The organism is Oceanimonas baumannii (assembly GCF_002245495.1).
Lineage (GTDB): Bacteria > Pseudomonadota > Gammaproteobacteria > Enterobacterales > Aeromonadaceae > Oceanimonas > Oceanimonas baumannii.
Genome location: NZ_NQJF01000017.1, coordinates 1 through 57,671, shown reverse-complemented (window position 1 = coordinate 57,671; position 57,671 = coordinate 1). Strand labels below are relative to the sequence as shown.

The window sequence follows — 57,671 nt, the reverse complement described above, 5'->3', positions numbered from 1 at the left end:
CGGCCGAGCTGAATGCCACCCAGCTGGCCTGGGTCAGCGGCTATTTTTACGGCATCAGCCAGCACGGTCAGTCCATTGCGGCTGCTCCTGTCGCCGCCGCGCAACCTGCAGGCAAGCTGACCATTCTCTATGCATCGCAAACCGGCAATGCCAAGGGTTTGGCCGGGGCGCTCAAGGCCCAGGCCGAGGCCACTGGTGTGGCCGCCGAGTTGTTTAATGTTGCCGATTACAAGATCAAGCAACTCAAGAAAGAAACCCACGTGCTGATCGTGGCCAGTACCAATGGCGAAGGAGAAGCTCCCGATGATGCCATTGAGTTCCACAAGCAGCTGAAGGCCGGCAAGGCCGGCAAACTGGACGGGCTGAGCTATGGGATTATTGGTCTGGGCGACTCTTCTTACGAATTCTTCTGTCAGACCGGAAAGGACTTTGATGAGTACCTGAGCAAGGCCGGTGCCAAGCCGCTGCTGGCTCGCCTCGACTGTGACGTAGACTATGAAGGTCCGGCCACCGAGTGGAGCAATTCGGCGCTGGAACTGTTGAAAGACGCCCTGCAGGGTGAAGCAGCCAACCAGGCGGTTCCCGGTGTGCCCGCCACTCAGGGCGTGGCCAGCCTGTACAGCAAGAAGAATCCTTTCGTGGCCGAGCTGTCGACCAAGCAGAAGGTAACCGGCCGGGATTCTGGTAAGGACATCCGTCATGTCGAGATTTCTCTGGAAGAATCCGGTCTGACCTACCAGCCGGGCGATGCCCTGGGCGTGTGGTTCAGCAACGACGAGGCCCTGGTGGACGCCTTGCTTCAGCTGGTGGAATTGTCCGGAGATACCGAGGTGAAGATAGACGACAAGGCGCTGCCTCTGCGTGAGGCCCTGATCAACCACTACGAGCTGACCCAGGGCTATGCCAGCTTTGTACAGGCCTATGCCGAACTGTCCGGCTCCGACGCCCTGAAGGCGCTGCTGGACGACAAAGCTGCCCTGCGCGAATACTGTGCCGGGCATCAGATCCGGGACATCGTGTCCGAGCAACCGGTTGCCCTGACCGCCGAGCAGTTGCAGGGGGCCTTGCGCCGCCTGACCCCGCGTCTCTATTCCATTGCTTCTTCCCAGGCGGAAGTGGATGAAGAAGTTCACCTGACCGTGGGCGTGGTGCGTTTTGACCACGATGGCGAAGACCGTGCTGGTGGTGCTTCCTCCTTCTTGGCCGATCGGCTGGAAGAGGGCGGCAAGGTGCGCGTGTTCGTTGAGCACAATGATAACTTCCGCCTGCCGGCGGACGACAATACCCCGGTGATCATGGTGGGGCCGGGCACCGGTATCGCGCCGTTCCGTGCCTTTATGCAGGAACGTGACGCCCGTGATGCCGAGGGTCAGAACTGGCTGTTCTTCGGTAACCCGTACTTTACTCAGGACTTCCTGTATCAGCTCGAGTGGCAGCGTTACGTCAAGTCCGGCCTGCTGAATAAAATCTCCCTGGCATTCAGCCGGGATCAGGCCGAAAAGGTCTACGTGCAGCACAAACTGCAGGAAGAAGGTGCCGAGGTGTACCGCTGGCTGGAGCAGGGTGCCCACTTCTATGTGTGCGGCGACGCCAACAAAATGGCCAAAGACGTGCACGAAGCCCTGATCGGGCTGGTGGCCGAGCACGGTGGCAAGAGCCGTGAACAGGCTGAAGAATATGTCGATGCGCTGCGCAGCGCCAAGCGTTACCAAAGGGATGTTTATTAAGATGAGCGAGCAAAAACTGTCTGACAACGAACGCCTCAAGCGCGAGAGTAACTTTCTGCGCGGCACCATTACGGAAGATCTGCAGGATCCGCTCACCGGTGGTTTTAACGGCGACAACTTTATGCTCATCCGCTTTCACGGCATGTATCAGCAGGATGATCGTGACATTCGCAACGAGCGTACCGCTCAGAAACTGGAGCCGCTGCACAATGTCATGCTGCGTGCCCGCCTGCCGGGGGGCATTATCAAGCCTGAGCAGTGGCTGGTGATCGACAAGTTTGCCGCCGACCATACCATGTATGGCAGCATTCGCCTGACCACCCGTCAGACCTTCCAGTTTCACGGCGTGCTCAAGCGTGACATCAAACTGATGCACCAGACCCTGAACAAGACGGGTATCGATTCCATTGCCACCGCTGGCGACGTGAACCGTAACGTGCTGTGCACCAGCAATCCGGTAGAATCCGAGTTGCACCAGGAAGCCTACGAGTGGGCCAAGAAAATTTCCGAGCATCTGCTGCCCAAGACCCGTGCCTATGCGGAGATCTGGCTGGACGGTGAGCGGCTGGAAACCACCGATGAAGAGCCGATTCTGGGCTCCACCTATTTGCCGCGCAAGTTCAAGACCACGGTGGTGATCCCGCCGCACAACGACATTGATGTGCATGCCAATGATCTGAACTTTGTGGCCATTGCCGACAACGGCAAGCTGGTGGGCTTTAACGTGCTGGTGGGGGGGGGGCTGGCCATGACCCACGGCGATACCAATACCTATCCGCGCAAGGCCAGCGACTTCGGTTTCATTCCGCTGTCTCACACCCTGGAAGTGGCTGCGGCCGTGGTGACCACGCAGCGTGACTGGGGCAACCGGGTTGAGCGCAAGAACGCCAAAACCAAGTACACCCTGGAGCGGGTAGGTGTGGATGCGTTCAAAGCCGAAGTGGAAAAGCGTGCCGGTATTGCCTTTGAGCCGGTACGGCCTTATGAATTCACCAGCCGTGGCGATCGCTTTGGCTGGGTGGAAGGTATCGACGGCAAGCATCACCTGACCCTGTTCATCGAGAACGGTCGTATTCTGGATTATCCGGGCAAGCCGCTGAAAACCGGTATGGCCGAGATCGCCAGAGTGCACCAGGGGGACTTCCGCCTGACTGCCAACCAGAACCTGATCATCGCCGGTGTGCCCTCCGAGCAGAAGGCCGCCATCGAAGCCCTGGCCCGTCAACATGGCCTGCTGGATGATAGTGTGTCCGAACAGCGTCAGAACTCCATGGCCTGTGTGGCTCTGCCCACCTGTCCGCTGGCGATGGCTGAAGCCGAGCGCTTCCTGCCTGAGTTCGTGACCGACATCGAAGGCGTACTGGAAAAACACGGCGTGAACGATGACAGTATCATCTTCCGTGTTACCGGCTGCCCCAACGGTTGTGGCCGTGCCATGCTGGCGGAGATCGGTCTGGTGGGCAAGGCTCCCGGCCGTTATAACCTGCATCTTGGGGGCAATCGTGAAGGCACGCGCATTCCGCGTATGTATAAGGAAAACATCACCGATCGTCAGATCCTGGAAGAGATCGATACGCTGGTGGCGCGTTGGGCTGCCGAACGAGAGTCCGGTGAAGGTTTTGGTGACTTCGTGATCCGTGCCGGTATTATTGCGCCGGTGGTTGACTCTGCGAGGGATTTCTATGCTGTCTAGTCTGTTACCCGCACTGGACGAGCTGAATGGCTTGTCCCGGGCGGAGCAGGCTGACGCCCTGGCACCGCTCAATCATGAGCTGGCGGCACTGAGCGCACCCGAACGGGTGCGCTGGGCCCTGGAGTTTCTGCCGGGAGCGCCGGTGCTTTCCTCCAGCTTCGGCATTCAGGCAGCCGTGATGCTGCACCTGATCACTCAGGCCAAGGCCGATATTCCGGTGATCCTCACCGATACTGGCCACTTGTTTCCGGAGACCTACCGCTTTATTGATGAGCTGACCGAGCGGCTGAAGCTTAACCTGAAAGTATACCGGGCGGCGGAATCTGCTGCCTGGCAGGAGGCCCGCTACGGCAAGCTTTGGGAGCAAGGGGTGGAAGGCATCAGTCGTTACAACCATCTTAACAAGGTGGAGCCGATGCAACGTGCCCTGGCCGAGCTGAACGCCGCCACCTGGTTCTCCGGCTTACGCCGCAGTCAGTCTGATACCCGGGAGAGACTTGAGATACTGGGTATTCAGAACGGCTTGTTCAAGTTCCTGCCGATCATCGACTGGAGCAACAAGGATGTGCACTATTACCTGAAGGATCACAATCTGCCTTATCACCCGCTGTGGGAACAAGGTTATGTGTCGGTGGGAGATGTGCACACTACGACCAGGTGGGAGCCGGGCATGAGCGAAGCGGACACCCGTTTCAACGGCCTCAAGCGCGAGTGCGGTCTGCACGAAATCCCCGAGTCCGACGGCAGCGGTATTTAACCCAATATCAGGGCCGGCATTTGCCGGCTTTTTTGGTTACCCAGGCTGGTCATTTGTTTTCGTTATGGCTTCCTTTCATCGCCATAGGCTGGCGGTTGTCATCTCCGCGCAGGCGGAGATCCATCAGGCGGAACACCATAACGTTGTGCATGATCGGTCGGTTTTCCTCCTAACCATACATCCCCTTCCTTTAATGCATTAAAAGAATAAAAAATTATTTTTTATTATTATACTGGTATATGTCCCGGGGTTTATAGTCATGCTGTCTATCGTTATTTACGGAGCCGGCCATGGAACACCTGCCTCTTTTTATCAGCATTGAACAACGTCCCTGCCTGATCGTGGGTGGCGGTGCCGTGGCGGCCCGCAAGGCCCGCTTGCTGTTATCCCGGGGAGCACGGTTGACCGTGGTAGCACCTGAGCTCTGCCCCGAGCTGGAACAGCAGTTGCCCGAATTTGAATGGCTGCAGGCACGTTTTGAAGCAGCGCATTTGAATAAGCATTTTCTGGTAGTGGCGGCCACCGGCAGTAAAGAAGTGAATGCGCAGGTGTATCTGCTGGCCAATCAACGCGGCATTCTGGTCAACAAGGCTGATGACAGCAAGCGTTCGGCGGTGATCTTTCCGTCTGTCGTTGAGCGTTTTCCGCTGCAGCTGGCGCTCAGTACCGGTGGCAAGGCGCCCTGGCTGGCCCGTCTGCTGCGTGCCCGGCTCGATGCCCTGCTGCCGTCCCATTGGGGAGCGCTGGCGGAAGTGGCCGGCCGTTTACGGGAGCGGGTAAAGAATAGTTTTGGCAGTTGCGACGAGCGTCGCCGGTTCTGGGCCCGGGCACAGGATGACAGCACCCTTAATGCCTATTTGCAGCACGGCAATCTGGCCGCCGCCGAGAAGTGGCTGCAACAGGAAGTGCAGCAACCTTCTACAGGGGAAGTGATCCTGGTGGGTGCCGGCCCCGGAGATCCGGATCTGCTGACGGTGAAGGCGTTGAACGAGCTGCAGAAGGCCGATGTGGTGCTGTACGATCAACTGGTCTCCGACGAGATCCTGGCATTGATCCGGCCCGAAGCGGAGCGGATCTCCGTGGGCAAGAAGGCGGGCAATCACAGTGTGCCTCAGGATCAGATCAATCAGCTGCTGGTGGATCATGCCCTGCAGGGTAAACGGGTGGTGAGGCTTAAGGGCGGGGATCCCTTTATGTTTGGCCGGGGTGCAGAAGAGCTGCAAACCCTGGTAGAAGCGGGGATTCGCTATCAGGTGGTTCCGGGTATCACCGCCGCCGCCGGTGCCACTGCCTATGCGGGTATTCCGCTGACGCACCGGGATCATGCCCAGAGCGCGGTGTTCATTACCGGTCATTGCAAAAAGGATGGTGAAGAGCCGGATTGGGCCAGCCTGGCCAGTGGCCGCCAGACCCTGGTGATTTACATGGGACTGATGCGTTCGGCACACATTCAGCAGCGCCTGATAGCGCATGGTCTGAATGCTGCGACGCCGGTGGCACTGATAGAGCGGGGCACTACTGCGCAACAAAAGGTGGTGCGTGGCACGCTGGACGAATTGAGCCTGCTGGCAGTCCGGGTGGAAAGCCCGGCGCTAATGGTGATTGGCTCGGTGGCCAGTCTGGCTGACAGCCTGGCCTGGTTCAAGGCGGGTACCAACGAACAGGAGATACTGATTGAGCGTGCCGGTTAAGCGCCGTTTTCAGTCTGTTCCAGCTGGCCCAGAGGTGCCAGCAATTCCAGTACATCGGTTATGTATTCCTTTGGTGCCGCTTCCGTCATCAGAGCGGCGAGTTCGTTGCCAATGCCGCTAAAACGGTAATACAACAGCCGTATGCCCCGCCGGCGCGGGCTGAGTTGCAGCCGGCGCTCTCCCAGTATCAGGGTCAGCGGATTCGCCGTATTCAGCTCACCGGATTCCAGTTCGGTCTGGTGCAGCAACCCCAGTTCAAATAACTGCATGAGCCCAGCATAAGGCAGGCGATATTTCCCCGGGCTCAGTTTTTGCTGGCGCAGCCCTTGCCAGAGCCCTTTTTGCCGGTAGCCCAAAAACAGCCGCAGGTTGTCGTCACCAAAATGGCAGCTTAATGCGCTGGCTTTTTGCAGCAGCAGGGCATCTTTCTGGGTCATGCGTCTCAGGCAGGTTAATGCCTGTACTGAACAGCGGCCGGGCTGGGCAATTTCCCGTGACAGTATGCTGGCCCAGAACTGTTGCATCGCTGCATGGCGAATATTCTCTGCCAGGGTCAGAAAGTGACTCAGCCAGTCTGGATCCGGCTCGCCTCCCACGTCACTGCCGCATAACTCATGAGCCTGGCGAATAATGGTTTCCAGGTTTTTCTGGCGAGCCGCTTCGTCCAGCTGCTGGCGCATCCGGTAGCGTTCGCCAAAGCTTGCGGTAGCATCTCCATGTAACAGACCTGCCAGGCCACGCTGTTCGGCGAGCTCGCGCAGCAGATGTTTACTGTTTTTGATCCTGGGATCCTGAATGGGAGGTTTGGCGGTCATGCTCGTCGATTCGGCTTGTTAATTATGTTTTCATCATGTTAAAATTTGGCTGCAATTGCAAAAGGAGCACCGGATGAAAAAAGACAAGTCCAGGATGACTTGGTTGCTTCTGTTCATTGGCTATGTCTCAAGCCTCGGGATCCTGGCCATCATGATATAGGGCAACCGGTTAAGCTGTATACAGCATAAGGTTTGTTAAAAGCCTTGTCCTTAAATTTAAACCGGCTGACCGCCACACCAATAAAAAAGAGCACCGAAGTGCTCTTTTTTTTGTGCGTAGCATCAAAGTTTAGCAGGCTTTATTGTGACGCTCTGCAGAAGCCAGAATTTCGGCTTCGGCGGCGGCCTTGTCTTCCCAGCCGTCTACTTTTACCCACTTGCCTGCTTCCAGCTCTTTATAACGCTCGAAGAAGTGCTTGATCTGTGCCTTGAGCAGCTCGGGCACGTCATTGATGTCCTGAATATGATCGTATTCTTTGGTCAGCTTGCTGTGAGGGACGGCGATGACCTTGGCATCTTCACCGGACTCGTCGGTCATTTTCAGTACGCCAACCGGGCGGCAGCGGATCACGGCACCAGGTACCAGCGGGTGCGGAGTGGGTACCAGCACGTCAACCGGGTCGCCGTCCAGAGACAGGGTCTGGTTTACGTAACCGTAGTTGCAGGGGTAGAACATGGGGGTGGCCATGAAACGGTCTACAAAGACGGCACCGGTGTCCTTGTCTACTTCGTACTTGATGGGATCGGCATTCTGAGGAATTTCGATAACCACATAGATATCTTCAGGCAGGCTCTTACCGGCCGGTACCAGGTTCAGGCTCATGACGTTTCCTTGTATATAGTCAGTTGCGGATTTGTGAATCGAGTGTACCACCGCGGTCGCTTTGCATCTGTTATACAAATGGGTAACGGCGATGTCAGGACCGCATTATAACCGGGCTGTCGCGTGAATCACCAGAGCAGTGCCCAAAGAGCCGGCACATTGCTAGAATGGCCTCATTTCCAACGCCGAAGGCAGTCTCATGCATATTCATATTCTCGGTATTTGCGGCACCTTTATGGGCGGGCTGGCAGTGCTGGCCCGCCAGCTCGGTTACAAGGTCACCGGCAGTGACGCCAATGTCTATCCGCCCATGAGCACCCAGCTGGAGCAGCAAGGGATTGAACTGATCGAAGGCTATGATCCGGCACAGCTGGATCCGGTGCCTGATCTGGTGGTGATCGGCAATGCCATGAGCCGGGGCAATCCCTGTGTGGAAGCGGTGCTCAACCGGCGCATTCCTTATACCTCCGGGCCGCAGTGGCTGCTGGAGCATGTGTTGCAGGACCGCTGGGTTCTGGCGGTAGCCGGTACCCACGGCAAAACCACCACTTCTGGTATGCTGACCCATATTCTGGAAGATTGTGGCCTGGAGCCGGGCTTTCTGATTGGTGGTGTACCCGGTAATTTCGACGTCTCTGCCCGCTTGGGTAAAGCGCCTTTCTTCGTGATTGAGGCGGACGAATATGACAGTGCCTTTTTCGACAAGCGTTCCAAGTTCGTGCACTACCGTCCCAGCACCCTGATCCTCAATAATCTTGAGTTTGATCATGCAGACATTTTCCCCGATCTGGCCGCCATCCAGCGACAGTTCCATCACCTGTTGCGCATGGTGCCCGGCCATGGCCGGATCCTGATGCCCACTCATACGCCGGCACTGGAAACGGTAAAAGCCATGGGCTGCTGGAGCGAGCTGGAATACGTGGGCGCAGACGGCCTCTGGCGGGCCGAGCTGCTGGCTGCCGATGGCAGCCGGTTTGCGGTCTGGCTCGACAATGAGCGGGCAGGAGAAGTGAACTGGTCCTGTATGGGACTGCATAATGTGAGCAACGGCCTGATGGCACTGGCCGCTGCCCGCCATGCCGGGGTGCCGGTGGCCGAGGCCATCAGTGCCCTGAGCGGCTTTATTTCGCCCAAGCGGCGGATGGAGCAAAAGGGAGAGATCGCCGGTATCCGGGTGTGGGATGATTTTGCCCATCATCCTACCGCTATCGCCACCACCCTGTCCGGCCTGAAGGCCCGCTGCAAAGGAGGCAGAGTGCTGGCTGTGCTGGAGCCGCGCTCCAATACCATGAAAATGGGCATACATCAGCAAGAACTGGCGGCGTCACTGCAGCAGGCCGATGTGACCTGTCTGTTTCGGCCGGCCGGTCTGGAATGGGATCTGCACGCGGTCGCGGCGGCCTGCCCGCAGGGGGAAGTGTTTGACGACATGACGGCACTGATCACTGCCCTGGTGAATGAGGCCGGGGCCGGTGACGAGATTCTGATCATGAGCAACGGCGGCTTTGACGGTATTCACGACAAGTTGCTGGCGGCACTGGAGGCAGCCCATGACTGAGTACGGACGTCATCAGCAAATTACCCTGGCGCTGAGCGGCGCTTCAGGTGCTCCTTATGCTCTGGCACTGCTGCAGTGTCTGGTGAAAGCCGGCATGCAGGTACATTTGCTGGTCTCCAGCGCGGCCCGGGTGGTGCTGGCCACCGAGCAGGGCGAACAGTGGCCGGGCAAACCGGACCAGCTGGCTGCTTACCTGTGTGAGCGTTATGGTGCCGGGCCCGGCCAGATCCGGGTTTATGGCAAGGAAGAATGGTTCTCGCCGGTGGCCTCGGGATCGGGGGCGCCCCGGCGCATGGTGATCTGCCCTTGCTCCATGGGAACGGTGGCATCCATTGCCAGCGGTGCTTCCGATAATCTGATCGAGCGTGCCGCCGATGTGGTGATCAAGGAAAAGGGTCAGTTGATCCTGGTGCCCCGGGAGTCGCCGCTGTCAGAGATCCACCTGGAAAACCTGCTTAAACTGGCACGTCTGGGGGTGACCATTATGCCAGCTGCACCGGGTTTTTATCATCAGCCCAAAACGATCGAGGATCTGGTGGACTTTATGGTGGCGCGGATCCTGGATCACTTGGGGCTGGATCAGGATCTGGTGGCCCGCTGGGGCTACAGCCAGAAAATATAATCGGAAGCCTGAAGCGAACGCCATGCAAAGCAGCAGTGCGGTTGCGCTACGCTGACACGCTCCGATGAATGCCACTCATTAAGAAAGCCTGCTGCGAACATACTTAATGTTCGTGCAGGCATTTTTACTTCGTCACGGCGAGCAAGCTCTCCCCATGGACGGTCGGCTCCGGCAATCACTGCTGCTTCGGGTAATATCGACGTTGCCTGTAAGCAGTCAATCGGCTCCGTGTGTACTAAGCAGAGCGCTTTGCCCGACGGGGTGGTACGGCCAGACCAGCACTTGTTAATACAGGCTTGGAAAAGTCTGCATTTGTGCACCGGGGCGGTAATTCCGCTAAAATACCGCTTTAATCACAGCCGGGTATGATTAACCCGAACGGAGTAGTAATAATGAAACACCGAGTGGATGTGCTGATCGGCACCGATGAGGTCAATGCCAGAACTCAGGCCCTGGGCGAGCAGATTAACAACCACTATCAGGGCGTCGATGAAGTGGTCATGGTGGGCCTGCTGCGGGGATCCTGTATTTTTATGGCCGATCTGTGTCGTCAGCTCACGGTGCCGGTGCGGCTTGATTTCATGACCGCCTCCAGCTACGGCAACAGCATGGACAGCAACCGGGATGTGCGTATTCTCAAGGACCTGGACGACGAGATCCACGGTAAGCATGTACTGATTGTGGAAGACATCATCGACACCGGCTACACCCTGAGCAAGGTGAAGGAAATACTGTCTCTGCGCAACCCGGCTTCACTCACCATCTGTACCCTGCTCGACAAGCCCGAGCGGCGCGAAGTGCAGGTGCCGGTAGACTGGGTGGGCTTTACCATTCCTGACGAATTCGTGGTAGGTTACGGTATCGACTATGCCCAGTTGTATCGCAATCTGCCCTATATCGGCAAGGTGGTGCCGCTGGAGTAACGACCTCTCCTTTATTTCGAAGATATTCACTTTCTCATATGCCTGGTCCTTGCCCAGGCATATGTTTTTTATTCGGAGAAAATATGACCAAAGCACTGGAGATTCAGGGCCTGCGCAAAACCTATGAGGGTGGCGTTGAAGCGCTCAGGAGCATTGATCTGGATGTGGAAGCAGGGGACTTCTATGCCCTGCTGGGCCCGAACGGTGCCGGCAAGTCTACTACCATCGGCATTATTTCTTCCCTGGTAAACAAGAGCAGCGGCACCGTACGGGTGTTTGGCTACAATATTGACACCGAGCTGGAGCAGGCCAAATCCTGCATTGGCCTGGTGCCCCAGGAATTCAATTTTAACCAGTTTGAAAAGGTCCGGCAGATTGTGGTTAATCAGGCGGGTCTTTACGGGGTGGAGCGTAAGGAAGCCCTGATCCGGTCGGAGCGTTACCTCAAGCAGCTTGATCTGTGGGACAAGCGTGACTTGCCGGCGCGCACCTTGTCCGGCGGTATGAAACGCCGGCTGATGATCGCCCGGGCGTTGATGCACCAACCCAAGTTGCTGATCCTGGATGAGCCGACGGCCGGGGTGGATATCGAAATACGCCGGGCCATGTGGGACTTTCTCAAGGAAATCAATGCAGAAGGCATTACCATTATTCTGACCACCCATTACCTGGAAGAAGCCGAGATGCTGTGCCGGAACATTGGCATCATCGATAAGGGGCGGCTGGTGGAAAACACCAGCATGAAAGGTCTTCTGGGCAAGCTCAATGTGGAAACCTTTATTCTCGACCTGTCCACCGACAGCCGTGAGCCCTTTTTGTCGGGGTTTAACTGGCAGATGGTGGACAACCACACCCTGGAGGTGGAAGTGAAAAAAGAGCAGGGGCTGAACGGTGTGTTTGCCCAGCTTAATGAGCAGGGGGTCCGGGTACTGAGCATGCGCAACAAGGCTAACCGGCTGGAAGAATTGTTTGTAACACTGGTGGAGCAGGGGAGAAAAGCGTGAAAACCAGACAATATTACATCGCCTTTAAAAGCATACTGCACCGGGAAATCGTGCGTTTTACCCGTATCTGGGTACAGACCCTGGTGCCGCCGGCCATTACCATGACCCTGTATTTTGTGATCTTTGGCAACCTGATCGGCGAACGTATCGGGGAGATGGGCGGCTATTCCTACATGGCCTTCATTGTCCCGGGTCTGATTATGATGTCGGTGATCACCAACTCCTATTCCAACGTGGCCTCATCATTTTTCAGCAGTAAGTTTCAGCGCAATGTGGAAGAGCTGCTGGTCGCACCGGTACCGACTTATGTGATCATCGCCGGCTATATTGGTGGTGGTGTGGTCCGGGGTCTGCTGGTCGGGCTGATCGTCAGCCTGGTATCGCTGTTTTTCGTCGATATGCAAATAAGCCACTTGTTCAGCGTGATGTTCACCGTGTTCCTCACCGCCGTGCTGTTTTCCCTGGCCGGTCTGCTGAACGCCATTTTTGCCCGTACCTTTGACGATATCAGCATTATTCCCACCTTTGTGCTGACCCCGCTCACCTACCTTGGCGGCGTGTTTTATTCCATTGAGCTGCTGCCCGGCTTCTGGCAGGGGGTGTCCCACGCCAACCCGGTACTGTATATGGTGAACGCCTTCCGCTATGGCTTCCTCGGCATTACCGATGTGCCGCTGACCGTTGCCTACGGTATTATTCTGGGCTTTATCGCTGCTTTTTATGGCGCGGCATGGTACCTGATCCACACCGGCCGCGGCCTGCGGCACTGAGCCGCTCGTGTCTGTAATGCTGTCGCATTCGGAGCTGATTGGTAGCATGCAGGCAACGCTGATGTTGCCGAAGCAGCAGTGGGGATTGCCGTAGCCGACCATAAAATGCCATGGCCGAAAAGTTGCTCCTGCATTTTCGGCATTTCCGCCATCCCTGGCGGTCAGATGCATTTTCGAGCGTCACATGGGGCGAGCTTGCTCGCCGTGACGAAGTAAAAATGCCTGAACGAACATTAAATATGTTCGCAGCAGGCTTTTTTGATGAGTGGCATTCATCGAAGCATGTCGGCGGGGCGCAACCGCACTGATGCTTCGTTGCACTACTTTTCCGGTTCGTTTAAGCAAAAAGACAGCCATCTGGCTGCCTTTTTTGTTTTCTGCGTTGAAAACCGGCGATCAGGCCAGTTGCAGCGGAATGTTTTTGCTGGTGCGGACGATGTTGTTGCCGGCGTCCAGATAGACCAGGTTCGGGTCGTAGGACTCAATCTGCTGCTCGCTCATGGGGGCGTAGGCACAGATGATGATGCGATCGCCCACGGCGGCCTTGCGGGCGGCGGCACCGTTCAGGGAGATCATTTTTGAGCCACGCTCGCCGGAAATGGCGTAGGTGTGAAAACGCTCGCCGTTCTCGATGTTGTAAATATCGATTTGCTCGTATTCGCGAATGTTGACCGCATCCAGCAGATCCTGGTCGATGGCGCAGGAGCCTTCGTAGTTGAGCTCGGCGTGAGTTACCCGGGCCTGATGCAGTTTTCCCCTGAGCATAATGCGTTGCATATCCATGTTTAGCTTGTCTCCTTAGTTACCGCCCCGGAGGCGCAAGTAGAGTAGTATCAGCCGAGCTGAACTACCTGATTGTCTATTAGTCTGGCCTTGCCCAGAAAGGCGGCCATCAGGATCACTGCTGCGCGGCTGTCGCCGGTCAGTGGGGTCAGGGTGCCGGCATCCACTATGTCGATGCCGTCGGTGCGAAAGCCTGCGTTGTTGAGACGTTCACGGCCGTCAGCCACCAGTTGTGCCAGGTTGCGTTCACCGGCGGCCATACGTTCTGCCAGCCAGCCCATGGTCGCAGCCAGTTCCGGTGCCAGCGCCCGCTCGGCACCGGTCAGATAACCGTTGCGCGAGCTCAGCGCCAGGCCATCACCGGCGCGCACCGTGGGCACGCCGACGATGTCTACCGGCAGGTTCAGATCCGCGGTCATTTTGCGGATCAGCGCCAGCTGCTGGTAGTCCTTTTCGCCGAAGCAGGCCAGATCGGGCTGCACCAGGTTGAACAGCTTGCACACGACCGTGCTGACGCCGTCGAAGTGACCCGGGCGCAGGGCACCTTCCAGCACCTCGGACACACCGGGCACGCTGACCCGTGTTTGCTGCTGCTGGCCGTTGGGATACATCAGCGCCGGGGTGGGAGTGAACACCAGCTCAGCCAGTTCACCCAGGTGAGCACAGTCCTGCTCCAGGGTTCGCGGATAGGCATCCAGATCCGCTGCCCGGTCAAACTGCAACGGGTTGACGAAAATGCTCACTACGACCCGGTCGGCCTGCTCACGGGCCCGGCGTACCAGCTCAAGGTGGCCGTCATGCAGGTTGCCCATGGTGGGCACAAAGCCAATGCGCAGACCGGCACGACGCCAGTCGGTAATGATGGCTCTCAGCTGTTCAATGGTACTGACCAGGTGCATGGATGTTCCTCAGTTAAAGCTGTGCTCGGGGCCGGGAAAACGGCCTGCGGCCACCTCGGCCACGTAGGTCTCGATAGCTGCCTTGACGTTGCCGCTATTGGCCAGAAAGTTCTTGGTAAACCGGGGTACATAACCGGAGGTCAGCCCCAGGGCGTCCTGCATCACCAGTACCTGACCATCGGTATCAGCACCAGCCCCGATGCCAATCACCGGAATGGAGAGCATGCGGCTGATATCGGCGGCGAGCGGGCTGGGTACGCACTCCAGCACCAGCAGCTGAATGCCGGCGGCTTCCAGCGCCCTGGCGTGATGCTTAATCTGCTCGGCCTGATCGGCTTCGCGGCCCTGCAACTTGAAGCCGCCAAACACATGTACTGACTGGGGGGTCAACCCCAGATGGCCGCATACCGGTACGCCCTGGCGGGTGAGCTGAGTGACGGTCTCGGCCAGCCAGTCGCCGCCTTCGAGTTTCACCATGTGGGCACCGGAGCGAACCAGGGCGGCAGCATTGGCACAGGCCTGCTCGGGCGAGCTATAGCTCATGAACGGCATATCGGCGACGATGAACGCCTTGTCACTGCCATTGGCTACGCAACGGGTATGGTAGGCCATGTCGTCCACGGTCACGCCCAGTGTGCTGTTCTCGCCCTGCAGCACCATGCCGAGGGAATCGCCAATCAGAATGGCATGTACCCCGGCCTGTTCAAACAGGGTGGCAAAAGTGGCGTCGTAAGCGGTGATCATGGCGATCTTTTCTCCGGCCTGTTTCATAGCCTGCAGCCGGGCGGTAGTGATTTTGCTCATGTTGGTTTCCTGTTACTGCTCGGACAGTGGCGTCATGCCGTTAAGCGGGCACTGTTGCAACAGGGAGGAAAGGCTGGTGCCGCAGGGCAGAACCAGGCCAGGGGCCAGATCTGCCAGCGGGTAGAGTACGAATTCCCTTTGCTTCATGCCGTAGTGGGGTACGGTCAGACGTTCATCATCGATGTGCTGCTCGCCATAGAGCAGCAGGTCGAGATCGAGCGCCCGGGGACCCCAGCGTTCATCCTTGCGCACCCGGCCTTCACGTTGCTCGATGTCCTGCAGGGCGTCGAGCAGCGAATGCGGGGTCAGCGGGGTGTTAAATACCGATACGCCGTTAACGTAATCCGGCTGATCTGCCGGGCCCATGGGCTTGCTGCTGTACAGTCTTGAATGGCGCAGGCTGTTCGGTTCAGCCAGTGCCGCCAAGGCCTGCTGGGCGGCCTGAATACGTGCCAGAGGCTGATTCAGGTTGGCACCCAGGGCAACGAAAACGGTAGTCACGACTCTTTTCTCCGGCGCGGCCGGCGACGGGGGCGCTTGCGTGGTTTGCGTTCGCCACGTTCATTCTCGCCATCCTGCCCTTGCCGGGCGTTGCGGCTCAGCGGCTGGCGCTCCACCGGGTTGGCCTGTTGGAACTCGGTCCACCATTCGGCCAGTTCTCTCAGGCGTGGATCCAGCTCGGCCCGCAGCAGCAGGAAGTCGTAGCCGGCGCGGAACTTGGGATGCTCCAGCAAACGGAAGGGACGTTTGCCGGCACGCTTGGTGAGCCGGTCCTGCAATTGCCAGATATCGCGTACAACGGTGCTGAATCGGCGCGGAATGGCCACGCTTTTCACCTGATGGCCAATCACTTCGTCGGCGGCCAGCATAAAGGCATCGTGGTAACCCAGGCCGCCCTCGTTAACGAATTCCTGAGTGCGGGTTTCCACCGGCCCCCATAGCAGGGCGGCATAGAGGAAGGCGGGGGTCACCCGCAGATCCTGGGCGATGCGCTCGTCGGTATTGGCCAGGGCCAGCTCAATAAAGCGGCCGTAGCGGTTGTTGCCCCGGCCCATGACCTCGGCGGCTTCCGGGAACAGCGGCGCAAACAGATTGTAGTGCTGCAACTGGCGGTAAGTTTCCACACCCTGGCCGGCCAGCAGCAATTTGAGGGTTTCCTCAAACAGCCGGGCCGGGGGAATATCGGCCAGCAGTGGCGCCAGCTCCTTGATCGGGGCCTCGGTGCGTGGGCTGATCGACAGTCCCAGCTTGGCGGAAAAACGTACCGCCCGCAGCATGCGTACCGGATCTTCCCGGTAGCGGGTTTGCGGATCGCCAATCAGCTCCAGCCGACGGGCTTCCAGATCCTGCAGGCCGCCGGCAAAGCCGAGCACGGTGAAGTCGGCGATGTTGTAGTAAAGGGCATTCACGGTGAAATCGCGGCGTTCGGCATCTTCTTCAATAGTGCCGTAGACGTTATCGCGCAGCAGCATGCCTTCCTTGGAGCGGGAGGACACATGCTTGCTGGTGTTCACGCTGTGGTGATGGCCGCGGAAGGTGGCGACTTCAATCACATCACGGCCAAACAGCACGTGAGCCAGGCGAAAGCGACGGCCCACCAGCCGGCAATTGCTGAACAGCCCCTTGACCTGCTCGGGCGTGGCATTGGTGGCCACGTCAAAGTCCTTGGGCTGGCGCCCCAGCAGCAGGTCGCGTACGCCACCGCCCACCAGGTAGGCTTCATAGCCTCCCTTGTTCAGGCGATAGAGCACCTTGAGGGCGTTTTCGCTGATTTGTCGGCGCGAAATACCGTGCTGGTCGCGCGTCAGTACCACGGGTTGCAAGGGCAACGCCTCCTGTTGTCGGGTCAGCAGCTTTTTACAAAAGCCGGCAATCTGGGAAAAAATAGGACACCTCGCAAGGGTCGGGGTTGAAAAATCGGCGCACTATGATAGCGCAGGGCGCTGAAAATGCGAACTGTCGGCGTAATTCAGCGCGATTTGTGGCCCGGGAGGGACCTTGTTTAAATGCCAGTTGGGCACTGCCCAGCTCAGCAGCTCCTCTGCACCAGCACCAAACAGCTGGGAAGGTGGTTGCTGGCCGAGAAAGCTCAGGGCTTGCCACAGTGCATTCCCCGGCGTTTTTTTATCGAGCGCCGGTGCATGGTTCTGCTTGGACAGTTTATGGCCCTGAAACATGGCCAGCGGCAGGTGCAGCCAGCCGGGCTCGTGTGCCTTGAGCAGCCGGTAGAGGGCAATCTGGCGTGCCGTGGGCTCCAGCAGATCGGCACCGCGCACCACTTCGGTAATACCGGCATCCATATCGTCGATCACCACCGCAAGGTTATAGGCATAGAAACCATCGCGCCGGCGCACAATAAAATCTTCTTCCGCCAGGGCCGCGGCTACCTTTACCGTGCCTTGCAATCGATCTCGAAAACCATAAACCGGTGCGGTCATTTTCAGCCGCACGGCAGCATTGTGCGCCGGCAGGTTAAGCTCACGGCAATGGCCGGAATATAATCCGCCGGCGGCGGTGATTTGTTTGCGGGTACAGTGACAGTGATAGGTCAGCTCATCGGCGGCCCAGCTATCCAGTATTTCCTGATAGCGGTCATGACGCCGGCTTTGATACACCAGCTCGCCGTCCCAGTGCAGACCAAAGGCATCGAGAGTGCGCAGAATGTCATCGGCTGCGCCCGGCACTTCCCGGGGCGGATCCAGATCTTCAATGCGTACCAGCCATTGCCCCGACTGGCTGCGGGCTTGCAGATAACTGCCGAGCGCGGCAATCAGAGAGCCGAAATGAAGAGGACCGCTGGGAGAGGGAGCAAAGCGCCCTGTGTAGCGGTCGGGCGCAGTGTTATTCATGGATGTGCTAACCGGTCAGTAGCCGGCCATCTGCTTTTCCTTGATTTCGGCCAGGGTTTTGCAGTCGATGCACAAATCGGCTGTGGGGCGGGCTTCCAGACGACGAATGCCAATTTCCACGCCACAGTGCTCGCAAAAGCCAAAGTCGTCTTCTTCGATTTTCTGCAGAGTTTTTTCGATCTTTTTGATCAGTTTGCGCTCCCGGTCCCGGGCGCGCAGTTCAAGGGCGAACTCTTCTTCCTGGGCCGCACGGTCAACCGGATCCGGGAAGTTGGCAGCTTCGTCCTTCATATGGCCTACGGTACGATCCACTTCTTCGCGCAATTGATTGCGCCAGGCGCCCAGAATTTTGCGGAAGTGCGTTTTCTGCTCTTCGTTCATGTATTCTTCGTCGGGCGTGGCCTGGTAGGGCTCAACACCGGCAATAGCCAGAATACCGAGAGATTTTTTGGTTTCGACTGCTGGCATTCCGTATCTCCTAAAAAAGCAAATATTGCGCCAACCAAATTTGAGAAGCGGCTATCTATAGCAGAAAGCGCATTGGCAAAGCAATTTTACCGTGCTGTTTCTGCGAAAGTGGTCCTCTAACGGCATGCGCTGTTTGTGGAGAACCACCACCATTCCCAAAATCCTGACAAGTGTTTGGGTGACCCCAACAAGTGGGGGCGAGGGTGCCGCTTTTCAAGTCTGGAGCTTCAAGCATTGCTACGGTTACCATTCTGCATCATTCCACAACTATAGGTATTATTTTGCGTTTTTCCTTTCCTCTGCGCAGCGGGCGCTTGCTTGAACGCTATAAGCGCTTTCTGGCCGATATTGTTGTTGGGGAAGATAAGCTGACCCTGCATTGTCCCAATACCGGTCGTATGACCGGTTGTGCCGGCGCGGGCTGGGAGGTGTTTTACTCTACGTCCGACAACCCGAAGCGCAAGTATGCCCATACTTGGGAGCTCTGTCGCAATGACGAGGGTGACTTTATTTGTGTGAATACCGGCCGGGCCAATTTACTGGTGGCTGAGGCACTGGAGGCGCGGCGTATTCCGGCGCTGGCCGGTTATGAACGAATCAGTGCCGAGGTGCGCTATGGCAAAGAAAACAGTCGCATTGATTTTTTGCTGAGAGGTCAGGATCTTCCCGACTGTTATGTGGAAGTGAAAAGCGTGACCCTGCACGAAGGCGAAGGCAATGGTTTTTTCCCGGATACGCAAAGTGTGCGGGCACAAAAGCATGTGCGAGAGTTAATGGAGTGTGCACATGCCGGTCATCGGGCGGTGATGCTATTTTGTGTATTGCACACGGGGATTGAGCGGGTCAGTCCGGCGGAGCATCTGGATCCTAAATATGCCGCTCTGGTGCGCGAGGCGGTGGCCGCCGGAGTGGAGTGCCTGGCCTGGAAGGCGAGTATTTCTCCGCAAGACATGACCCTGACGGTGCCGGTGCCGGTGGAGCTATAAGTAAAACACCGGGCTGTTACTTTTGGCACGCAGCACGCACTCGCTCGGTGGCCTAATGCGGCAGCGTTGTTATTGCTCCTACCCTGAACTTGCCTTAAGCGGCCAGCGCTGCAGGCAGTGGTATACCGGGCCCTGGTCGGTCAGTTCAGAGCGATACAGACACAGGGTGTCAGGGCGGTACAGCAGCGGTCTGATGGCGGGCAGCACGTCGGTTTTGCAGTGGCGAAACAGTGTAATGTGCGGCCGGTAGGCCCGGTGAGGTTTGTTTGCACCCAGAGCACGGCATTTCAGCGCTATGGTACCGGCCAATGCCATCAGGGCCGCCGGTGGAGTATCCGGCCCCAGCCAGACCACACCGGCTTTGGAAAAGCAGCCCAGCCGGTTCAGTTGCAGTGTAAAGGCGGGCAGGGACATACGGTCTATCTGGGCCTGTAGTGAGCTTTGTTGTTTGGGACTGCACTGTCCGAGAAAGTGCAGCGTCAGATGCAGTTGCGCTGACGGAATACGCCGGCCAGAAAGGGCTAGTCGGCGCTGTAATATGGCCAGTTGCGGTGCCAGCTGGTGCGCAGGAAAGGCCAGAAATAAGCGGTTGTTCCCGTCTGCCATATTCACTCACTTGTGTTGGCTTGTAACGATCAATATCAAGCCGAACGTTGGTCTTTTTCTGCCAACGCGGCATGGCCTCTGTATTGCAATGCCTCGCTGGCTGGCAGTGGTCTGGCAAACAGAAAGCCCTGGCCATAGTCACAGCCGGTTTTTTTCAGAAACAGCATTTGCTGCTTGGTTTCTATGCCTTCGGCCACCACTTTCAGGTTCAGCTTGTGCACCATAGCCGTAATGGCCTCCACCATTTGCTGGTCCACGAGGCTGGTTTCCAGATCCATCACAAAAGAGCGGTCAATCTTCAGTGAGTTAAAGGGTAGCTGGCGCAGTTGTGACAGAGATGAATAGCCGGTGCCAAAATCATCGATGGACATGCGGATACCCAGTTGTTTTAGCCGCTGAATCAGGGACATGGCCAGTTCCACGTTTTCCATCAGCATGGATTCGGTGATTTCCAGCTCCAGTAAATGGGGCGGAATCTGAAGCCGGGTCAGAATGCTCTCTACCTTGCCGGCAAATGCTCGTTCACGCAGCTGGCAGATGCTCAGGTTGACGGCCACCGGCCTGACGTTTGTGCTGCTTTGAAGCTGCTGCCGGATAAATTCGCAGGCGGCTTCAATTACCCAGTAACCAATGGGTACTATCAGTCCGGTCAGCTCGGCGGTTTCAATAAAGCTGCCCGGGTTAAGTACTCCCCGTCCGGAGTGCTGCCAGCGCAGCAGGGCTTCAAACTTGACGTTGCTGCCATTGCTAAGCGATATAATGGGCTGAAACATCAGGAAAAACTCCTGATGGTGCAGTGCCTGCCGCAACTCCTCTTCCAGCTTCATGGAATGCAGTGCTTTTTGCTGCATCGTTTTGTTGTAAAAAGAAAGCTGGTTTTTACCGGCGCGTTTGGCGTTGTACATGGCCAGATCGGCGTTACGTAACAACTCGCTGCTGCTGCTGCCGTCATCGGGAGCAAGGGTAACGCCGATGCTGGCACTGATAATGGCTTCATACTGCCCCAGTGGTACCGGCTTACTGATGTTTTTAATGATTTTTTCCGCCACAATGCAGGCATGATCTGCACTTTTTATATTGAGCAGAACAATAGCGAATTCGTCTCCGCCGATCCGGCCGATGATATCGGCTTCTCTTACGGCTTCCTGCAGGCGCTGGGCTATGGTGCGCAACAGTCGGTCACCATCTTCATGACCGGTTGAATCATTAATGCGTTTGAAATCATCCAGATCCAGATACATCAAAGCCAGGCATTCATCTTCACGCTGGCTGTGAACAATGGCCTGCTCCAGCTTCTCGGTCAGAAAACGACGATTGGCCAGCCCCGTCAGCTCATCTTTGAAGGCCAGTTGTTCCAACTGGCTGGTCTGGCGTTTAACCAGTCCCCGCAGTCGCTCCGGTTCCTGCATAATGCGGTGTAACAGCAACGCCACAACCCCGGCAATCAGTAAGCTGATACCGATACCGGTGACAGCAGACAGTGTAAAGCTGACGGGCCGGCTGACAATTATGGTCCAGTTGCCATTGGGGACCCTGATATCATCAGACACCTGAAAGTCATGCAGTGGCTGGCCGGAACGTGCAAAAATATCAGTGTGACCGGTATCAGGATGCCGGCGTGACAGGGTGTAGGCATAGCCTTTTTGCTCAAGCTGCTCCAGCTCGGTAACGGCCAGCAGATCCTGCAGATGTATTAAGGCTGTAGTAAAGCCCCAGAAGTGGGACTGGCCGTTTCTTACCAGAAACACCGGATTGCGGCCTACCAGGCCCACACCTCCCTGAACCAGAGGAAACGGGCCGGCAAGGGTCAGCTTTTTGCTGTTTACTGCCTCTCTGGCTTCCTTTCTGCGGTCATCACTGAACAGCAGGTTATGGCCGATACCCGCTTCGTTGCCGGTGAGCGGATATACCTGACGGGTAATACCGTCCGGTGCCAGCTGCAACGCTGAGAGGCCGCCCAGGGTATCCATGACTTCCCTGGCAAACTTGTTGAAGTCGCGGAACTCACCGTCGCTGCGGCGTACTTCCTGGGCAAGAATGTAAGTGGACGACAAGGCCTGGTTCAGGCGTCGTTCAATGGCGTCTGCCTGTGCACTGACGACTTCTTCTACCAGTAACTGCTGTTCTTTGCGATCGGCGGTTATGCTCAGGTGGGTGTAATACAGCCCGGCCGTAAAAATGCAGATAAATGCCAGCAGGGCGTACAAGGTGCTGAGTCTGGATCTAAACATCGATGACTCTTGTCTGAATCGCCGGATTCCTTGGCGATAGGTGATAGTACATGGGCAACAAGCTCCATCTGGTTACCGAAAAGCCACTATACACAATCTTAAGCCGGTGTTGCGTTTGTGTGTTGTTTTGGCGCAACTTTCTGAAGTTTAAGTCATTTCATCTGCGTGGTTCTTTGGGTGCGCTTTTGGCACAATAACCGGGTTTTACGCCACCAGAGTAACGCCGTGGATCAGCTACCCATTACCGAAGTCTTACCTCAACTGCAACAGGCACTGGCGGCCAGCCAGGTGATTGTCGAGGCCCCGCCGGGGGCGGGTAAATCCACTTGGCTGCCGCTCTGGTTGCTGCAGCAGCCAGCCATTACCGGCCGGATCATCATGCTGGAGCCGCGGCGGCTGGCTGCCCGCTCCATTGCGCAATATCTGGCGGCTCAACTGGGAGAAAAGCCGGGGGAGACCGTTGGCTATCGAATGCGTGGTGAAAGCCGCTGTGGCCGGCAGACCCGGCTGGAGGTGGTGACCGAAGGGGTGCTGACCCGCATGTTGCAGACCGACCCTGAGCTGGACGGTGTGTCTTTGTTAATTTTTGATGAATTCCACGAGCGCAGCCTGCAGGCCGATCTGGCCCTTGCCTTCGCGCTGGAATGCCAGGCGCTGCGTGACGATCTTAAAATCATGGTGATGTCGGCTACTCTGGACGGACTGGAACTGAGCGCCTTGTTGCCCGAGGCTGAGCTGGTGGTCAGCCAGGGCCGCAGTTTTCCGGTCGATTTGGAATATCACCCTCGTAATCAGCACAGCGCGCTGGAGGAAAGCCTGGGACGTGCCGTGCTGGACGCACTCCATCGGGAACCCGGCAGTTTGCTGGCATTTTTGCCCGGGGAGCGGGAAATTCACCGGGCGGCAGACTGGCTGAAAGGACGTTTATCCGATGAGGTTGAACTCAGGCCTCTTTATGGTCGCCTTGAACTGGCGGAACAACAGGCGGCCATTGCCCCTGCTCCGGATGGCCGGCGCAAAGTGGTGCTGGCGACCAATGTTGCCGAAACCTCCCTGACGATTGAAGGTATCCGCATGGTGGTGGATGCCGGGCTGGAACGCCGGGCCCGTTTTGATCCTGAAACAGGCCTGACCCAGTTGCAAAGCCGGCTGATCGGTCAGGCCTCGGCGACGCAACGTGCCGGCCGGGCCGGACGGATGCAGCCCGGTACCTGCATCCGTCTGTGGAGCAGGGAGCAACAGGAGCGGCTGGCACCGCGCCGGCCGGCAGAAATAGAACAAAGCGATTTGGCCGGTTTTGTCCTGGAATGTGCCGCCTGGGGCGCTGAGCCTGAACAGCTGCCACTGCTGACGACACCACCGGCACCGCTGCTGGCAGCCGCCCGTGCACAGCTTGAGGCGCTGGCGTTGTTGTCCGGAAACCAACTCACGGCGCTGGGACGCCGGGTCTGGCAACTGGGCTGTGAGCCCTGGCTGGGGCAGCTGTTACTGACCGCACTGGCATGGCAGCAACAGGGTCATGACGGTGCCTTGGCAGATGGTGCCTGGCTGCTGGCGCTGCTGGAAGAAGGCCGAACCGGTGATGCTCCGTTATCGGGTCAGCTGCTGGCGGCCAAAGGCCGGCTCAGGGCGTCTGCCCGGCGCTGGTTTGAACGGGTCAAGCAACCGGTGGCGGAGCCATCGGGAACGTTTGTAGGGCCGCTGCTGGCCAATGCCAGGCCCGGCTGGGTCGGTCAGTTACGTCAGGGGCAGCGTTACAGTCTGGCCGGTGGGCAGAGTGCGGATTTGCCTGAAGGCAGCCCGCTGACCGGCAAGGGGATGCTGGCGGTGGCGGCCCTGGGCCGGAATGGGCGGGGGGTGTTTGTGCAGGCCGCCGAACCGGTCAGCCAGGAGCAGCTACAGCGTTTTGTACCGGAACGGTTCAGTGAGCTCGAACATCTGGAGTGGGACGACAACGCCAGCCGGGTGCGGGCCGAACGCCATTGGTGCTTCGGGAGTCTGGTGCTCAGGCGTACGCCACTGGACTCGGTCAGTCCTGCGCAGAAAGCGCAATGTTTACTGCAGGAAGTGCAGAAACGGGGGTGGCCGGCCCTGCCTCTGGATGAAAAGGCGCAGCAGATATGGTTACGCATGAAGCTGGCCGGACAAAAACTGGCCGATAAAGGTTTTGCCGAATGCGATGAAGCCTGCTGGCTGGCAGAAGCGGCACACTGGCTGACCCCGCATTTACACGGCCTTGGCCGCTGGAGCGAGCTGGCCAGGCTCGACTGGGGGGCGATTTTGCTGAGTCGGCTGGACTGGCCACAACGGCAATTGCTGGATACCCTGCTACCCGGCTATCTTGAACTGGCTACCGGTACCAAAGCCGCGATTCGCTACCGGGAAGAACAAGATCCGGTGCTGCCGGTGAAACTGCAGGAAATGTTCGGACAACCCGGCTCGCCATTGCTGGCCGAAGGCAGGGTACCGTTATTGCTTGAGCTGCTGTCGCCGGCGCGCAGGCCGCTGCAGCTGACCCGGGATCTGGCTGCCTTCTGGGCCGGCTCCTATCAGGATGTGAAAAAGGAAATGCGCGGACGCTATCCCAAACACCCGTGGCCCGATGATCCCGCTAATACGGCGCCGACCCGGCACACCAAAAAATATATGAAACACTGATTATGGCAAAAAAGACAACCCGCAAGACCCGAAAAAAGCCGCTGAAAAAGCAACGCCGTTTTGGCTGGGGACTGGTGCTCAAACTGGCCCTGGTCGGTACGGTCTTAATGGGCGTGTTCGGTATTTATCTGGACAGCCAGGTTCGCGCCCGTTTTGAAGGGCAAAAATGGTCACTGCCGGCACTGGTTTACAGCCGGCCGCTGGAGCTGTTTCCGGGGCAGAAACTGTCTCATGCGCAGATGCTCCGCGAGCTGCAGATGCTCAACTACCGTAAGGTAGCGAGTCCTTCCCGGCCCGGTGAATACTCTGTCAGTCGCAACCGGATTGAAATTCATCGCCGGCCCTTCAACTTTTCTGATGGTGCTGAGCAGGCGCGTACCTTGCTGCTGAGTTTTGAGGGCCAGCGCCTGAGCCGGATGCAAAATCCTGGCAATGGCCGGGAGCTTGGCTATGCCCGCATGGATCCGGTACTACTTGACCGGCTGAATGTGGATGAGCGGGAAGATCGGCTGCTGGTGCGTCTGGAGCAGGTGCCCGAGCTGTTGGTACAGGCGCTGCTCACCGTAGAAGACAGAGACTTCTACCAGCACGATGGCGTTTCGCCGCTGGCCATCCTGAGAGCCCTGGTGGTTAACATCAAGGCCGGGCGTACCGTGCAGGGCGGCAGCACTCTGACCCAGCAGCTGGCCAAGAACTTTTTCCTCAGCCAGGACCGCAGTTTGTGGCGTAAGGTGCAGGAAGCCTATATGGCCTTGATCATTGATTTTCGCTATGACAAGGATGAAATTCTTGAAGCCTACCTGAATGAAGTCTACCTGGGTCAGAATGGCAGCAAGGGTGTTTATGGTTTTGGTCTGGCCAGTTATTTCTACTTCGGTCTGCCCATCAATGAGCTGAACCCGGATCAAATGGCGCTGCTGGTGGCACTGGTGAAGGGGCCGTCTTTTTATGATCCCTGGCGTAACAGTGAGCGAGCCCGGGAACGGCGGGATCTGGTATTACGTTTGCTGGCCAACGAGGGGCATATTGATCGCCAGGTGTATGAGCAGTCTAGTGGCCGGGATCTGGGGCTGATTGAACGGGGGCGTATGGGCTATGGCCGTACCCCGGCTTTTATGGGACTGCTGAAAGATGAACTGAATACCCGCTTTGGCACCGGTTTTCTGAACCAGAATGGCCTGCGTATTTTCACCAGCCTGGATCCCATTGCCCAGCATACCGCCGAGCAGGCGGTGGCAGAGCAGATAAAGCAGTTACGCGGCCGTACCAAGCGTGATGATCTGGAAGCTGCCATGGTGGTATCCAACTGGCGCAAGGGTGAAGTGAGTGCCGTGGTAGGCGGGTCAGATCCGGCGTTTGCCGGTTTTAACCGTGCGTTGTCGGCTCGTCGCCAGATTGGTTCGCTGATCAAGCCCCCGGTCTATGCGCTGGGGCTGGAACACGGTTTCCGGCTGTCCAGTCCACTGAAAGACGAACCGGTCGCTCTGCGCAGTGAAGGGGGGCAGGTATGGCGTCCGAAGAACTACGATCGTCAGTATCGCGGTACCGTGCTGCTGGTGGATGCGCTGGCCAAGTCTTTGAATGTGCCTACGGTTAATCTGGGTATGTCGGTGGGCCTGGATAATATTGTGGCGGGTCTTAAGCGCATGGGGGTGGAGCAGCCGATTCCCCCTTATCCGTCCATGCTGCTGGGCACCCTGGAGCTGACGCCTCTGGAAGTAAACCAGCTGTATCTGACCCTGGCCAATCAGGGACTGTATCAGCCATTAACCTCCATTCGTGCGATTCAGGACGAAGCAGGCGAGCTGATTTACCAGCATACTGCCAAGGCCAGCCAGGTGATGGATCCTGAAGCCGGTTATCTGGCTCTTTATGGGATGACCCGGGTAGTGGGGGGCGGCACTGCTGCTCATCTGGCGGCACGTTTCCCCAACCGGGTGATGGCGGGGAAAACTGGCTCGACCAACGATTTACGTGATGCCTGGTTTGCCGGACTGGATAACGAAGAGCTGGTTACTGCCTGGGTTGGGCGGGACGATAATGGCGTCACCGGTCTGACCGGTGCCAGTGGTGCCCTGCGTATTTACAGCCGCTATCTGGACGGCCGTGGCGTTGACTCGCTGGAGCTGAAAGCGCCGGCGGGAATTGATCGGGTGAACTTTGCTCTCAGTGATGGCCAGCCGGCGGATCCTCGTTGTGAACAGACCCGGTTGCTGCCAGCCCGCACCAGTGGCTTGCCACCCATTCGCGGCTGTCAGCCTCAGCCCTCGGTCCCCGAGCTGCCAAGCGGTGAGCAGGTGGGAGACTGGCTGAGGGATATTTTTAACTTCGCCCGCTGAAATCCAAGGGGAGCCGGTGGCTCCCCTTTCCTTTAGCCCGGGACTTTTTCAAACAGGTGAAAGCAGCTGTCTCCGTATATGCTGAATAAAGAGACAGAGGAGATCACCATGTTTGCTTTTCATCATGTAACCCTGAATGTCCGTAATCTGGATGCGGCGGAAGGATTCTATAAAGGGCTTGGGTTTGAGCCTGATTACCGGTGGCAGGATGAGCAGGGTGAGCTTCAGATATGTCATTTGCGCCTCGGGCAGGCACGTCTGGAATTATACTGTTTTCGTCCGGTAGAAGAGCCGGAACTGGTGGCCTTACCTCCCTGGGCACAGGGGCACCGGCTTGGGCTGAGACATTTTGCGCTGCAGGTGGAAGATCTGGACGATGCCCTGAGCAGCCTGCATGGTGCCGGTCTGCTGGCGGACAAACCCACTCCGGTGCCGGGGCAGATCTGTGCACGTTATGTATTTATCATGGATCCGGACGGCAACAGCGTAGAGCTGCTGGAAACGCCACTGGTGCAGATCCAGCGGCCGGAATAAGCAGGGCAAGGCGTCTGCCTTGCCCTTAGTCACTTATCCCTTGAGAGCGGCAAAGGCCTTGTCGGCGGCGGTCAGGGTGTCGGCAATTTCCTGTTCACCATGGGCCAGGGACATAAAGCCCGCTTCAAAAGCGCTGGGAGAAAGATAGACCCCCTGATCCAGCATCAGATGGAAAAACCGTTTGAAAGCGTCCAGATCGCAACGGGTGACCTGCTCGTAGCTGCTGATGTTTTTTTCCTCGGTAAAGAAGAAACCAAACATGGCACCTACCCGGTTGGTAGTAAAGGCGATGCCGTGCTTGTCGGCAGCGGCCTGCAGGCCTTCAGTCAGCTCCCGGGTTTTCTGTTCCAAAGCTTCATACACGCCGGCTTCGCTAATGGCGTTGAGCGAGGCAAGGCCCGCGGCCATGGCCACCGGGTTACCGGACAGGGTGCCGGCCTGATAGACGGGGCCGGTGGGGGCCAGGTGCTCCATCACATCACGACGGCCGCCAAAGGCACCGACCGGCATGCCGCCGCCGATGATTTTGCCCAGGGTGGTGAGATCGGGTTTAATGCCAAAGCGCTGCTGGGCTCCACCCAGTGCAGCGCGGAAGCCGCACATGACTTCATCAAAGATCAGCAGGGCACCGAACTCGTCACAAATGCTGCGCAGGCCTTCAAGGAAACCGGCGACGGGCGGAATACAGTTCATGTTGCCGGCGACCGGCTCCACGATAATACAGGCGATCTCTTCCGGGGCGGATTCAAACGCGGCGCGCACCGAGTCCAGATCGTTAAAGGTGCAGGTCAGGGTGTGTTTGGCAAAATCGGCAGGCACGCCCGGTGAGTTGGGCTGGCCCAGCGTCAGGGCACCGGAGCCGGCTTTAACCAGCAGACAGTCGGCGTGGCCGTGGTAGCAGCCTTCAAACTTCAGGATTTTGTCACGACCGGTAAAACCGCGGGCCAGACGGATGGCGCTCATGGTTGCTTCTGTGCCGGAATTAACCATGCGCACCTGCTCCATGGATGGCACCATCTGGGAAACTTTTTCGGCCATGGTCACTTCTACCCCGGTAGGGGCACCAAAGCTCAGGCCGCGGGATACGGCTTCTATGACGGCGTCTTTTACGACATCGGCATTATGACCCAGGATCATCGGGCCCCAGGAGCCGACGTAATCGATGTAGCTGTTGCCGTCGACATCATACATGCGGGCACCATCCGCCCGCTCGATGAAGCGGGGAGTGCCGCCCACGCCGCTGAAAGCGCGAACCGGCGAGTTAACACCACCGGGAATAAAACGGCGGGCCTGGTTAAAGAGTTCTTCAGACTTGGACATGCACAAAATCCTTGGTGTTTATGAGCGAGGGGCCACCTTGCTGGCGGCCGGTGTGGGCCCGACTATATCAAAATCTGCACAGACCGAGAATTGGCCTGAGTCGCACAATACTTGAACTGTTTGGTCGGGTATCGGATAATTTTGCCGACAACGATTTATAAAGAGGTAGTGATGAACGAAGCAGCTCCCTTGCCGATCCAGATGAGCGATTCGGCAGCCAACAAGGTTAAAGCTCTGATCGCCGAAGAAGAGAACCCCGATCTCAAGCTGCGGGTTTATATTACCGGCGGCGGCTGCTCCGGTTTTCAGTACGGCTTTACTTTTGACGAGAAAAGTAACGACGGCGACACTGTGATCGAAAAAAACGGCATCATCATGGTGGTCGATGCCATGAGCCTGCAATATCTGGTGGGCGGTACCGTTGATTATGTGGAAGGACTGGAAGGCTCACGCTTTCTGGTGACCAACCCCAATGCCACCAGCACTTGCGGCTGTGGTTCTTCCTTCAGCATCTGAGGCGGTTTATGTCCCTGTTTGACTGGCTGGGCGGCGGTGCCAGCAAGGCTGCCGAAGCGGCCCCGGCGGTAGCAAGCCCTGACAAGCTGGCGCTGTACCGGAAAGAGTGGTGCCCTTATTGTCAGCGGATAACGGCAGTGGTTGATGAACTGGGTCTGGAGCTGACCGAGTATGACACTAATGACCCGGAGCATCTGCAGACACTGATAGCCGGTGGGGGGCAGCGTATGGTGCCCTGTCTGCGTATTGAGCAGAATAACGGCGACTTTTTCTGGCTGTATGAATCGGCCGATATTGCTGCCTACCTGCGTCTGCATTTCGGCAAGGACTCATGAGCGGGTTTGTACTGCACGAACGGCTGGCTGCCGACTGCGTGGTACTGGGTGAGCTGCCGTTAAGCTGCGTGCTGCTGGCCAAAGATGGCCGTTACCCCTGGTTTATACTGGTGCCAAAGCGCGCAGATGTTTGCGAAATTCACCATCTGGGCGCAGCCGAACAGCAGCAATTAATGCGTGAGTCCTGTGCTCTGGCCGGATTGATGGAAGAATGTCTTTTACCCGATAAACTCAATGTGGCTGCACTCGGCAACATGGTGCCCCAGCTTCATTTGCACCATATTGCCCGTTTCGTCTCAGACGATGCCTGGCCGGGACCAGTCTGGGGACGGTTTGATGCCTTGTCTTATAACAACGTTGACGGCGAAGTCGCTCGCTGGCGTGAGCGGCTGGCAAGGTTACCGGACTTTGTGTCTGCCGAATAAAAAACGGCCCGCCAGTGCGGGCCGTTTTTGTCAGTTTTTAGCGAGCATCACTTTCCCCACCCGGCTCAGCTGCGCCAGTAGCTTATCGGCTTTGGGAGTGAAGCGGGCCAGTTCGGCGGCAGGAAGTTTCGCGGCCTGGGGTAATTTCACCGTTTTCGGATCCTTGTGCACGCCATTGACCAGAAACTCGTAATGCAGGTGCGGGCCAGTGACCCGGCCGGTAGCTCCCAAGGTACCAATTTGCTGTTCCTGTTTTACTCTCTGTCCCTTCTTCACCATGCGTTTGTTCAGATGCAGATATTTGGTGACATAGGTGCTGTCATGGCGAATAACCACGTAATTGCCGTTAAAGCGGTTATAGCCTGATTCGGTGACGACGCCGCTGCCTGCCGCCATAATGGGGGTGCCGGTACGAGCCGCATAATCGATGCCACGGTGCGGGCGTATCTGGCCGGTGACCGGATGAAGGCGGCGCGGATTAAAATTGGAACTGATGTGGGTAAAGTTCACCGGGGCCCGCAAAAAGCTTTTGCGCATGGCCCTGCCTTCCGGTGAATAGTAGTTACCGTCTTCATGGCGTACTGCGCGGTAGACCCGGCCCTGATTGACAAATTCTGCGGCCAGTATATCGCCGGTGTCTACCCGCAGGCCGTCTTTGTATTGCTCTTCAAACAGCACCGTAAAATAGTCTCCGGCGCGAATATCGAGGGCAAAATCCAGATCCCAGGCAAACATGCCGGCCAGGCTCATAATCTGGTTGGCACTGAGTCCGGCAGTGACCCCGGCATTCCAGAAGCTGGAGCTGACCTTGCCTTGAGTAAATTTATTGCGGCTTTCCAGGCTGGCGCTGTGGATGCGGCTTTTCAGCCCCTGAGCATCCTGAGTGATCTCGAGCGTCCGGGCAGTATCAAGGGGGTAAAGCAAGGAGGTAAATTCATCATTCCGGTTAAATCGGAACGTCAGTTTATCGCCGGGGTGTAGCGAGCGTAGCGGTCGGGCTTCTTTCAGGCGGCTGATATCGTGCAGCAAGGCAGAGGGCAGGCCCTGCCGTGAAAAGATCACAGACAAGGCATCACCGGATTTAACCTGCACCACTCGTTCTCGGATATGAGGGCTGCTGTCGGTAAAAGGAATGTTTTTTACGTCCAGCTCAAGGGGACGCCTTTCTCCGGCCACGGCAAACGGAGTGGCATCGCTGTCCATGCGGCTGGCGACGGCTTGTTCGCCGGGCAACAGCGATAGCAACACCATGCCGGTGCCCAGGGCGGAAATGGCGATACGATGACGACGCGGTAATTTTGTCAGTAGTTTGATAACTGGCATGTTTGGCTCTTCCCTGATAACTGACAAAAATTCTACAGCCTTTCCAATTTCTTCGCCATTCCAGTAGTATGGCGTGTTTCTTAATTTAATTGTCTGACCCTTTTATGTGCCCCGGCAAAGCGCAGGGGGAGCATTCGGACTTGCCGAACAGGAGTGAAGTTGTCATGTCCCAGCTGGAAGCGGCGCTGGCGGAAATCAAGCGCGGTGCCGAAGAGATACTGGTTGAAGAAGAGCTGATTGCAAAGCTGAAGGAAGGCCGCCCGCTACGGGTCAAACTGGGCATGGATCCCACCGCTCCCGATATTCATCTGGGGCATACTGTGATTCTTAACAAGCTGCGTCAGTTTCAGGACCTGGGCCACGATGTACTGCTGCTGATTGGTGATTTTACCGCTCAGGTGGGAGATCCGTCCGGTAAGAACAGCACACGTCCGCCGCTTACCCCCGAGCAGGTGGCCGAAAACGCGAAAACCTACGCCGAGCAGGCGTTTAAAGTGCTTGACCCGGCCAGAACCGAGATCGTCTATAACTCCAGCTGGCTGGGCGAGCTGGGTGCCACTGGCATGATCCGTCTGGCTTCAAAACTGACCGTGGCGCGTATGCTGGAACGGGATGACTTTAAAAAGCGTTATGCCGGTGGCCAGTCCATTGCCATTCATGAATTCATGTACCCGTTGCTGCAGGGTTATGACTCCGTCGCGTTGAAGGCAGATGTAGAGCTGGGGGGGACCGATCAGAAGTTTAATCTGCTGATGGGCCGCGAGCTGCAAAAAGATGCCGGAATGTCACCTCAGGTGGTACTGACCATGCCACTGTTGGAAGGTCTGGACGGTATCAAGAAGATGTCCAAGTCTGCCGGCAATTACATTGGAGTGGACGAAGCACCGAGCGAAATGTTCGGTAAAATCATGTCGCTGTCCGATACCCTGATGTGGCGCTACTTTGAATTACTGTCCCGCCGCAGCCTGGACGAACTGGCTGCGCTGAAACAACAGGTGACCGGTGGTGCCAATCCGCGGGACATCAAGATCCTGCTGGCCAAGGAAATTATTACCCGTTATCACAATGAAGCGGCGGCGGAGCAGGCCCATGAAGACTTCGTGCAGCGCTTTCAGAAAAATGCCATTCCGGATGACTTACCGGAAGTAACGCTGAACGCCGGTGCCGACGGTATTGGCATTGCCAACCTGCTGAAGGACGCGGGTCTGGTTGCTTCTACCTCCGAGGCGCTGCGTATGATCAAGCAGGGTGCGGTCAAGGTAGACGGTGATAAGCTGGAAGACGGCAAGCTGCAGGTGCAACCCGGCCAGGCGGTATACCAGGTCGGTAAGCGCAAGTTCGCCAAGGTAACCGTGGCCTGACACTGACGCTTAAATCAATAAAAGGGCAGCTCAATGGAGGCTGCCCTTTTTTGTTGACGAAGCTTAGTCCGTATTGGGTTGGTGTTCACGGGCCAGCTCCAGTAACCGGCACAGAGTGGCAATCCCACCCGGAGTTCGTGGGCTGAAGCGGTGCAAGGTATCAACGTCAATGGTGAACAGTTGCTTCTGGCTGACGGCGGTGAGGGCGGGCCAGGCCTGCCAGCGCTGCATGGCTTGCGGACTTTCTGCCAGTATTACCTCGGGATCCTGAGCCAGTACGAATTCCGGATCGATTTGTGGATAGGGTGTCGGGCTGTTTGCGGTGATGCTGTCGCCGCCGCAAAGGGCAACGGCCTGACCCATCCAGGTGTGCTGGCTGGCGGACATCAGCGGCATGTCGCTTAACTGGTAAAACACCTTGACCGGTGCCGTGTCCCGATAGCGCTGGCGCAGGGCATGAAGCGTGCGGTTGTAGTGCTCGGCCACTTGCTGGGCCTGCTGCTGGTTTCCGGTCAGCCGGCCAAAACGGAGCAATTCGTCACCAAAATCTTCCAGTCGCTTGGGTTCAGAATATTCCACTCGAATACCTAGCTGTACCAGCGGTGCCACCTGCAGTGACTGAGCACTTTGCCAGGCCACCACGAGATCGGGTTTTAATGCCAGAATCCGTTCCAGGTTGAGGGAACGGTAATTGGCGATTTTGGGAAGTTCGGTGGCGGCTTCGGGATAATCACTGGCCTCGTCTACCCCTACTACCTGATCGCCGGCACCGATAGCAAACAGGATCTCGGTAATATGGGGAGCTAGACTGATAATACGGCTGGCTTCAGCATGTGCCAGCCCCGGCAATAACAGCAGACACAGCAGCAATTTAGGCATAGAGCAAAGGTACCAGAGTCAGCATCCAGGCCAGTGATAACCAGAACAGTAAAGCCAGGCTAAGACGCAGTACCAGAGCGCGGGTCTGACCAGACAGGATAGAGCTGCTCCCGCCCAGTTTGGGATAATATTCGGTTGTCTGGGTATACCGGCGGGGGCCTCCCAGGCCGGCGTCGACACCAGCGGCTGCCATGGCCAGTAGTCGGCCTGCAGCCGGAAAGGCCCACAATTGCCCCTTGGACCAGGCCCGCAGGGCACGGCGTGACCCGGGGTAAAGCAACAGGGTCAGGGCCAGCAAGTGGTAGGGCAGCCAGGCCATGGCCCGGTACAGCACCGAGGGCATGCTGCCAAAGGTGCGCCAGTCGCTTAGTTTGCTTGACCAGGCCTGTACCGCCAGTCGTAACAGGACAAATACCAGGGCGGTATAAATACCGCCTGCCAGATACCAGCATGCCAGAGCAAAATCAGCGCTCAGTCGTAGCACCGCCACTTCTGCTACCGTTTTGCGCAGGCCCAGCTCTGACAGGGCTTCGGTCTGACGCAAACACAAGGGGGCCAGTGTCAGCCGGGCCAGTTCACGCTGCTCGGCAATTTGTGTCAGACACAGAGGCAGGCGGCGGCTGAGCCGGCCTGCATCAAAACAGCCCCATAACAGCAAGACGTCAAGCAGTGCCGGCCAGGGTGCCAGCTCCGTCAGTGCCCACCAGGCTGCCAGCAAGGGCAGCAGAATCACCAGCAGCAAACCGGCGCCTGCCACCCGCAGGTAGCCCTGAGCATAACCAGGTTTGTTCAGTCGCCGTCCCAGCCGGGTGAGGCCAGTGGTGAGCAGCGACTGTAGCTTGTCGGCAGGTTGCAGCAGGCTCAGCAGCAGTGCCAGTGTCAGCAGGCTTAGAGGATGCTCAAGCAGAAAGGTCATAAGGTTAGCCGGGCAGGCGCTGGATCATGGTTTTGACCATGGCCGAAGAATGACGGGCAGCCACTTCCAGAAAGGCTTCAAAGGACTCGGCCTGTTCCTTGCCGGCGATGTCCGACAGTGCGCGCACCACCACAAAGGGTACCTTGAACTGGTGGCATACCTGGGCGATGGCACCGGCTTCCATTTCGCAGGCTTTCATGGCCGGAAACTCGGTCACGGCTTTTTTAAGCTGATCTTCCCGGTGCATAAACTGATCGCCGGTGCAGATCAGGCCTACGGCGGAGTTGATATTTTCCTGGCCGGTGAGGCATTCCCGGGCCAGCTCGATCAGGGCGGGATCAGCGGTAAAAGCCGGCGGTTGCTGGGCCATCTGACCCATTTCGTAGCCAAAGGCGGTAACGTCCACGTCGTGAAAGCGCACTTCGCTGGATACCACCACATCACCCACGTGCAGGGCTGGGTCGAAGCCGCCGGCGGAGCCGGTGTTGATCACGCATTTGGGGTTGAAACGCTCCAGCAGCAGGGTGGTGGCAATACTGGCGGCGACTTTGCCGATGCCGGAGCGGGTGATTACCACGTCCTTGCCGGCCAGGTTGCCCTGGTAGAATTCGCATCCGCCGACTGTGGTGGTGGTGGCATTTTCCAGTTGTGCGCGTAGCTCGGCCACTTCCTGCTCCATGGCCCCGATAATTCCGATAGTCATAACACTGATCCCCGCAAAAATGATGGCTGCAAGTGTAACACCATCAAATAAAAAGGCCGATTGCACTGCACTTAAAATCGTTTGTTGGGTGTGGGTTTGTGGGTTGCGAAGCATCAGTGCGGTTGCACTCCGCCGACACGCTTCAAGCCCCTTCCATGGCGCGCTCGAAAGTGCATCTGACCGCCAGGGATGGCGGAAATGTCGAAAATGCAGGAGCAACTTTTTCGGCCATGGCACTTTATGGTCGGCTACGGCAATCCCCACTGCTGCTTCGTGCAGCACCTACGCTGTCTGTATGCTCCAATCAGCTCCAAGCGTGCTTGAGGAGAATGCGGGGTATCTGCTTCACGACCGATCAAATGCCAAGGATGGCATGTGCCGAGCGTTACAGGGAGGTACTTGAAGCGTGTCGTGAAGTAGTGCTCCGTGTTCGACGAAGTTGCACGATATCTCAGACGCTTATCGACGAAGCTAAAACAAAAAGGCCGCTCGATGAGCGGCCTTTGCATAGCAAGCGAGGCTTACACGCCGATATAGTCCATGATGCCGTCGGCGGCCTTGCGGCCTTCGGCGATGGCGGTGACCACCAGGTCGGAGCCGCGTACCGCATCGCCGCCGGCGAAGATGCGCGGATTACTGGTCTGGTAGGCGAACTCGGCCTGTTCGGGGGCGATAACCCGGCCCCACTGGTCGGCTTCGATGCCGAATTCCTTCAGCCAGGGCTGCTCGTGAGGCTGGAAGCCAAAGGCCATGATCACGGCGTCGGCGGCCAGTACCTGCTCGGAGCCGGGTACCGGCTCGGGGCGGCGGCGACCGTTGGCATCGGGCTCGCCCAGCTGGGTGGAAACCACTTCCACGCCGGTGACCTTGCCGTTGCCGTCAATCTGAATGCCGGTGGGCTGCAGGTTGAACATGAAGTTCACGCCTTCTTCCCGGGCATTCTGTACCTCGCGGCGTGAGCCGGGCATGTTGGCCTCGTCCCGACGGTAGGCACAGATGACGTTATCGGCGCCCTGACGGATGGAGGTACGCACACAGTCCATGGCGGTATCACCACCACCCAGTACCACCACTTTCTTGCCGGACATGTCGATGTAATCGGCCGCCTGCTTCTCGAAACCCAGCACCCGGTTGGCGTTGGAGATCAGGAAGGGCAGGGCGTCGTACACGCCGTCGGCGTTCTCGTTGGCCAGACCACCGCGCAGGTACTTGTAGGTACCCACGGCCAGGAACACGGCGTCATACTCGTCTACCAGGCTCTGGAAGGACACGTCCTTGCCCACCTCGGTGTTGAGGCGGAATTCCACGCCCATTTCGGCGAACACTTCGCGGCGACGGCTCATCACCGACTTTTCCAGCTTGAACGACGGAATACCGAAGGTCAGCAGGCCGCCGATTTCCGGGTAACGGTCAAACACCACAGGGGTAACACCGTTACGGGCCAGAATGTCGGCACAGGCCAGGCCGGCGGGGCCGGCACCGATGATGGCGACCTTCTTGTCGGTCTTCACCACGTGAGACATGTCCGGGCGCCAGCCCATTTCAAAGGCCTTGTCGGTGATGTACTTCTCGATGTTACCGATGGTGACGGCACCGAACTCGTCGTTCAGGGTACAGGAACCTTCACACAGGCGATCCTGCGGGCATACCCGGCCGCATACTTCGGGCAGACTGTTGGTCTGGTGACACAGATCCGCCGCCTCGAAGATACGTCCCTCGTTGGCCAGTTTCAGCCAGTTGGGAATGTAGTTGTGTACCGGACACTTCCACTCGCAGTAAGGGTTGCCGCAATCCAGGCAGCGGTCGGCCTGCATCTGGGCCTGGCTGTCGGAAAAGGGTTCGTAGATCTCCACGAACTCGATTTTACGGGTGCCGATGGCCTTCTTGGGCGGATCGACACGTTGTACGTCTATAAACTGAAATACGTTCTGGCTCATCACAATCTTCCTTTACTGCGCTTGGACCCGAAGCTCGGCGGTGGAGCGACTCTGGTGGCCCAGCAGGGATTTCACATCGCTGGACTTGGGTTTGACCAGCTTGAACATGGGCAGGTAACGGTCGAAGTCGGCCAGTATTTCCTGCGCCCGGTCGCTGCCGGTTTCCTGCAGATGTTGGGTGATGATGCCGCGCAGGTGCTCCTGATGGATCACCAGCTCGTCCAGCCCCAGCAGTTCAACCAGCTCAGGGTTGGTTCTGAGCTCGAAATCATCGTCTTCGTCCAGTACATAGGCGAAACCACCGGTCATGCCCGCGGCGAAGTTGACGCCGGTGCGGCCCAGTACGGTGACAATGCCGCTGGTCATGTATTCACAGCCGTTGTCGCCCAGGCCTTCCACCACGGCGATGGCACCGGAGTTGCGCACCGCGAAACGCTCGCCAGCGCGGCCAGCCACGTACAGATAACCGCCGGTGGCGCCATACAGGCAGGTGTTACCTGCCAGCGTGGCGTCCTTGGAGACAAAGGCCACACCCACATGGGATTTAATCACCAGCTTGCCGCCAGTCATGCCTTTGCCCACGTAGTCGTTGGCGTCACCGGTGAGGATCATTTCCAGGCCGCCGGCATTCCATACTCCGAAGCTCTGGCCGGCGGTGCCGTCCAGGTGAATGCGGATAGGATCGGCCGCCATGCCCTGGTTGCCGTGCAGCCGGGCGATTTCACCGGACAGACGGGCACCCACGGAGCGATCGGTGTTGCGAATGTTATAGAAGAAGTCGCCGCCGCTTTTGCTCTCGATGGCAGGCAGCGCCTCTTCGGTCATCTTCAGGTTGAGCGCACCCTTGTCGAAGTTGGGGTTGCCGGTCTGGCAGAACACGCCGAGGCCCGGCTTGGGCTCGGGTTTGGCCAGAATGCCGGACAGATCCAGCTTCTGCTGCTTGGCTGTCAGGCCGGGCAGGGCTTCCAGCAGATCGGTGCGGCCGATCAGGTCGGTCAGCTTGCTCACACCCAATTGAGCCATCAACTCGCGGGTTTCTTCGGCGATGAACCTGAAGTAGTTCTCCACCATTTCCGGCAGACCGAGGAAGTGATCCTTGCGCAGTTTCTCGTCCTGAGTGGCTACGCCGGTGGCGCAGTTGTTCAGGTGACATATACGCAGGTATTTGCAGCCCAGGGCTACCATGGGGCCGGTACCAAAGCCAAAACTCTCGGCACCCAGAATGGCCGCCTTGACGATGTCCAGACCGGTCTTGAGGCCGCCGTCCACCTGCAGTCGTACCTTGTGGCGCAGGCCGTTGGCCACCAGCGCCTGCTGAGTCTCGGCCAGGCCCAGCTCCCAGGGAGAGCCGGCGTACTTGACCGAGGTCAGCGGACTGGCACCGGTGCCGCCGTCGTAACCGGACACGGTGATCAAATCGGCATAGGCCTTGGCCACGCCGGTGGCGATGGTGCCGACACCGGGCTCAGACACCAGCTTCACCGACACCAGGCAGTCGGGGTTGATCTGCTTGATGTCAAAGATCAGCTGAGCCAGATCCTCGATGGAGTAAATATCGTGGTGTGGCGGTGGCGAAATCAGGGTTACGCCCGGTACCGCATAACGCAGCTTGGCGATCTCGGCGGTCACCTTGTGACCGGGCAGCTGGCCGCCTTCACCGGGCTTCGCCCCTTGAGCCACCTTGATCTGAATGACCTCGGCGTTCATCAGGTAATGCGGGGTTACCCCGAAGCGACCTGAGGCCACCTGCTTGATCTTGGAGTTTCTCAGGCTGTTGAAACGACGGGGATCTTCGCCGCCCTCACCGGAGTTGCTCTGACCACCTAGGCGGTTCATGGCCACGGCCAGGGACTCGTGTGCTTCCGGTCCAAGGGCGCCGATGGACATGGCGGCACTGTCAAAGCGCGGGAACAGCTCGGTGGCCGGCTCTACCTGGCTCAGATCGACGCCATCACCGGCGGGCTTCAGGGTCAGCAGATCCCGCAGGGTAGCAACCGGACGCTCATTGACCAGCCTGGCGTAGGCCTTGTAGTCGTCGTAGTTGCCGGAGCGTACCGCCTTTTGCAGGCTGGTGACTACATCCGGGTTGTAGCTGTGGTACTCGCCGTCGTGCACGTATTTGAGCAGACCGCCCTGATTGAGGGGCTTGCGGGCAATCCAGGCCAGCTTGGACAGGTTGAACAAGTCCTGCTGGAAGTCTTCAAAGGCAGCGCCCTGAATACGGCTGGAAACACCCTTAAAGCAGAATTCCACTACTTCGTCGTGCAGACCGATGGCTTCAAACAGCTGGGAACAGCGGTAGGAAGCGATAGTGCTGATGCCCATCTTGGACATTACCTTGTACAGGCCCTTGTTGATGCTGTTGCGGAAATTAAGCAGTGCTTCGCGCAGCGGCATTTTCAGTACGCCGTCAGCTACTTGGCGACCCAGCGTTTCGTAGGCCAGATAGGGGTAGATGGCGGTGGCGCCAAAGCCCAGCAGTACCGCAAATTGATGCGGATCCCGGGTACTGGCGGTTTCCACAATGATGTTGGAGTCGCAGCGCAGGTTGGCTTCAACCAGGGTGCGCTGTACTGCGCCCACTGCCATGGCAGCCGGGATTGGTAACTTGTCCTGGCGAATGGCACGGTCGGACAGTACCAGCAGCACGGCACCATCGCGCACGGCGGTGGTGGCTTCTTCGCACAGGCGCTCCAGGGCAGACTTCAGGCCTTCGGCCGGGTTGAAGTTCAGGTCCAGTACGCAGTGCTTGTGGTAGGTCTGATCCAGACCCATCAGCTGATGGAAGTCGGAATACAGCAGAATAGGTGATTCAAACTGAACCCGGTGGGCATGACCGTGGGTTTCGTTGAATACATTCTGCTCCCGGCCGATCAGGGTGGCCAGGGACATAACATGGTTTTCCCGCAACGGATCGATGGGCGGGTTGGTTACCTGGGCAAACATCTGGCGGAAATAGTCATAGACGGAACGGGCCCGGCTGGACAATACCGCCATGGGGGCATCATCACCCATGGAGCCGACAGCTTCCTGGCCGTTTTCACCCATGACGCGAATGACCTGATCCAGCTCTTCCACGGAATAGCCGAACAGTTTCTGGTAGGTGCGCAGCTGCCGTTCGTCCAGCTCGATCTGGCCGGCCTGTTCGTCGGACAGATCTTCAAAACGATCCAGCTTGCGTCTGTGTTGGCTCATCCAGGTTTGGTAGGGATGGCGGCCCTTGAGATCGTCATCGATTTCAAAGCTGTTCCAGATTTTGCCGCCGTCGGTGTCCACTACGAACAGCTCGCCGGGGCCTACCCGGCCTTTTTCCAGTACTTCATCGGGGGTGTAATCCCAGATACCGATCTCTGAAGCCAGGGTGATGAAGCCATCTTTGGTGCGCACATAGCGGGCCGGACGCAGTCCGTTACGGTCCAGGGCACAGGCGGCGAAGCGGCCGTCGGACATGACGATGCCAGCGGGGCCGTCCCAGGGCTCCATGTGCATGGAGTTGAAGTCGTAGAAGGCGCGCAGGTCTTCATCCATCGCTGGGTTTTTCTGCCAGGCGGGCGGGATCAGCATGCGCATGGCACGGAACAGATCCATGCCACCGGCCAGGAACAGCTCCAGCATGTTGTCGAGGCTGGAGGAGTCGGAGCCCGAGGTGTTTACATAGGGCGCGGCTTCCTTCAAGTCCGGCAGCAGCGGTGAGGCAAATTTGTAGGCGCGGGCCTGAGCCCACTGGCGGTTACCACCTATAGTGTTAATTTCACCGTTGTGGGCCAGGAAGCGGAACGGCTGCGCTAATGGCCAGCGCGGTTGGGTATTGGTGGAAAAGCGCTGGTGGAAGACGCAGATGGCGGACTGCATGCGAATATCGGCCAGATCCAGGTAGAACCGGGGCAGATCGGCGGGCATGCACAGGCCCTTGTAGGTCATCACCAGGTTGGACAGGCTGACCACATAGAAGAATTCGTCGTTGATACGTTTTTCAATACGGCGGCGCACGATATAGAGGCGACGTTCAATGTCCTTTTCGGCCCAGCCGGCTGGAGCGTTAACAAACACCTGCTCAATACGTGGCAGTGACGCCTTGGCGATATCGCCCAGTACACCGGTGTTGACCGGCACTTCGCGCCACCCCACCAGGCTCAGGGTCTCCCGCTCCAGCTCTTCATTAATGATCTGGCGATGTTGTTCGGCCACAGCGCTATCGGGATTGAGGAACAGCATGCCCACCGCATATTTGCGACCCAGGCTCCAGCCTTTGTCTTCCGCTACGGCACGAAAGAAGCTGTCGGGTTTCTGCATCAGCAGGCCACAACCGTCACCGGTTTTGCCATCGGCGGCGATACCGCCCCTGTGCTGCATGCGATCCAGTGCCGAAATGGCAAGACGAACAAGCTTGTGACTGGTTTCGCCCTCGGTGTGGGCGATCAGACCAAAACCACAGTTATCCTTTTCAAGCGTGGGGTCATAAAGAGACATTGCTTTCCTCCATTGCCCGGCTCAGTGGCCGGCGACTGCTTATTATCAGCGCATTCTGCTTGAAGTTGCTGTTACCATAAGTGGCTTAATTACAAAAATATCGATAATTTTTTGTGGGGTCAATTAAATGTTTCTATTGTTTCAGAAATTATCCACCTCTTATTTTTTTGGTGTTTTTTAATGAAAAGGCCTCTTGTTTAGGGTTTAATGCCAGTGTGCTCCGGGTTTAATCAGTAGTTTTATTTATTTTTCACTATCTATCTTCATATCATCAAAAATCCAATTTGTTGTAATAAAACTACATTAATGGGGTTTTTCCTTGTTTTTAGTCCTGCATATTTATGGTGCGCTCTTTGCCCCAACTGGGTGCAATCTCTTAAAAAAAGCCTGCTGTCAGTTTGTTGCATGTTCAATTTTGGTGCATCAGGAGAAACTGGGAGTGAAAAGATTAATGCTTAATGGGGCGTGCTGGCGCTGAGTTACGTCAATTTTTCTGTTTTGGTGCAAGCTGCTGCCATTCGATTGCCTGTTTTGGTGCATCCGGGTGTCAGGGGGCGCCCAAAACCAATGGCTGGGGGTGCTGGCTACATGACAGCCCACTTCGGAGCCGGTATTCTTTGAGCTTGCCGTTGCCGAAGGAAAAGAGCTGATGAAACCCATTAAAACCTGGGCCCAATACTATGTGGATTTGATGACCAAGCTGGGCATAGTGCGCTTCAGTATGTTGCTGGCTGCCTGCATCATTTTACTGGCCATTTTTATACAGGTGGGGGTGACGCTGTTTTTGCGCGGCTCGGTAGAGTCTGTGGATATGGTGCGATCCATCTTTTTTGGTCTGTTGATTACGCCTTGGGCGGTGTACTTCCTGTCGGTGGTAGTGGATCAGCTGGAAGACTCCCGTCAGCGGCTGAGCCGGCTGGTGCAGCGGCTGCAGCAAATGCGTGATCGGGATCAGGAGCTGAACACCGAGCTGCAGGAAAAAATCGAGCTGCTTAATCGCCAGATAGAAGAAACCCGCAAGGCCCAGGCCGCCCGCCAGCAGGCCATTGAAGATCTTGAAAATGAAGTTTTCCAGCGGGAGAAGGCGCAGATGGAATCCCAGGAGCGCTCTGCGCTGCTGCGATCCTTTATCGATACCTCTCCCGATCTGGTGTATTACCGTAACGAACTGGAAGAGTTTTCCGGCTGTAACACGGCCATGGAAAATCTGCTGGGCCGGCAGGAGAAAGAACTGATCGGACTGACGCCCTATGATGTGTATCCGGCCGATGTCGCCGATAAGGTGGTCGAGACAGACAAGGAAGTGTTTGCCCGCAATGAAAGCCAGACCTACGAGCAGTGGCTGCAATATCCGGACGGCCGCAGAGCCTGTTTTGAACTGCGCAAAGTGCCTTTCTTTGATCGGGACGGCAAGCGCCTGGGACTGCTTGGCTTTGGTCGTGACATTACCGAACGCAAGCGTTATCAGAATGAACTGGAAAAGGCGAGCCGGGACAAGACCACCTTTATTTCCACTATCAGCCATGAACTGCGTACGCCGCTGAACGGTATTGTCGGCCTGAGCCGCATTCTGCTGGCTACTGAGCTGAGTGCGGAGCAGCGCCAGCACCTTAAGACCATTCACTTCAGTGCCGTGACCCTGGGCAACATCTTTAACGACATCATTGATCTCGACAAGCTGGATCGCAGGCGGCTGGAGCTGGCACCCGAACCCATGGATTTTCCCGGCTTTCTCGATGATCTGGAAAGTCTGGCCCGCTTGCAGGCGGAGCAAAAGGGACTCTATCTGCACTTTGACCGGGACGGAGATATTCCCGAGTGGATTCTGGCCGATGGCACCCGACTGCGCCAGGTTCTGTGGAACCTGGTAGGCAATGCGGTCAAATTCACCGATGACGGTGGTGTGACCATCCGCTGTATGGCCGATGAGCTGACACCGGGTGAGGTGACGTTGCGTTTTGATATTGAAGATACCGGCATCGGCATTCCTTCTGCGCTGCAACAGAAGATTTTCGCACTTTATTTTCAGATAGAGGGCAATAAGCATGCCACCGGCACGGGCATTGGTCTGGCGGTGTCACAACAGTTGGTGGACGCCATGCATGGTAGCATCGAGCTCGACAGTGAGCCGGGTGAAGGCTCCTGCTTCAGCATCACCATTACCGTGCCCACCACCCAGGCCCCCAAGGATGATCCGGTACTGGCTCATTTGCCCTGCCTGTCGGTGCTGCTGGTGGAAGACGTGGAGCTCAACGTTACCGTGGCTTGTGCCCTGCTGGAAAAACTGGGCCACAGGGTGAGTGTGGCCCGGGACGGGGGAGAAGCCTTCGCCTTGCTGGCGCAGCAAACGTTTGATCTGGTGTTCCTGGATATTCAGCTGCCGGACATGACCGGCTTTGATATTGCCGGCCGGTTGCGGCAGGAGGCAGAAGAGCTGGGCACAGTTCTGCCGCCGCTGGTGGCGCTGACGGCCAATGTGATCAGCGACAAGCAGAAATACCTGGCCGGCGGTATGGATGATGCCATCAGCAAGCCATTGTCGTCCAAGGCCATAAAAGGTGTGCTGGCGCGTTTTTTTGGTCACCAGCAGCCCTTTGGCAAGGCGGTGCTGCCGGCACCGGAAGTGGCTGAAAGCGAGAGCGACGTGATTCTGGATACCGTATTTCTGCAGGACTATGTGGATACCGTGGGTGCCAAAGCCTTGTTGTCCAGCGTGGACATGCTGGGCACCATGGCCGGTGATTATCTGTCGCGCCTGAAAGGCTTTACCGCAGAGCGCCGGCAGCAGGATATTGTGGAAGAAGCCCACAAGATCAAGGGAGCTGCCGGCTCGGTCGGACTGAAGCGGGTGCAATTGCTGGCGCAACAGATCCAGAGCCCGGACTTGCCGGACTGGTGGGAGCAGCTTGATCACCGGGTGAGTGAACTGGAGCGCCTGCTTGAACCTGATCTGGCTGAGCTTCGCCACTGGCTGGAGTCGCGGTTATGAGTCGTTATGCCGAGTTTATTCGTGCCGACCGGTTACGGCCGGCGTCCGTAGCTGAAAGTACGGTGCAGGCCATCGAAGCAGACAGAGCCCGTATTGTGCAATGTTCGCCGGTACGCCGGCTGCAGCAAAAAACCCAGGTATTCCCGCTGGATGTAAAGGCCTCAGTGCGCAGCCGGCTGACCCATTCACTTGAAGTCAAGGAAACCGGACGTCAGCTAGCGCTGCGGGTGGTGGCCAGGCTGGAACCTGAGGTGGAGCGGGATGCTCTGATCAGCCTGGTGGAGATGGCCTGCCTGCTGCATGATGTGGGGAATCCGCCGTTTGGCCATTTTGGGGAGGCGGTCATTATCGACTGGCTGGGACGGCACCTGCCGTTGCTGTTTAAAAGTGCTGTCGGCGTGCCATCGCGGCAATGGCCTATGTTGCTGGCAGATCTGCGTCAGTTTGAAGGTAATGCTCAGAGTCTGCGGTTGGTGCACAATCTGCAGGATCTGAACCTGACCCTTAGCCAGCTGGCGGCATTGCAGAAATATGTGCGTGGCGCCTATCAGCCCAGAACCGGCGGGCGCTGGCAGCAGAAACCCGGCCATTTCTTCAGTGAGCGGCCGTTGGTGCAGCAAATCCGGCGCTGTTTTCCTTCCACCGCCAAGGGACGCCACCCGCTGACCTTTATTATGGAAGCTGCTGATGACATGGCCTACGGTGTGGCAGACCTGGAAGATGCGGTGGATCGGGGGGTACTCAGCCTGGCAGAACTGGAGCGGGCCCTGCTGCAGGACGGGAACGATTATCTGATACAGCTTTGGCAGCGCTCCCGGGTGGATGAGCCGGGCTTTTTCAGTCGCTTCCGGCAGGGACTGGGGCAGGATCTGCTGCCGCTGGTCAGCGAACAGTTTCTTTATTATCAGCAGGCTATTCTCGAGGGTGAACACGATCAACCGCTGCTGGCGGCAGAGCAGCCTGCAGCCGAGGCATTACAGTGGCTGAAGGATTTTGCCCGTGGTTATGTGTTCCGCCGGCGCGAAGTGGAGTCTCTTGAGCTGGCAGGCTTTGCCGCCCTGAAAGGGGTGCTGGATGCTTTCGCTCCACTGCTGGCGCTGCCCGCGGCTGAATTCACTGCTCTGGAAAGCCGTACCGACGCCAACGGCCAGTTGCTGCGCCGGTTGTTTCATCGTTTACCACCCCGGCACCTAGCTGCCTATCATCGTGACAGTCAGACCGCGCCCTTTTTTGAGAGCGAGGCTGAGCGGGAGTGGTATTTCCGTGTGCGTCTGCTGCTGGATTTCATCAGTGGCATGACAGACACTTATGTGCTGGAAGAGTATCGGCTGCTGTGTGGCCTGCAGGGCTGAATGGGCCGTTGAAATGAACAGTGTGGAGGCTGATGCATGCGCTGGTTATGCCTGCTGCTGTGGTTGTTGAGTGTGGGGGCTGCGAGCGCAGCCGGCCCTGTGATGGTGATGCACCAGGTTGCTGAAGGCGAAAGCTGGGCAGAGCTGGCCCGACGTTTTCAGCTGAATGAGCGTCAGCTGCGGTGGAAGTTCAACCGTGAGCGTTTTATGGTGCCGTTGTCGTCCGGTGACTGGGTCTGGGTACCGGCCAAGCCGGTGACGCCGTCAAGTCCTCCCTCTTCTGTGTCTGCTGCAACTCCCTCTGCTGTCACTGAGTTTGCTGCAGCTTCGCAGCCGCGCTATCCCAGCGCGCTACCGGAGCTCGGCCGGCCTGATCCTGCCCGGGCGCCCAAATCTGACGAGCTGATGCTTACCCTGGCCAGTGCGGCCAAGGCGGCGGCCACCGATGATCTTGATGGTTTTGTACTGGCCCAGACGGAGCTTCTGGCAGACGATACCCTATCATTTGGAACCAGCCGGCTGGCTGCCTTGCCCTGGCTGAACCCCAGTGACTGGTACTGGGATTATCAGCTGCCATTGTTTGATCTTGATGCCAAAGCCAACAGCCAGCTGTCATTACCGGTATGGGACAAGGTGAGCAGCGAGCTGGGTGTGGATTACCGGGATGACCGGCTGACCTATCAACTGGGGCTGCATTATCAGCAATCACTGGTAGCAGAAACAATGCTTCATATGGAGCCGCTATTTGATTATCAGGAAGACACGGCCCATCGCCGGGGAGGGATATTACTGTGGCTGGAACGACAGGATCTGCGTCTGGGCACGGTACAATACCAGCCGTTGTCACCCTGGCGTGCCGGCGAGCGGCCGGCTGCCGGCAGAGTCTGGTTTGGTGAAGGAAACATCAGTGCCTTGCCGGGACTCAGTGTCAGCGGGCGGCATTATCAGTGGCAGGGGCGGCAGTTGCAGCTGTTTGGCAGTGGTGACAAGTATAAGGCGACGGGGTCGGGGCAGTGGTCTCTGAATTACTCGCCCTGGCGTATTTTACGCCTGCAGACTTCCTTGCTGAGCAACAGTGAAAGCGAATTTGAACCCCGTTTCAGGCTGATGTTTGAACTGCCCTTGCGGTTAGCCCCGGGATTATGGTGGCAGCCGGCGGACCGAGCCGGGCTTGCCGAATACCGGCCCTTGCAATACCACAGAGTGATGGTGCTGGAGCAGCGTTAACGCATTACTCCGGCAGCCGGGTAAAATCGGTGTTGGCAAAGCTGCCGCGGGTCTGGCTCTGTAACAGGGTGATAAGGAGCATGGCACGGTTGTCGCCGTCTGCTTCCTGATAAATGGCTTCCATACCAGCAAAAGGACCGCTGTGAATGGAGACTTTGTCGCCGGCGCTGGGCAAATCGCTGAGTTTGTCTCCCAGGCGGGGATCGCCGGTACGGCACATCAGCTCGAAAATGAGTTCGTCGGGTACGGCGCAGAACTCTTCACCAAAACGCACCAGATTACGGACACCGCGGGTAGAGCGCAGGGTGGTGGCGCTGGTCTCCTTCAGGTTGGCCCGCAAAAACAGATAGCCGGAAAACAGGGCTTCGTTACGCACAATTCGTTTGCCACGAATGATTCTTTTCACCTCAATCAACGGGCAGAAGCACTCAACACCCTGATTCTCCAGATGCAGTAATGCCCGCTCTTCTTCCCGGGGCCGGCAGTGAGCAAGATACCAGTTAAGCATGAGTTCACCCTGCGCAGTCATGAAACGTGCATTATGGCAGCAACAATAAAAAAGGGCCACGGCGTGCCGTGACCCTGATGATAAAGTGAACTGTAACTTACCAGCCTTTTACCACGCCACCTTTAAACAACTCCAGCGCAGCCTGGTAGACTTCTTCGCTCTGATAGGCTTTGACAAAGGTCTGAACCTGCTCGTCGTTCTGGTTATCTTTGCGGGAGACGATCAGGTTCACATAGGGTGACTCCTTGTCTTCCACAAACAGGCTGTCACGGCCGGGCAGCATGTCGATCTGCGAGGCGTAGGTGGTGTTGATGATGGCGAAGGCCACGTCATCCAGAGAGCGTGGCAGTTGGGGGGCTTCCAGCTCAATGATGTCGAGGTTTTTCGGGTTGGCGGTGATGTTCAGCGGGGTTGCTTCCAGGCCCACGGCATCGTCCACTTCGATCAGGCCCTGCTGCTCCAGCAGCAGCAGGCTGCGACCCAGATTGGTGGGATCATTGGGCACGGCTACCTTGGCACCGTCGGCCAGCTCGTCCAGCGATTCAATGACCCGGGAATAACCGGCGATGGGGTACACAAAGGTATTGCCTACCGGTACCAGCTCGTAGCCACGATCGGCGATTTGCTTATCGAGATAGGGTTTGTGCTGAAAGGCGTTGATATCGAGGCTGCCATCGCTCAGCGCCACGTTGGGGGTCACATAGTCGCTGAAAGAGACCAGCTCTACTTCCAGGCCGTACTGCTCTTTGGCTACCTTGGCGGCCACTTCAGCTACCTGCTCCTCGGCACCGGCGATGACGCCAAGGCGCAGCGGTTTGGCGGCTTCTGCTTCAGTGGTGGTTTGGGTTGCTTGCTCACCACAGCCTGCCAGTGCGAGGGCCGAGGCCAGCAGACCCAAGCCAGCGAATGATTTCAGTCCTGCTTTCATAATACACTCCTTGATTAAGAAAATTCAGCGACGATCTACGCGAGATACCAGCCGTTCGCCGACGCTTTGAATGATTTGTACCAGTATCACCAGAATCACCACGGTGATCAGCATGATTTGCGGATCAAACCGCTGGTAGCCATAACGAATGCCCACATCCCCGAGTCCACCACCACCGACGGCACCTGCCATGGCCGAATAGTTGACCAGGGTTACCAGGGTAATAATGATGCTATTGAGCATGCCGGGCAGCGCCTCGGGCAGCAGCACTTTATAAACAATTTGCAGACGGCGAGCGCCCATGGCCTGGGCGGCTTCTACCAGCCCGGACGGCACTTCCATCAGCGCACCTTCCATCAGCCGGGCAACAAAGGGGATGGCGGCAACGGTGAGCGGGACCACGGCAGCCCAGGTACCTATGCTGGTACCCACCACCAACCGGGTAAAGGGAATGATGGCGACCAGCAGAATAATAAAGGGCACTGATCGGCCAATGTTGACCACCGTTCCCAGAATTTTATTGAACGCCTTGTTTTCCCAGATCTGACCGGGTTTGCTTACGTGCAGGGCAATGCCCAGCGGCAACCCTAGGGCACATGCGATGGCTCCTGAACCAAAGGTCATGATCAGGGTCTCCCAGAATGCTGAGAGCAGAAGATTAATCATGGCATCGGACATAACCGAGTAACTCCACCTGAATTTTGTGTTCCTGAAGATAAGCAATAGCAGCCTGAGTCTGCTCGGGTTCGCCATCAAGTTCGGCCAGCATAAAGCCGAACTTGACACCACCGGCATACTCTATATCGGCACTGAGAATGGTGACATCTACGTTCAGTTCGCGGCTGAGAATGGAAATTAGCGGCGTGTCCACGGTTTCGCCGGTGAAGCCCAGCCGTACCAATGGCAGGGCACCGGCGTCCGGATCCGGTGACAGCCGTTTCTGATATTCCTCGGGAATATCCAGGTGAATGGTGGATGCGATAAAGCGACGGGCCAGTTCGGTCTGTGCATTGGCAAAAAACCAGGCCACGGCGCCCTGTTCCACCAGTTCGCCATCATTAATGATGGCTACCCGATCGCAGATAGACTTGACCACCTGCATCTCATGAGTGATGAGCAGTATGGTCAGGCCCAGCCGCTGGTTGAGCTCTTTCAGCAGCGCCAGAATGGACTGGGTGGTTTGCGGATCCAGTGCCGAAGTGGCTTCGTCACACAGCAATACTTTCGGGGCGGGTGCCAGGGCCCGCGCGATGGCTACCCGTTGTTTCTGACCGCCCGAAAGGGCATTGGGGTAGGCATTGGCGCGATGGGATAATCCCACCAGCTCCAGCAGCTCATTCACCCGCTGTTTGATGTCGGCCTTTGAGGTGCCGGCAAGCTCCAGAGGCAGGGCGACGTTATCGAACACAGTGCGGGATGACAGCAGGTTGAAGTGCTGAAAAATCATGCCGATATTGCGGCGGGCGTGGGAAAGCTGACTGCTGTTCATGGCTGTCAGGTTCTGATCGTCCACGAATACCTGGCCTTCGGTGGGGCGCTCCAGCAGGTTGACGCACCGTATTAAGGTGCTTTTTCCCGCGCCGGATTCACCGATAACGCCCATTATCTGGCCGGCTGCTACCTCCAGATCCACGTTTTTAACGGCGTGAACAGCGGCATCGCCAGATCCGTAGCGCTTGGTTATATTGGTTAGTTTGATCATCGGAGGATGGGCCTTCCGGTATGGTTATCCACTGCATAGACAGCGTAAGAACAGGGACAAGTCATGTCATCATGACTGATAGCAGAAGATGCTAAGCCGTCTGGACGTCCAAGTCAACGAGTATTTCCCGTTCAGGAAGAACGGAAAAGAGATTCTTGCCTTGCCCCTTTGCCAATGCATTGATATAGGATGAAAAAGAAGAGTGTACGCCGTAAGCTGGGATATAAGTCCAGTTAGCATCAGCCAGCGTTGAAACAGTAACCGGATTACTTCCTTCGACACGCTGTGAGTACATCCATTTTCCGGTCGAGTCCGGTGGGCCCTGATGCTATTTGCCGGTTATGATTAACCGGAGCCGCTTATCCTTTTTTCAAGGAACGAACATAAGGAAAACGATGGGCCAGTATTTTCTGCGTCGATTATTGCTGCTGATCCCCACCTTTCTCGGTATCACCCTGGTGGTGTTTGCCATTACCCGCTTTGTGCCGGGTGGCCCGGTGGAACGCATGTTGATGGAAAGTCAGCTGGCGGGAAGTGAGTTCAGCCAGAGCAGCCGGGGAGGGCAGGTGCTTTCCGCCGAGCAAATCGACGAACTCAAAGCTTTTTACGGTCTCGACAAGCCGGTGGGCGAAGCGTATCTGGACTGGCTGGGAAAGCTGGCGCGCCTTGATCTGGGTGAATCAACCCGTTACTACCTGCCGGTGTGGGAACTGATCCAGGAGCGGTTGCCGGTGTCGGCTTTTTTCGGTATCAGCACTTTTATTCTCAGCTACCTGGTGTCCATCCCTCTGGGCGTGCTCAAGGCGCTCAGGCACAACAGCCGCTTCGACAGCATCAGCTCCATGTTTATCTACGCCGGTTATGCGTTGCCAGCCTATGTGGTTGGTATTTTTCTGCTGACGGTGTTCGCCTTTCAGTTGGGCTGGTTTCCTATGGGCGGCTTTATAGGTGATGATTTTTACTACCTTGAGGGCTTCTGGCCCAAAACCCTGAACCTGTTTCATCATGCTCTGCTGCCGCTTATTGCCTATGCCATCGGTGATTTTGCGGTGTTGACCATGACCATGAAAAACAGCCTGATGGAAAACCTGTCGGCTGATTATGTGCGTACCGCCGTGGCCAAGGGCTTGCCCTTTGGCAAGGCGGTGACCCGTCATGCTTTGCGCAACAGTCTTATCCCCATTGCCAGCCATTTTGGTAACGTGATTTCGGTATTTTTCGCCGGCTCTTTCTTAATTGAAGTGATTTTCAACATCGACGGCCTGGGGCTGCTTGGCTATGAAGCGGTGGTGGAGCGGGATTATCCGGTGGTGATGGGCATACTGGCGGTGACATCGCTGTTGATGCTGCTGGGCAATATATTATCGGATATCTGTGTAGCACTGGTGGATCCGCGAGTGAGGTTTGATGGCTAAACTGCTTTCCAATGTCACTAGGAAGAAACTACGCCGTTTTCGCAGTATCAAGCGTGGCTATTACGCCTTTGTGCTATTTATGGTGATGGTGCTGCTGGCCGTTGCCGCTGAGCTGTGGGTCAGTAACCGGGCGCTGTTGGTGAACTACCAGGGACAGCTGTATTTTCCTACCTACGGGGCTGTGATCACCGGTGACACCTTTGGTCTTGGTTATGAGTATGAGACCGATTACCGGGAGCTGAAGCGGGTGTTGGGCGAGCAACCTGACAACTGGGTGTTGCTGCCCCTGGTACCCTGGAGTCCTTATGAGCAGGACTACAGCGGCAGCAGTTATCCGCCCACAGCCCCCAGTCTTGAGAACCGCCATTTTCTTGGCACCGACAGTTCGGGCCGGGACATCGTTGCACGTCTGGTATATGGCTTTCGTACCGCCGTGGGCTTTGCCCTTATCGCGTTGACAGCCAGCTATGTGATCGGCGTGATGATCGGCAGTCTGATGGGGTTTCTGGGCGGACGGTTCGATTTGCTGTTTCAGCGAGTTATCGAAATATGGTCTCAGGTGCCCTTTCTTTACGTGATCATGATTCTGGTATCGATTACCCAGCCCAATTTTGCCCTGTTTGTCGCTATCAACGTGCTGTTTGGCTGGATGGGTATTACCTGGTACATGCGAACTCTGACCTACAAGGAAAAAGCGAGGGACTATGTGCTGGCGGCCCGGGCTCAGGGGGCGGGCACCTGGCGCATTATCGTGCACCATATTCTGCCTAACACCCTGATGATGATAGTGACCCTGGCTCCCTTTACCGTGGTCGCCAACATTTCTCTGCTGACGGCGCTCGATTATTTGGGTTTTGGTCTGCCGCCCCCGACCCCCAGTTGGGGGGAATTACTGCGTCAGGGCGTGAACCACCTGGACTCGCCCTGGATAGTGGCATCGGTGGTGACGGCGGTATCACTGGTGCTGATCACCGTTTCCTTTATTGGCGAGGCTATTCGTGAAGCCTTTGATCCAAAACACTTTTCCCGTTACGAATAGGGGAGGACTGCAATGAATAAACTGCTGGCAATCGTCGCAATTTTTAGTCTGTCACTTGGTCTGAAGGCCGTGGAACTGCCTGATAACCTGGAATGGGAAACCAATAACGAAGATCCCATTTTTGCCTCGCCCGAAGCCAAACGAGGGGGACAGTTCAACATGACGCTGATGAGCTTTCCGCTGACCTTCCGCACCGTCGGACCCGACTCCAATACGGCATTCCGCTCCTTTATTCTGGAAAATCAGCTCGGCCTCTACGCCCTGCACCCACAAACCGAGAATCCAATCCCTGCTCTGGCTACACATTGGGCCTTTGGCGATGACAACCGCACCATGTATTTCCGGTTAAATCCGAAGGCGCGTTGGTCCGACGGTGAGCCGGTGACTGCCGACGACTATTTGTTTGCTCTGGAATTTATGCGTTCCAAGGTGATTCGGGCTCCTTGGTATAACAATTACTTCACCGAAGAGCTCACCAACGTTACCAAATATGATGACCATACCATATCGGTGACCGCTGGTAGCCCCAAGAGCCGCCGTGAGCTGCTTAATACCGTGGGTCTGGCACCCCAACCCGAGCATTACTATGAGCTGAGTGAAGACTGGGTGCGTCGCTACAACTGGGAGGTGGTGCCGGTTACCGGTGCTTATGTGATCAGCGATGTTAAGCGGGGGCGATCCATTACCTTCAAACGGCAAGACGATTGGTGGGGCAATGATCTTACCTATTACCGTCATCGCTTTAATGTGGATGAAATCCGTCTGACCGTGGTGCGGGACCTCAATATCGCCTACCGTCATTTTCTTCGCGGCGATGTCGACACCTTTGGCCTGCTTTTGCCTGAATGGTGGCACGACAAGACCAATACCCCCGAATACCGGAACGGCTTGATCAACCGAATCTGGTTTTATAACGAAATGCGTCAGGGAGCCCAGGGGCTGCACCTTAATACCGCACATCCAAGGCTTGCGGATGTGCGGGTGCGTCAGGGCATTGCTCATGCCATCAATATGCAGCGCATGCTCGATACCATTTTACGGGGTGACTATGAGCGCATGAACAGTTTTGGCACCGGTTACGGAGATTTCACCGACTACGATATTCGTGCCCGCGAATATGATATTCAGCAGGCGCGGGCACTGTTTGCCGAGGCCGGTTATGAGCGTCAGGGCCCGGGCGGTATTTTGATGAATGCCAAGGGTGACCGGCTTAGCCTGGCGGTGACTTACACTACCCAGGAGCACACCGCCCGCCTGGCCATTCTGCGGGAAGAGGCCCGCAAAGCGGGGCTGGATCTGCAACTGAACCTGGTGGACGGTGCCACCGGTTTTAAAGCCATGCTGGAGAAAAAGCACGAAGCAGCCTGGCTGGGCTGGGCCGGTGGCGGTCTTTATCCCCAGTACTGGGAGTTCTTTCATTCTGCGAATGCTAACAAACCTCAGACCAACAACCTGTTTAACATTAGCGATGCCGAGCTCGACCGGCTGATCGAGGAGTATCGGCGCACCATGGATCTGGAGGCCAAGGCAGCCATTTCCCGGCGTATTCAGCAACGGGTACACGAGTTGGCCATCTTTATCCCCGGCTATCAGGTGCCTTATACCCGGGAAGCCTACTGGCGTTACGTTAAGCTGCCCGAGGGTAAAGGTACCCAACGTTCTCCATCCCTGTTCTGGCCGATGGATGGCTATCCCCACAGCACCGGCGGGCTGTTCTGGATCGATCAGCAACAGCGCGCCGAGATCAAGGCCGGGGGTAAACGTTATGAACCGGTGCTGGAAGTGCTGGAAACCTGGCGGCGAAAGGCACCCTGATGAGTGTTTTGCTGGAGGTCGAACACCTGGCAGTCAGTTTTACTACCGAAGCGGGATGCTTTCGGGTGGTGGATGACGTCAGTTTTTCGCTGGCTCCCGGTCAGACCCTGGGACTGGTGGGAGAGTCCGGTTGCGGCAAGAGTGTGACTGCGCTAAGTCTGTTGGGCCTGCTGCCGCAGCCGGCAGGAAAAGTGGAAGAGGGGCGAGCCCTGTTTCAGGGCGCGGATTTACTCTCTTTGAGCCCGCAGCAGCGCTACCGGCTACGGGGTAACAAGATTGCCATGATTTTCCAGGAGCCGATGACGGCGCTTAATCCGGTGCATACAGTAGGTCGCCAGCTGATGGAAGTGTATGAGCTACACCGCCCGGAACTGAACAAGCGACAGCGCCGTGATGCCGCCCTGATCATGCTGCGACAGGTAGGTATACCGGAGGCCGAAGCCCGGTTGACGGCCTATCCTCACCAGCTTTCCGGCGGTATGCGGCAACGGGTGATGATCGCCATAGCGCTGGCCTGTGAGCCCGATCTGCTGATCTGTGATGAGCCCACGACGGCACTGGACGTAACCATTCAGGCACAGATCCTGCGCTTGATCCGCGAATTGCAGCAGCAAAACAACATGGCGGTGATCTTTATTACTCATGATCTGGGGGTGGTAGCCCAGATCTGCGATCAGGTGTTGGTCATGTATGCCGGTCGCAGTGCCGAACAGGCCGGGGTGTTTGACATATTTGAGCTCCCCCGTCATCCCTATACTCAAGGGTTACTGGCGTCCATTCCCCGGCTGGACCGCCCCGGCAAAACCGAGCTGCCGGTTATTGGAGGCCAGGTGCCGTCATTGGAGGAGCTGCCGTCCGGTTGTCGCTTTGCCAACCGTTGCCCGTATATGACTGAGGTCTGCCTGCAGCAGCCGCTCCGAGAGACGGTGGGAGCTGAGCATCATGTCTGGTGCCATCACTGGCGGGAGCTGGACTCATGACAGCCTTGCTGAAGGTGGATAACCTGACCCAGCATTTTACTCTTGGCGGCGGCTTGTTGCGTGCTGGGCGAACCCTGTATGCGGTGGACGCTGTCAGTTTTGAACTGGAAGCCGGACAGACCCTGGGACTGGTCGGAGAATCTGGCTGCGGCAAGTCCACCCTGGCCCGGGCTCTGCTCAAGTTGCATGAGCCCACCAGCGGACGCATTCTGTATGATGGTACCGACATCACGGACTACAGCCGCCGGCAGATGCAGCCCCTGCGCCGGCAGATGCAGATGGTGTTTCAGGATCCTCAGGAGTCGCTCAACGGCCGCCATACCATAGGTACCCTGTTGCAGGAGCCTTTCGTTATTCACCGGCTGGGCAACTGGCGGGAGCGACAGTGCTGGGCGGCGGAGTTGCTGGAGCGGGTCGGCCTGCCGGCGTCTGCCCTGGAGCGTTTTCCCCATGAGTTTTCCGGCGGTCAGCGTCAGCGTATCGGCATTGCCCGGGCCATGGCGCTCAACCCGCGGTTGCTGGTGTGCGATGAGGCGGTGTCGGCGCTGGACGTATCGGTGCAGTCCCAGATCCTTAACCTGCTGTTGTCACTGCAACAGGAGCGGGGCCTGGCCATGCTGTTCATTGCTCATGATTTGTCAGTGGTCAAGCATGTCTCGGATCATATTGCGGTTATGTATCTGGGGCGTATTGTCGAGTTGGCCCCGGCGGAAGAGCTCTATCATCAGCCGTATCACCCTTATACCAGAGTGCTGATTTCGGCTATTCCCAGGCCAACCCCCAAGGAGCGGCAGCTGCCGGTGATGTTAAGTGGTGAATTGCCGTCACCTGCCAATCCCCCGAGCGGCTGTCACTTTCGTACCCGTTGTCCTTATGCCGGCGAGCGTTGTGCCATTGAGGTGCCTTATCTGGATGGAGAGGCTCATAAGGTGGCCTGTCATTACCATCGGGAAATTGCCTCTGGTGCCCGGCAGCCCTGTGCTAACATGCAGCCGGTAACATTGACTGAAGGCAGGTAATACAGTGGCAAAGGCAGCGATTTTTCTCGACCGGGACGGCGTAATCAATCAGGACACCGGTTATGTCTCTCATTCTGACGATTTCATTTTCATTGACGGGGTCATCGATGCCCTTCGCTCGCTCAAGGAAAAAGGCTACCTGCTGGTGGTCGTTACCAACCAGTCGGGCATTGCCCGTGGCATGTTTACCGAAGACGATTTTATGCGTCTGACCGAGTGGATGGACTGGTCTCTGGCTGACCGGGGGGTGGATCTGGACGGCATTTATTTCTGCCCTCATCATCCTACCGCCGGTAATGGCCCGGATACCCGTGAGTGTGATTGTCGTAAGCCGGCTCCTGGTATGTTGCTGGAGGCGGCCAAAGAACTGGGCATCGACATGTCTGCTTCTTATATGGTGGGTGACAAGGTATCGGACATGAATGCAGCGATCGCTGCTGGTGTGGGTCACCCCGTACTGGTACGTACCGGCAAGGAAATTACCGAAGAAGGGGAAAAACTGGTCAAAAACGTCTATCCTTCTTTAGTGGAGTTTGCTCGGCAGCTGGCCGAAGTGCGGTAAATTCCACCTGTTTGATTAACCTTTGAACGCTTGGGCTGTCTGATGCAATTTTTCTTCAAAAAGCCCTTGCGCAAAATCCGCGGCTCCCTATAATGCGCATCCACTGACACGGGGCAACACGCCAACGGTCACAAACGTTGAAAGCGAACAAAACAAAGTTCAAATCAACGCTTGACGAACACCAAGAGTTGCGTAGAATACGCAGCCCTGACCAGCGAAAGCGGTCACGCTCTTTAACAATTTATCAAGCAAACTGTGTGGGCACTCGCAGTCGATTGAGAAACAAAAAATATTGTTTTTCAATGATTTGTGAAGTGCACTAGAAATAGCAGCAATTCAGATATTCATTGAGCATCAAATCTTTAATTGAAGAGTTTGATCATGGCTCAGATTGAACGCTGGCGGCAGGC

General features: G+C 57.2%; 48 protein-coding genes (1 of these 48 running past the window's edge). 26 read left to right on the top strand and 22 right to left on the bottom strand.

Annotated elements, in window-relative coordinates; all coding sequences use genetic code 11:
• From B6S09_RS16705 to cysG, 4 genes are all read left to right on the top strand, one after another.
• Window positions 1-1,727, top strand: partial view of an assimilatory sulfite reductase (NADPH) flavoprotein subunit gene (locus B6S09_RS16705; protein ID WP_094279643.1) — the 3' portion only. It extends 73 nt beyond the left edge of the window; only the last 1,727 of its 1,800 coding nucleotides appear in the window; its start codon lies beyond the left edge, outside the window; the stop codon is at window positions 1,725-1,727.
• Window positions 1,717-3,420 (top strand): assimilatory sulfite reductase (NADPH) hemoprotein subunit, encoded by a 1,704-nt coding sequence (gene cysI / locus B6S09_RS16700; RefSeq protein ID WP_094279632.1) that lies wholly within the window; start codon window positions 1,717-1,719, stop codon window positions 3,418-3,420. The genes B6S09_RS16705 and cysI overlap by 11 nt, the downstream gene beginning before the upstream one ends.
• On the top strand, window positions 3,410-4,177 hold the full coding sequence (locus B6S09_RS16695; protein ID WP_094279631.1) for a phosphoadenylyl-sulfate reductase: 768 nt from the start codon (window positions 3,410-3,412) through the stop codon (window positions 4,175-4,177). The genes cysI and B6S09_RS16695 overlap by 11 nt, the downstream gene beginning before the upstream one ends.
• Before the next feature lie 290 nt (window positions 4,178-4,467).
• Window positions 4,468-5,868: a siroheme synthase CysG gene (cysG, locus tag B6S09_RS16690; RefSeq protein WP_094279630.1), complete on the top strand. Its 1,401-nt coding sequence runs from the start codon at window positions 4,468-4,470 to the stop codon at window positions 5,866-5,868.
• On the opposite strand, the gene B6S09_RS16685 is transcribed toward cysG, so the two are convergent.
• Both B6S09_RS16685 and ppa read right to left on the bottom strand, forming a co-directional pair.
• Window positions 5,865-6,683, bottom strand: a complete 819-nt coding sequence (locus tag B6S09_RS16685; protein WP_094279629.1) for a TIGR03899 family protein — start codon at window positions 6,681-6,683, stop codon at window positions 5,865-5,867. The genes cysG and B6S09_RS16685 overlap by 4 nt on opposite strands.
• A 289-nt stretch (window positions 6,684-6,972) precedes the next feature.
• A complete protein-coding gene (ppa, locus tag B6S09_RS16680; RefSeq protein ID WP_094279628.1) occupies window positions 6,973-7,506 on the bottom strand; it encodes an inorganic diphosphatase in 534 nt (177 codons plus the stop codon).
• Between the two features lie 199 nt (window positions 7,507-7,705).
• On the opposite strand from ppa, the gene mpl reads away from it, so the two are divergent.
• From mpl to B6S09_RS16655, 5 genes are all read left to right on the top strand, one after another.
• On the top strand, window positions 7,706-9,064 hold the full coding sequence (gene mpl, locus B6S09_RS16675; RefSeq protein ID WP_094279627.1) for a UDP-N-acetylmuramate:L-alanyl-gamma-D-glutamyl-meso-diaminopimelate ligase: 1,359 nt from the start codon (window positions 7,706-7,708) through the stop codon (window positions 9,062-9,064).
• Window positions 9,057-9,686 (top strand): flavin prenyltransferase UbiX, encoded by a 630-nt coding sequence (locus B6S09_RS16670; protein WP_094279626.1) that lies wholly within the window; start codon window positions 9,057-9,059, stop codon window positions 9,684-9,686. Before mpl ends, B6S09_RS16670 begins: the two co-directional genes overlap by 8 nt.
• A gap of 392 nt (window positions 9,687-10,078) precedes the next feature.
• Complete coding sequence (gene hpt, locus B6S09_RS16665) at window positions 10,079-10,609, top strand: hypoxanthine phosphoribosyltransferase (RefSeq protein ID WP_094279625.1); 531 nt, start codon at window positions 10,079-10,081, stop codon at window positions 10,607-10,609.
• 83 nt (window positions 10,610-10,692) lie between these two features.
• Entirely contained in the window at window positions 10,693-11,613 is a 921-nt protein-coding gene (locus B6S09_RS16660) for an ABC transporter ATP-binding protein (protein ID WP_094279624.1), read from the top strand.
• The gene (locus tag B6S09_RS16655; RefSeq protein ID WP_094279623.1) at window positions 11,610-12,383 is read left to right on the top strand and encodes an ABC transporter permease; all 774 of its coding nucleotides are present in this window, start codon (window positions 11,610-11,612) and stop codon (window positions 12,381-12,383) included. Before B6S09_RS16660 ends, B6S09_RS16655 begins: the two co-directional genes overlap by 4 nt.
• 396 nt (window positions 12,384-12,779) lie before the next feature.
• Here B6S09_RS16655 and panD read toward each other — a convergent pair whose 3' ends face one another.
• From panD to dksA, 7 genes are read right to left on the bottom strand one after another with little or no spacing between them, the layout of a single operon-like run.
• Window positions 12,780-13,166 (bottom strand): aspartate 1-decarboxylase, encoded by a 387-nt coding sequence (gene panD / locus B6S09_RS16650; RefSeq protein WP_279586679.1) that lies wholly within the window; start codon window positions 13,164-13,166, stop codon window positions 12,780-12,782.
• 50 nt (window positions 13,167-13,216) lie between these two features.
• Window positions 13,217-14,065, bottom strand: coding sequence for a pantoate--beta-alanine ligase (gene panC / locus B6S09_RS16645; RefSeq protein WP_094279622.1), 849 nt, complete (start codon window positions 14,063-14,065; stop codon window positions 13,217-13,219).
• A gap of 9 nt (window positions 14,066-14,074) precedes the next feature.
• Window positions 14,075-14,869: a 3-methyl-2-oxobutanoate hydroxymethyltransferase gene (panB, locus tag B6S09_RS16640; RefSeq protein WP_094279621.1), complete on the bottom strand. Its 795-nt coding sequence runs from the start codon at window positions 14,867-14,869 to the stop codon at window positions 14,075-14,077.
• 12 nt (window positions 14,870-14,881) lie between these two features.
• Window positions 14,882-15,370, bottom strand: a complete 489-nt coding sequence (folK, locus tag B6S09_RS16635) for a 2-amino-4-hydroxy-6-hydroxymethyldihydropteridine diphosphokinase (protein ID WP_094279620.1) — start codon at window positions 15,368-15,370, stop codon at window positions 14,882-14,884.
• A complete protein-coding gene (pcnB, locus tag B6S09_RS16630; protein ID WP_424991653.1) occupies window positions 15,367-16,743 on the bottom strand; it encodes a polynucleotide adenylyltransferase PcnB in 1,377 nt (458 codons plus the stop codon). The genes folK and pcnB overlap by 4 nt, the downstream gene beginning before the upstream one ends.
• Window positions 16,744-16,794: 51 nt before the next feature.
• On the bottom strand, window positions 16,795-17,718 hold the full coding sequence (gene gluQRS, locus B6S09_RS16625; protein WP_094279618.1) for a tRNA glutamyl-Q(34) synthetase GluQRS: 924 nt from the start codon (window positions 17,716-17,718) through the stop codon (window positions 16,795-16,797).
• A gap of 15 nt (window positions 17,719-17,733) precedes the next feature.
• Window positions 17,734-18,186 (bottom strand): RNA polymerase-binding protein DksA, encoded by a 453-nt coding sequence (gene dksA / locus B6S09_RS16620; RefSeq protein ID WP_094279617.1) that lies wholly within the window; start codon window positions 18,184-18,186, stop codon window positions 17,734-17,736.
• A gap of 281 nt (window positions 18,187-18,467) precedes the next feature.
• Here dksA and sfsA point away from each other — a divergent pair, with 281 nt between their 5' ends.
• The gene (gene sfsA / locus B6S09_RS16615; protein WP_094279616.1) at window positions 18,468-19,172 is read left to right on the top strand and encodes a DNA/RNA nuclease SfsA; all 705 of its coding nucleotides are present in this window, start codon (window positions 18,468-18,470) and stop codon (window positions 19,170-19,172) included.
• Between the two features lie 78 nt (window positions 19,173-19,250).
• Here the strand turns inward: sfsA and thpR are convergent, their stop codons facing one another.
• Together thpR and B6S09_RS16605 are read right to left on the bottom strand one after the other, a co-directional pair.
• Window positions 19,251-19,778: an RNA 2',3'-cyclic phosphodiesterase gene (thpR, locus tag B6S09_RS16610; protein WP_094279615.1), complete on the bottom strand. Its 528-nt coding sequence runs from the start codon at window positions 19,776-19,778 to the stop codon at window positions 19,251-19,253.
• A gap of 35 nt (window positions 19,779-19,813) precedes the next feature.
• Window positions 19,814-22,009, bottom strand: coding sequence for a bifunctional diguanylate cyclase/phosphodiesterase (locus B6S09_RS16605; protein WP_094279614.1), 2,196 nt, complete (start codon window positions 22,007-22,009; stop codon window positions 19,814-19,816).
• A gap of 225 nt (window positions 22,010-22,234) precedes the next feature.
• Here B6S09_RS16605 and hrpB point away from each other — a divergent pair, with 225 nt between their 5' ends.
• The 3 genes from hrpB (at window position 22,235) to B6S09_RS16590 (ending at window position 27,540) form a co-directional block, all read left to right on the top strand.
• Window positions 22,235-24,667 (top strand): ATP-dependent helicase HrpB, encoded by a 2,433-nt coding sequence (hrpB, locus tag B6S09_RS16600; RefSeq protein WP_094279613.1) that lies wholly within the window; start codon window positions 22,235-22,237, stop codon window positions 24,665-24,667.
• Window positions 24,668-24,669: 2 nt separating this feature from the next.
• Window positions 24,670-27,006: a penicillin-binding protein 1B gene (gene mrcB / locus B6S09_RS16595; protein ID WP_094279612.1), complete on the top strand. Its 2,337-nt coding sequence runs from the start codon at window positions 24,670-24,672 to the stop codon at window positions 27,004-27,006.
• Window positions 27,007-27,114: 108 nt separating this feature from the next.
• Window positions 27,115-27,540, top strand: coding sequence for a VOC family protein (locus B6S09_RS16590; RefSeq protein ID WP_094279641.1), 426 nt, complete (start codon window positions 27,115-27,117; stop codon window positions 27,538-27,540).
• A 33-nt stretch (window positions 27,541-27,573) separates the two neighbouring features.
• Here B6S09_RS16590 and hemL read toward each other — a convergent pair whose 3' ends face one another.
• Window positions 27,574-28,860: a glutamate-1-semialdehyde 2,1-aminomutase gene (gene hemL / locus B6S09_RS16585; protein WP_094279611.1), complete on the bottom strand. Its 1,287-nt coding sequence runs from the start codon at window positions 28,858-28,860 to the stop codon at window positions 27,574-27,576.
• Window positions 28,861-29,031: 171 nt separating this feature from the next.
• On the opposite strand from hemL, the gene erpA reads away from it, so the two are divergent.
• The 3 genes from erpA to B6S09_RS16570 are packed head-to-tail and all read left to right on the top strand — an operon-like array spanning window position 29,032 to window position 30,136.
• Window positions 29,032-29,376 (top strand): iron-sulfur cluster insertion protein ErpA, encoded by a 345-nt coding sequence (gene erpA, locus B6S09_RS16580; protein WP_094279610.1) that lies wholly within the window; start codon window positions 29,032-29,034, stop codon window positions 29,374-29,376.
• Between the two features lie 8 nt (window positions 29,377-29,384).
• Window positions 29,385-29,711 (top strand): glutaredoxin family protein, encoded by a 327-nt coding sequence (locus tag B6S09_RS16575; protein WP_094279609.1) that lies wholly within the window; start codon window positions 29,385-29,387, stop codon window positions 29,709-29,711.
• A complete protein-coding gene (locus B6S09_RS16570; protein ID WP_094279608.1) occupies window positions 29,708-30,136 on the top strand; it encodes an HIT domain-containing protein in 429 nt (142 codons plus the stop codon). The genes B6S09_RS16575 and B6S09_RS16570 overlap by 4 nt, the downstream gene beginning before the upstream one ends.
• A gap of 30 nt (window positions 30,137-30,166) precedes the next feature.
• Here the strand turns inward: B6S09_RS16570 and B6S09_RS16565 are convergent, their stop codons facing one another.
• Entirely contained in the window at window positions 30,167-31,459 is a 1,293-nt protein-coding gene (locus tag B6S09_RS16565) for a peptidoglycan DD-metalloendopeptidase family protein (protein ID WP_094279607.1), read from the bottom strand.
• Window positions 31,460-31,623: 164 nt separating this feature from the next.
• Here B6S09_RS16565 and tyrS point away from each other — a divergent pair, with 164 nt between their 5' ends.
• Window positions 31,624-32,820, top strand: coding sequence for a tyrosine--tRNA ligase (gene tyrS / locus B6S09_RS16560; protein ID WP_094279606.1), 1,197 nt, complete (start codon window positions 31,624-31,626; stop codon window positions 32,818-32,820).
• 63 nt (window positions 32,821-32,883) lie between these two features.
• Here the strand turns inward: tyrS and B6S09_RS16555 are convergent, their stop codons facing one another.
• From B6S09_RS16555 to gltB, 5 genes are all read right to left on the bottom strand, one after another.
• Window positions 32,884-33,699, bottom strand: coding sequence for a cobalamin-binding protein (locus tag B6S09_RS16555; protein WP_094279605.1), 816 nt, complete (start codon window positions 33,697-33,699; stop codon window positions 32,884-32,886).
• Complete coding sequence (locus B6S09_RS16550) at window positions 33,692-34,615, bottom strand: cobalamin biosynthesis protein (protein WP_094279604.1); 924 nt, start codon at window positions 34,613-34,615, stop codon at window positions 33,692-33,694. The genes B6S09_RS16555 and B6S09_RS16550 overlap by 8 nt, the downstream gene beginning before the upstream one ends.
• A 4-nt stretch (window positions 34,616-34,619) precedes the next feature.
• The gene (gene mtnN, locus B6S09_RS16545; protein ID WP_094279640.1) at window positions 34,620-35,318 is read right to left on the bottom strand and encodes a 5'-methylthioadenosine/S-adenosylhomocysteine nucleosidase; all 699 of its coding nucleotides are present in this window, start codon (window positions 35,316-35,318) and stop codon (window positions 34,620-34,622) included.
• Window positions 35,319-35,839: 521 nt separating this feature from the next.
• Complete coding sequence (locus tag B6S09_RS16540) at window positions 35,840-37,255, bottom strand: FAD-dependent oxidoreductase (protein ID WP_094279603.1); 1,416 nt, start codon at window positions 37,253-37,255, stop codon at window positions 35,840-35,842.
• Window positions 37,256-37,267: 12 nt separating this feature from the next.
• Window positions 37,268-41,725: a glutamate synthase large subunit gene (gene gltB / locus B6S09_RS16535; RefSeq protein WP_094279602.1), complete on the bottom strand. Its 4,458-nt coding sequence runs from the start codon at window positions 41,723-41,725 to the stop codon at window positions 37,268-37,270.
• A 649-nt stretch (window positions 41,726-42,374) separates the two neighbouring features.
• On the opposite strand from gltB, the gene arcB reads away from it, so the two are divergent.
• Genes arcB through B6S09_RS16520 form a run of 3 tightly spaced genes read left to right on the top strand, consistent with a single transcriptional unit; the run spans window position 42,375 to window position 47,293 of the window.
• Window positions 42,375-44,714: an aerobic respiration two-component sensor histidine kinase ArcB gene (arcB, locus tag B6S09_RS16530; protein ID WP_094279601.1), complete on the top strand. Its 2,340-nt coding sequence runs from the start codon at window positions 42,375-42,377 to the stop codon at window positions 44,712-44,714.
• Complete coding sequence (gene dgt, locus B6S09_RS16525) at window positions 44,711-46,066, top strand: dGTPase (RefSeq protein ID WP_094279600.1); 1,356 nt, start codon at window positions 44,711-44,713, stop codon at window positions 46,064-46,066. The genes arcB and dgt overlap by 4 nt, the downstream gene beginning before the upstream one ends.
• A 36-nt stretch (window positions 46,067-46,102) precedes the next feature.
• Window positions 46,103-47,293, top strand: coding sequence for an inverse autotransporter beta domain-containing protein (locus B6S09_RS16520; protein ID WP_094279599.1), 1,191 nt, complete (start codon window positions 46,103-46,105; stop codon window positions 47,291-47,293).
• A gap of 4 nt (window positions 47,294-47,297) precedes the next feature.
• On the opposite strand, the gene rfaH is transcribed toward B6S09_RS16520, so the two are convergent.
• The 4 genes from rfaH to metN form a co-directional block, all read right to left on the bottom strand.
• Window positions 47,298-47,801, bottom strand: a complete 504-nt coding sequence (gene rfaH / locus B6S09_RS16515; RefSeq protein WP_094279639.1) for a transcription/translation regulatory transformer protein RfaH — start codon at window positions 47,799-47,801, stop codon at window positions 47,298-47,300.
• A gap of 97 nt (window positions 47,802-47,898) precedes the next feature.
• The gene (gene metQ, locus B6S09_RS16510) at window positions 47,899-48,729 is read right to left on the bottom strand and encodes a methionine ABC transporter substrate-binding lipoprotein MetQ (protein ID WP_094279598.1); all 831 of its coding nucleotides are present in this window, start codon (window positions 48,727-48,729) and stop codon (window positions 47,899-47,901) included.
• 24 nt (window positions 48,730-48,753) lie between these two features.
• Window positions 48,754-49,407, bottom strand: a complete 654-nt coding sequence (locus B6S09_RS16505) for a methionine ABC transporter permease (protein ID WP_094279597.1) — start codon at window positions 49,405-49,407, stop codon at window positions 48,754-48,756.
• Window positions 49,388-50,431 (bottom strand): methionine ABC transporter ATP-binding protein MetN, encoded by a 1,044-nt coding sequence (gene metN, locus B6S09_RS16500; RefSeq protein WP_094279596.1) that lies wholly within the window; start codon window positions 50,429-50,431, stop codon window positions 49,388-49,390. The genes B6S09_RS16505 and metN overlap by 20 nt, the downstream gene beginning before the upstream one ends.
• A 395-nt stretch (window positions 50,432-50,826) precedes the next feature.
• On the opposite strand from metN, the gene B6S09_RS16495 reads away from it, so the two are divergent.
• The 6 genes from B6S09_RS16495 to gmhB are packed head-to-tail and all read left to right on the top strand — an operon-like array spanning window position 50,827 to window position 57,261.
• Window positions 50,827-51,846: an ABC transporter permease subunit gene (locus B6S09_RS16495; protein WP_094279595.1), complete on the top strand. Its 1,020-nt coding sequence runs from the start codon at window positions 50,827-50,829 to the stop codon at window positions 51,844-51,846.
• Entirely contained in the window at window positions 51,839-52,885 is a 1,047-nt protein-coding gene (locus B6S09_RS16490; RefSeq protein ID WP_094279594.1) for an ABC transporter permease, read from the top strand. Before B6S09_RS16495 ends, B6S09_RS16490 begins: the two co-directional genes overlap by 8 nt.
• 12 nt (window positions 52,886-52,897) lie before the next feature.
• Window positions 52,898-54,700 (top strand): extracellular solute-binding protein, encoded by a 1,803-nt coding sequence (locus B6S09_RS16485; protein ID WP_094279593.1) that lies wholly within the window; start codon window positions 52,898-52,900, stop codon window positions 54,698-54,700.
• Window positions 54,700-55,680 (top strand): ABC transporter ATP-binding protein, encoded by a 981-nt coding sequence (locus B6S09_RS16480; RefSeq protein WP_094279592.1) that lies wholly within the window; start codon window positions 54,700-54,702, stop codon window positions 55,678-55,680. The genes B6S09_RS16485 and B6S09_RS16480 overlap by 1 nt, the downstream gene beginning before the upstream one ends.
• The gene (locus B6S09_RS16475; protein WP_094279591.1) at window positions 55,677-56,699 is read left to right on the top strand and encodes an ABC transporter ATP-binding protein; all 1,023 of its coding nucleotides are present in this window, start codon (window positions 55,677-55,679) and stop codon (window positions 56,697-56,699) included. The genes B6S09_RS16480 and B6S09_RS16475 overlap by 4 nt, the downstream gene beginning before the upstream one ends.
• A gap of 4 nt (window positions 56,700-56,703) precedes the next feature.
• Complete coding sequence (gene gmhB, locus B6S09_RS16470; RefSeq protein WP_094279590.1) at window positions 56,704-57,261, top strand: D-glycero-beta-D-manno-heptose 1,7-bisphosphate 7-phosphatase; 558 nt, start codon at window positions 56,704-56,706, stop codon at window positions 57,259-57,261.
• The last annotated feature ends 410 nt before the right edge of the window (window positions 57,262-57,671 follow it).

Bases quoted from the DNA above. Each gene is read 5' to 3' on its own strand.
- B6S09_RS16495 (WP_094279595.1), top strand. From the start codon at position 50,827: ATGGGCCAGTATTTTCTGCGTCGATTATTGCTGCTGATCCCCACCTTT.
- thpR (WP_094279615.1), bottom strand. From the start codon at position 19,778: ATGGCAGACGGGAACAACCGCTTATTTCTGGCCTTTCCTGCGCACCAG.
- B6S09_RS16575 (WP_094279609.1), top strand. From the start codon at position 29,385: ATGTCCCTGTTTGACTGGCTGGGCGGCGGTGCCAGCAAGGCTGCCGAA.
- gluQRS (WP_094279618.1), bottom strand. From the start codon at position 17,718: ATGAATAACACTGCGCCCGACCGCTACACAGGGCGCTTTGCTCCCTCT.
- cysI (WP_094279632.1), top strand. From the start codon at position 1,717: ATGTTTATTAAGATGAGCGAGCAAAAACTGTCTGACAACGAACGCCTC.
- B6S09_RS16490 (WP_094279594.1), top strand. From the start codon at position 51,839: ATGGCTAAACTGCTTTCCAATGTCACTAGGAAGAAACTACGCCGTTTT.
- mrcB (WP_094279612.1), top strand. From the start codon at position 24,670: ATGGCAAAAAAGACAACCCGCAAGACCCGAAAAAAGCCGCTGAAAAAG.
- hpt (WP_094279625.1), top strand. From the start codon at position 10,079: ATGAAACACCGAGTGGATGTGCTGATCGGCACCGATGAGGTCAATGCC.
- dgt (WP_094279600.1), top strand. From the start codon at position 44,711: ATGAGTCGTTATGCCGAGTTTATTCGTGCCGACCGGTTACGGCCGGCG.
- arcB (WP_094279601.1), top strand. From the start codon at position 42,375: ATGAAACCCATTAAAACCTGGGCCCAATACTATGTGGATTTGATGACC.
- erpA (WP_094279610.1), top strand. From the start codon at position 29,032: ATGAACGAAGCAGCTCCCTTGCCGATCCAGATGAGCGATTCGGCAGCC.
- cysG (WP_094279630.1), top strand. From the start codon at position 4,468: ATGGAACACCTGCCTCTTTTTATCAGCATTGAACAACGTCCCTGCCTG.
- B6S09_RS16570 (WP_094279608.1), top strand. From the start codon at position 29,708: ATGAGCGGGTTTGTACTGCACGAACGGCTGGCTGCCGACTGCGTGGTA.
- B6S09_RS16605 (WP_094279614.1), bottom strand. From the start codon at position 22,009: ATGTTTAGATCCAGACTCAGCACCTTGTACGCCCTGCTGGCATTTATC.
- mpl (WP_094279627.1), top strand. From the start codon at position 7,706: ATGCATATTCATATTCTCGGTATTTGCGGCACCTTTATGGGCGGGCTG.
- B6S09_RS16590 (WP_094279641.1), top strand. From the start codon at position 27,115: ATGTTTGCTTTTCATCATGTAACCCTGAATGTCCGTAATCTGGATGCG.
- B6S09_RS16485 (WP_094279593.1), top strand. From the start codon at position 52,898: ATGAATAAACTGCTGGCAATCGTCGCAATTTTTAGTCTGTCACTTGGT.
- gltB (WP_094279602.1), bottom strand. From the start codon at position 41,725: ATGTCTCTTTATGACCCCACGCTTGAAAAGGATAACTGTGGTTTTGGT.
- hemL (WP_094279611.1), bottom strand. From the start codon at position 28,860: ATGTCCAAGTCTGAAGAACTCTTTAACCAGGCCCGCCGTTTTATTCCC.
- B6S09_RS16555 (WP_094279605.1), bottom strand. From the start codon at position 33,699: ATGCCTAAATTGCTGCTGTGTCTGCTGTTATTGCCGGGGCTGGCACAT.
- B6S09_RS16685 (WP_094279629.1), bottom strand. From the start codon at position 6,683: ATGACCGCCAAACCTCCCATTCAGGATCCCAGGATCAAAAACAGTAAA.
- tyrS (WP_094279606.1), top strand. From the start codon at position 31,624: ATGTCCCAGCTGGAAGCGGCGCTGGCGGAAATCAAGCGCGGTGCCGAA.
- B6S09_RS16505 (WP_094279597.1), bottom strand. From the start codon at position 49,407: ATGTCCGATGCCATGATTAATCTTCTGCTCTCAGCATTCTGGGAGACC.
- dksA (WP_094279617.1), bottom strand. From the start codon at position 18,186: ATGCCAGCAGTCGAAACCAAAAAATCTCTCGGTATTCTGGCTATTGCC.
- B6S09_RS16520 (WP_094279599.1), top strand. From the start codon at position 46,103: ATGCGCTGGTTATGCCTGCTGCTGTGGTTGTTGAGTGTGGGGGCTGCG.
- panC (WP_094279622.1), bottom strand. From the start codon at position 14,065: ATGCACCTGGTCAGTACCATTGAACAGCTGAGAGCCATCATTACCGAC.
- panB (WP_094279621.1), bottom strand. From the start codon at position 14,869: ATGAGCAAAATCACTACCGCCCGGCTGCAGGCTATGAAACAGGCCGGA.
- B6S09_RS16550 (WP_094279604.1), bottom strand. From the start codon at position 34,615: ATGACCTTTCTGCTTGAGCATCCTCTAAGCCTGCTGACACTGGCACTG.
- B6S09_RS16540 (WP_094279603.1), bottom strand. From the start codon at position 37,255: ATGAGCCAGAACGTATTTCAGTTTATAGACGTACAACGTGTCGATCCG.
- B6S09_RS16660 (WP_094279624.1), top strand. From the start codon at position 10,693: ATGACCAAAGCACTGGAGATTCAGGGCCTGCGCAAAACCTATGAGGGT.
- ppa (WP_094279628.1), bottom strand. From the start codon at position 7,506: ATGAGCCTGAACCTGGTACCGGCCGGTAAGAGCCTGCCTGAAGATATC.
- B6S09_RS16695 (WP_094279631.1), top strand. From the start codon at position 3,410: ATGCTGTCTAGTCTGTTACCCGCACTGGACGAGCTGAATGGCTTGTCC.
- mtnN (WP_094279640.1), bottom strand. From the start codon at position 35,318: ATGACTATCGGAATTATCGGGGCCATGGAGCAGGAAGTGGCCGAGCTA.
- metN (WP_094279596.1), bottom strand. From the start codon at position 50,431: ATGATCAAACTAACCAATATAACCAAGCGCTACGGATCTGGCGATGCC.
- panD (WP_279586679.1), bottom strand. From the start codon at position 13,166: ATGGATATGCAACGCATTATGCTCAGGGGAAAACTGCATCAGGCCCGG.
- B6S09_RS16565 (WP_094279607.1), bottom strand. From the start codon at position 31,459: ATGCCAGTTATCAAACTACTGACAAAATTACCGCGTCGTCATCGTATC.
- B6S09_RS16670 (WP_094279626.1), top strand. From the start codon at position 9,057: ATGACTGAGTACGGACGTCATCAGCAAATTACCCTGGCGCTGAGCGGC.
- metQ (WP_094279598.1), bottom strand. From the start codon at position 48,729: ATGAAAGCAGGACTGAAATCATTCGCTGGCTTGGGTCTGCTGGCCTCG.
- B6S09_RS16480 (WP_094279592.1), top strand. From the start codon at position 54,700: ATGAGTGTTTTGCTGGAGGTCGAACACCTGGCAGTCAGTTTTACTACC.
- rfaH (WP_094279639.1), bottom strand. From the start codon at position 47,801: ATGCTTAACTGGTATCTTGCTCACTGCCGGCCCCGGGAAGAAGAGCGG.
- B6S09_RS16475 (WP_094279591.1), top strand. From the start codon at position 55,677: ATGACAGCCTTGCTGAAGGTGGATAACCTGACCCAGCATTTTACTCTT.